Raw genomic sequence first — 57,671 nt, 5'->3', positions numbered from 1 at the left:
CATCTCAATCTCTAAAAACGGTTAAATATAAAGCTAAGCTCTCGCTTTCGTGCAGCTTTTTGGCACAATTATTCACATCCGCCTGCAGGACATCCCTATTTCCGTATACCTGCTCAGCATGTGGCTTGTTTTCACTTTAACATTACAACAGGCCGTATTTATTCCATTTTAAAGGAATATAATACTTTTATTGGCAACCATCTGGCTCCCGAAAGTGGCTCCAGGCGGGCAAAATCCAAATTAATCCATTACCTTTGCACCTCAATACCAAGCCATAACCCTGCCAGAACGCCTTGTTGCCGGCAGGTATGCTGGCAAAATACTATGGGACGGATTTTGGCAATAGATTATGGGAACAAGCGCGTGGGGCTGGCAACCACGGATGCCCTACAGCTCATTGCCTCTCCCCTGGAAACCGTGCATGCCCAGGATGTGTTGTCGTACCTGAAAGCCTACACGGCCCGGGAGACGGTGGACGCCTTTGTGGTGGGCATGCCGCGCCGCCTGACCGGCGAGGCCACCGACGCCACGCCACATGTGATAGGCTTTGTGCGTAAGCTGCAGAAGGAGTTCCCGGCCATAGCGGTGCACACCGTGGACGAGCGCTTTACCTCCAGCATGGCCAAGCGCGCCATGATAGACGGAGGCCTGAAGAAGAAGGACCGCCAGGACAAAGGCACCGTGGACCGTGTGAGCGCCGCCATTATTTTACAGTCGTATTTAGAAAGCAGATTGATATGATTTACCCGATTACCGCCTACGGCGACCCCGTGCTGAAGGAGCCGGCACAGGACATTCCACAGGATTACCCTGAGCTCAAGGAGCTGATTGACGACATGTACACCACCATGTACCACGCGCACGGCGTCGGGCTGGCCGCTCCGCAAATCAGCAAAAGCATCCGCCTGTTCGTGATAGACTCCGAGCCAATGATGGACGAAGGCGACGAGGGCAAGGGCGTGAAGAAGGCTTTCATCAACCCGGAGATTATTGAGGAGGATGGCGAAGAGTGGGGCTTTGAGGAGGGCTGCCTGAGCATACCCGGCGTACGTGAAGTGGTATACCGCCCGGAGCGCATCGTCATCCGCTACTTCGACCAGGACTGGAATGAGCACACCGATACCTACGACGGCATGACGGCCCGCGTGATACAGCATGAGTACGACCACATCGAGGGCATCCTGTTCACGGACCACCTCTCCGGCCTGAAAAAGCGCCTGATTAAGAACAAGCTCAACAAGATAACCAAAGGCGACGTGGACGCGGATTACCGCATGAAGTTCCCGACGCTGGCCAAGAAGCGATAGGCTATACCTTGCACAAGGACAAAAGCGCCTGCCACAACCACTGTGGCAGGCGCTTTATTTTATGGACTCCCATGAATCCACCGGCTATACCTTTGGGCACATTGGCCTGCCTGCAGACTAGTTAATCCACCACCTGGAGCAGCCTGCTCCACCTCACTTTGTCAAACAATTCTGCATTTTGATCCACCGACATCCACACGAATACCGCCTTGCCCACCACATGGTCCTCGGGCACAAAGCCCCAGTAGCGCGAGTCGAGGGAGTTGTGGCGGTTGTCGCCCAGCATGAAGTAGTAGTTCTGTTTGAAGGTATAGCGCTTTGCTTCTTTGCCGTCCAGGTATAGCCTGCCGTCGCGCACCTCTGCGTTTTCGTTCTGTTCGTAGTGCAGGATGATTTGCTCGTAAAGCGCCAACGTCTCGGGTGTGATGGCCACGGTCACGCCTTGCTTCGGGACGTACAGCGGACCGTAGTGGTCCCTGTTCCAGGTATAGCCGGCAGGGAAAATTCCCGCCTCCGCCTCGTTCCGCTGCATTTGCTGCAATACCGCTTCCTGCACGAAGTCCAATGAAGCCAGCGCCTTAGCCTTCTCCGCCGTGGTGTGCACCATATACCCTCCGGTCACCCCATACGCTTCGGTGATGTCGCGGTCGTGGAAGAACTTCTCCTGCAGCACCTTGTCTGTGGTTACCAAGTAAGCGTACTGCTGCTGCTCCGGGGTGTCGGCGGCCTTGCCGTTGAGGTATACATTCCCACTACGAATCTCAAGCGTGTCTCCTGCTATACCTACGCAGCGCTTGACGTAGTGCGTTTTCTGGTCGGTTGGGTGCTGCGCCTCAGCCGGATAGTTGAACACGACCGCGTCGTTGCGCTTAATTTGAGAGAAACCCGGCAACCGGAGCGGCTTGAGTTGGATGGCATCGGTATAGGCAGGTATGGCAGTGCCCCAGATGGTCTGGTGCGTGAGCGGCACCTGTAGCGGCGTGATGGGCGTGCGCGACCCGTAGTGCAGTTTGCTCACAAACAGGCGGTCGCCCACCAGCAGCGACTTCTCCATGGAAGGCGTTGGGATGGCGTAAGCCTCAAAAGTGGCCCATCGGACAAACGTGGAGACGACCACGGCGAACATCAGGGCGTTGCCCCACTCCCGCAAGGCGCTCTTTTTAACCGGCTGCTGCTTTGCAGCTTCCTCCTTCCAGAATCTCAGGCTCATAGGTATAACATAGTCTGTGTGCTATATTATAACTGATGGCACTTGGAGGAGATTGTGTTTTAAGGTGAAAAATTTCAACACTTGCCTTACCTATTGTTTAAGAGCTGTACTGTTTTTGGGTCTTCCTGACCATCGTAGTATTTATCCAGCACTGCCTTGAACACCGGATTGGCCTCAGGTATAGCCGCAAAAAGCGTCATGCTCGACTTAAGTTTCAAATCATCCGGGTTACCGAAAATCTGGTTGGCCGTTTTGCCTTCCACCTGGAGCAGGGCTTTTGAAATCTCCATAAGGCGCTGTCCCAGCACGGGGTGCTCCAAGTATAGCCGGGCCTCCTGCAGATTCTGGATGGCGTAGAACCGGGCGGTCTCGCTATACCCTAGCCCTTGCAGTTGCGGGAAGATGTACCACATCCAGTGGCTGCGCTTGCGCCCGCTTTTTATCTCGGTCAGTGCCTGCTGATAACTGTCGGCTTGTGCTTCCAGAAAACGGTTTAGGTTATAGTTGTTCGTCATTTGGTCAAAGGTATACGTGAATTCCAGGAGATAAATCAGGATGGTTTCAAGCCTGCAGGTATAGCAGTGGGCTGGGCACTCAAAAGTGTTCCCAAACCTTCTTTCTCAAAAAGTATCCTGCCAATGCGGAGTTGGGACCAGCCGTCTCTGAGGGTGTAGGAGAACCTGGGAAGCCCATCCTCCAGCCGGCACTCGATGTAACACTTCCTGATGCGCTCCCTGCTGCCGTTCTCCAGGTGTTCCTCCAGCTGCAGCATGTGGGTGGATATAAGGAAGAAGGAGCCCTGGAACCTGGTGAGCCCACTGACGGTGGTGCGGGTGATGTCGAGCGCATCGTCCACGTTGGTGCCCCGGAATATCTCATCGAACACGGCAAAGCACTTTCGGTTTCCTGTTGTGGCCTGCACCACCGCCTTGAGGTGCGCTATCTCCGTCATGAAATGGCTGTAGCCGTCCCGCAGGTTATCGTTGAGGTTGATGGCAATAGCGATGGAATGGAAGAAGGGAACCGAGCAGGCCGCGGCCGGCACGGGAAACCCGGTGTGCGTCAGGTATACGCAAATGGCCACCGCCTTCAGCAAGGTAGACTTCCCGGACATGTTGGGACCAGTGAGCAGCAACACGTTCTGGTCTGCGTCGAGCTCCAGCGTGTTCTTGACAGGATGCTGCAAAACGGGGTGGTAAAACGCCTCCAACCTGAAAAAATCGCTGTTGAAAGTGGGAAAAGAGAAGCCGTGCGCCAGCATTCCTTTCGCGATAGACCAGTAAGCCTCAAACGAAAAGAAAAACTCCCAGAACCGGTTGGCCTCGCCCTGACCCAGGTCCTGCAGCAGTTGCGTGAAGCCTATGATTCTGGGTATGGTAAAACGCCCCTCCTTAATCAACCTGGCGTGGGCTTCGAGTCGGAGCCTGTTCAGAAAGGTGAAAGCGTTCAGCAGTTCTTTCTGAAAGCTGCCTGGAAACTTGGAGGCATCGAGCTGCGCCAGGTAGCGCTTTTGGATGTCATGCAGCAGCAACACGATTTGCACCGCCCTGGCACGCAGTCTGTTCCGCTCCGCCTCATCGAGCAGGAGCCTGAACGCAGGCATCCATATACCTGACTCGATAACCGAGCTGCGGCTCGAAATGCCTTCAAAGTGGGTGTACACCTCCCGCAAATCGAGCCGGCGGTAGGTGAAGCCCTCCAGTACCACCCAGTTTGCCAACATGCCCTTGGTCACCGCTTGCCGTTCCAGCACCTCCGCTTCCGTGGCAGGCGGCGTGTTGAGCAAGGCCGTCAGCCGGGCCGCCGACTGCTCGTTGTTAGTGAAGTCAAAGAAGGGAAGCACATCTGTCTCAAGCTTCAAATCCTGCACATGCATCATAGGCGCTAGGTATAGGGGGTGAGTGAATCAAGTGGAAAGCCTGTACACCAGAATCAAAAGGGCAATCAGGAAGATGGTGGTATAGATTTGTTTGTTATACCTGGCCAGCCAGTTGGGCAGGTAGATATCGAAATTGTCCTGGGTGGAATCAGAGAACCTTCTGGCCACCAGGGTAACAGGGCACATGTTCTTGAAGACGGCCAGCACCAAACCTTCCAACAGAATCAGACCGATGCAAACCCAGACCCACTCATCTATCTTGTCCACGATAACAGCATACAGCAGGTAAAAGATGACGACATTGAAAAACACCCAGATGGCCGTGTGGATGAGCTTTATCAACCGCAGTTTCTCTTTCTCTGTCATAGCCCTGTAGCCTAAGCCTGTTGCCCTCTACCTTACCAAACATGCTGGGAAGAGCCTCTCAGTTAGTTTGAAGCGTAATCTCATACAGCATGAGCTCTTCGTTGTCGTTGGGCAGCTGTACCATCTTGCTATACCTGAGCCCCAATTTCTCCAGAAGCTTTTGGGACGCGATGTTGTCTTTGGCAGTAATTGCCCTGATTTGCCCTATCCCAAACTCCTCCACACCGGCACGCTTGATTTCGCTTGCCGCCTCAAAGGCATAGCCTTTTCCCTCGTGCTCAGGCAGAAACGCAAACCCGATGTCGATGCCCTCTAGCCCCTCCCGGTCATAGAGCCCGCAGACGCCCACCTTCACCCCATCCGATTTCCGGATGATGGTATAGTTAGAGAAGCCGAGCCGCTCCAGCTGTGGCGTCATCCTGTTTCGGATGTACACCTGCGCGTCCTCCACTGATTTCACGTTCCTGTCCCCGATGTATTGCAGCCACTTGGGCGTGTTCAGCAGCCCTAACAGGAAAGGCGCATCTTCTTCAGACGTGGGCTTGAGTAGCAATCGTTCTGTTTCGAATGACTTGTATGGACTCATGGCGTTGGTTTTAGGTATAGGATGGTGCTCGTGGCCCCAGCGAATGCAGCGGGAGCTAAACACAATATACAATAATTTCGATTCAACGTACACGGCAGGTATGGCTTTCCGACAAATCGCTATCCTGCTGCTTCTCCTGCTCCTGCCGCCCGCCACAGGGTATGGCTGGGGATTTTTCGCGCACCAGTGCATCAACCGGCTGGCCGTGTTCACGCTGCCGCCCGAGATGGTGGGGTTCTACAAGAAACACATCCGCTACATAACCGAGAACGCCGTCAACCCCGACCGCCGCCGCTACGCCGTGGAGGGCGAGGCGCCCCGGCACTACATCGACATTGACGTATACGGCGACAGCGCGCTATACCTGATGCCGCGCTTCTGGCAGGAGGCGGTGGACAGGTATGGCGAAGACACCCTGATGGCCCACGGCATCGTGCCCTGGCACATCAACCTGATGAAGTTCCAGCTCACGCAGGCTTTCAAGGAGCGCGACCTCGACCGCATCCTGCGCCTCTCCGCCGACATAGGGCACTACATCGCCGATGCCTGCGTGCCCCTGCACACCACCCGCAACTACAACGGCCAACTCACAGGCCAGCGGGGCATCCACGCCTTCTGGGAGACGCGCCTCCCCGAGATGCTTTCCGACGACTACGACTTCTTTGTGGGGCAGGCCCAATACATCGAGCAGCCCCAGCGCAAGGCCTGGGAACTGGTGATGGGTGCACACATGGCCCTGGATTCGGTACTGCGCCTTGAGCGGGAGCTCACCCAGGAGTTCAGCGAGGAGAAGAAGTACAGCTACGAGGTGCGCGGCAACGTGACTACCCGTGTCTACTCCCGCGCCTTCTCGGAGGCCTATCACCGGCGCCTCAACGGGCAGGTGGAGCGGCAGATGCGGCTGGCGGTGCAGACCGTATCGAGTTTCTGGTATACCGCCTGGGTAGACGCCGGGCAACCAGACCTGCGCCTGCTGGCCAGCGACATTTCTGAAGAAGAGAAACAACGCCTGAAGCTGGAGGAGAAAGAGTACGAGCAGGGGCCGCACAAACCGCGGGAGGAGGGCGAGGCACGCGTTGAGCGCCAGCCGCTATACCTGGGTCGGAACGAGCAGACGCAGGAGTAAGCGCATGCCACAGATTTCCATGGCCTATACCTTGTAACTATCCGGTGGCGCGCTTGTGCGAAGGGTATAAAATTCTCTATCTTGCCTTGATTTAAACACTCACCTTCATGAATCATACCTATACCTCTGTCAGGCAGTGGCTCCTTCTGCTGCTGTCTGTCGTCACCCTACAGGCCTCGGCACAAACGGCCTCCCCTAAAACAACCGTAGATTTCAATAGACTGGACGCCTATTTCCAGAAGGCCCTCAAAGACTGGGACGTGCCCGGCATGGCCATCGCCATCGTGAAGAACGACTCCGTGGTATTCGCCAAGGGGTACGGCGTGCGCGACCTCAAAGCGGGCGGACAGGTGGATGCTAACACAGTCTTCGGCATCGCGTCCAACTCCAAGGCCTATACCGCCGCGGCGCTGGGCATTCTGGTAGACGAAGGCAAACTCAGCTGGAACGACCCGGTAACGAAGCACCTGCCCTACCTGCAGCTCTACAACCCCTACGTCACCCAGAACCTCAACATCAAGGACCTGCTCAGCCACCGCGCCGGCTACCGGACCTTCAGCGGGGATTTGCTCTGGTATAACACCACCTATAGCCGCCGCGAGATTCTGGAGCGCGCCCGCCACCTGAAGCCCGCCTACGGCTTCCGCGATGGCTATGGCTACTCCAACCTCATGTTCATAGCGGCCGGTGAGGTGATAGAAGCTGTGTCAGGCCAGAAATGGGAGGAGTTCATCAAGCAGCGCTTCTTCACTCCGCTTGGCATGACCCGTTCCTATACCTCCGTAAACGAATTGGCCGGCAAAGACAACGTCGCCTCCCCACACGGTTTTGACGAAAAGCAGAAGCCCTTCCCTACCACCTTCACCGCCTGGGACAACTGGAACCCGGCCGCCGGCATTTTCACGAGCGTGAACCAGCAGGCCCAGTGGATGCGCCTGCAGCTCAACCGCGGCACCTACAAAGGCAAGAAAATCTTCAGTGAAGACGCCAGCCGTACCATGTGGACCGCCCACAACGCGCTGCCCGTTTCAAAGCAGGCGGAGACCAACGTACCCTCCACGCACTTCTCAGCCGCCGGCTTGGGTTGGATGATGAATGACTACGAAGGGCGCAAAGTCATGTCGCATGGCGGCGGCCACGAGGGCATGAACAGCCGCACCGTGCTGGTACCCGAGGAGAACCTGGGCATCGTGATTCTGACCAACAGCATGAGCAGCATCATGTCGCCGCTGGCCAACTATACCCTGGACCAGTTCCTGAGCGTGCAGAACGGCCGCGACTGGAGCCGCGTCACCCTGGACAACATCGCCAAAAACCGCAAGGCACAGGAAGAGGCCCAGGCCAAAGCCGCCAAGGAGAAGCCCCGCAAGAGCAAACCCACCATGGATTTGGAAGCCTACGCCGGCACCTATACCAGCCCCCTGTATGGCGACGCCACCGTTACCGTGCAGAACAAGAAGCTGGTGTTGCAGCTGGCGCCAGCGCCGGCACTGGGTGGCGAGCTGTCCCACTGGCAGCACGACATCTTCGACCTGGCCTGGAAAAACAACTTCGCGCTCCTGACCCCTACCCGCGTGCGCTTCATCGTGGGCCCGGACAGCAAGATAGCCGAGATGCGTCTCGACTCAGACAACCCTGACTTCCACTTCAGTGAGTTGGAGTTCCGGAAAGTCAAGTAGACGAGCTAGTGCAGCCTATAAACAAAAAGGCCATACCTCAGGGTATGGCCTTTTTTCTTTTCAACAACTGCAACCTATCCTACTACAACAGCAATCACGCTGACAACGGCGAAGTAGCCTGCAATCACAATGTAGGCAAGAGCATCATCATTATAGTAAAGTTTTTTCATGACTGACAACCTTTTATAAATTAAACAACACTACTATACCTTTGGCTGTCATTGTATTAATATTTTACGAAAAGCATTGTAATATGTTGGCTTCACAGCCAGCAAAGTCTCACCAATAGGTGTGACCATCAGCCTTCTAAACCTCTCTTTTAGCTGAGAAGCAATCAATTAAGCCTATCCAAAATAGGATAGGCAGCGCGCTGCTTTGCTGCCTCCCAAACACATTCCGGCCTGATGCCCTTGCACGGAACCGAAAAAAGAAAGGGGCGGCACTCATCAAGTGCCGCCCCTTTAAAATGGTATTGCAGACTACTTACGCTATCGTTACCAGAAAACTGCTGACAGCACTGCAAGCGATAAAGTAAATGGCAACAATCGCATAAGCAGAAGAATTGTTAAGAGTAAATTTTTTCATGATGTTTAGAAAGGTTTATGGTTAAGGTTAGAATTGGTTGATAAGCATCAGAAAAATTCATTTCCATAGATAAACCTGTATACAGGGAGGCGGATGACACAAATAAATATTAAATAAATATTATATACAAATTTTGGTATATTATTTTCATTTATCTGCACAATAACCAGCCTCTGCTTACGTTAGCGCATCCTGTTATACTACAACCAGCTATTTGCCAGAACAGTACAAAAAAGCAAATCGTTCACGGAATAATTCATCATTATAATTTTTCGCTACGCACAGTATGCAGCAACCCGCAGAAAGTCAAAAACATAGCCTTACAAATCCAAAAGCCCCCGCCGACCAGGTTAGGCGACGGGGGCTTTTGGATGAAAGTATAAGGTTTTACACTACACCAGTTTTTTATATCGTATGCGCTTCGGCTCCACATCGCCCATGCGCTTCTTCTTGTTTTCCTCGTAATCGGTATAATTGCCCTCGAACCAGTATACCTGTGAGTCTCCTTCAAAAGCCAGGATGTGTGTGCAGATACGGTCCAGGAACCAGCGGTCGTGGGAGATAATTACGGCGCAGCCGGCAAAGCTCTCCAGCGCGTCCTCCAGCGCCCGGATAGCATTCACATCCAGGTCGTTGGTCGGTTCGTCGAGCAGCAGGAGGTTGCCGCCTTCTTTCAGCGTCATGGCCAGGTGCACGCGGTTGCGCTCACCACCCGACAGCTTCTCCACTTTCTTCTCCTGGTCTCCGCCCGAGAAGTTGAACTTGCTCACATAGGCGCGGGAAACAATCTGGCGTCCGGCCATCAGCATGTGCTCCGTTCCCCCGGAAATCACCTCAAACACGGTTTTGTTCGGGTCCAGGTTGGCGTGCTCCTGGTCCACGTAAGATATCTGAACGGTAGAGCCTACCACAAACTCACCGGCATCAGGTTTCTCCTGGCCTGTTATTAGTTTGAAAAGCGTTGTCTTACCAGCGCCGTTCGGCCCAATGATGCCCACGATGCCGCCTTGCGGCAGGGCGAAGTTCAGGTTCTCGAACAGCAGCTTGTCACCATAGGCCTTGCTGATGTTGTGCGCCTCAATGACCTGCGCTCCCAGGCGCGGACCATCAGGTATGAAAAGCTCCAGCTTTGCCTCTTTCTTGGCGGCTTCTTCTCCGGCTAGCTTATCATACTGGCTGATACGCGCCTTGGATTTGGCGTGACGGGCCTTCGGAGCCATACGCACCCACTCCAACTCGCGCTGCAGGGTTTTCTGGCGCTTGCTCTCTGTCTTCTCTTCTTTGGCCAAGCGAGCAGCCTTCTGCTCCAGCCAGCTGCTGTAGTTGCCCTTCCAAGGTATACCCTCGCCACGGTCCAGCTCCAGTATCCAACCCGCCACATTGTCCAAGAAGTAGCGGTCGTGGGTTACGGCAATCACGGTTCCCTTGTAGTGCTGCAGGTGTTGCTCCAGCCAGTCCACCGACTCGGCATCCAAGTGGTTGGTAGGTTCGTCGAGCAGCAGCACGTCCGGCTCCTGCAGCAGAAGGCGGCACAGGGCCACGCGGCGCTTCTCACCACCCGACAGGTTGCCGATGATGGCATCTTCGGGTGGGGTGCGCAATGCATCCATGGCGCGCTCCAGTCGGTTGTCGAGTTCCCAGGCGTTGTGCTGGTCCAGCTTCTCCTGCACCATTCCCTGGCGCTCGATGAGCTTGTTCATCTCATCGTCGGTCATCTCCTCGGCAAACTTCATGTTGATTTCGTCGAACTCCCGCAGCAGGGCCACCACCTCGCTCACGCCTTCTTCGACCACCTCGCGCACGGTCTTGGTCGGGTCCAGCTGCGGCTCCTGCTCCAGGTAGCCCACGGTATAGCCCGGCGACCACACCACTTCGCCACGGATTTCCTTGTCCACGCCGGCTATGATTTTGAGCAGGCTCGACTTACCTGAGCCGTTGAGGCCCAGCACGCCAATTTTGGCGCCGTAGAAAAATGACAGGTAGATGTTCTTCAGTACTTGCTTCTGAGGGGGGTAAATCTTGCTGACCCCAGCCATGGAAAAAATGATGGTTTCGTTGCTCATATCGCTCTATATCGGTTAGTTCGCTGCACCGGGCAGCTATTCTTACATGCTTATGAAGGGTATAAACCGGCCCCTGCGGCGGCTGCAGGTACAATTGGCCGGATATTATGCCTCTAATTACAAATATCGGAAAAATTCATTCATTTATGCTTCACAAAAGTGCTTTGAAATCATTAAACTTGTAGAAAAACTGTATGGGAGAAGTACGCACCGACTTATTTCAGCACCAGTTTAGACGGCTACGTTTCGTTTGCTGCTTGGGGCGCCAGAGCACCAAAACAGCAAAACAAACGCTGCTACCTAACTTGCGTATGCTAAGGTTAGTTTGAATTTTTGCGCCTGTTCTCCCTATTATGTCCCGATTATAACCCGATCCTTGAATGGAAAACAACGAACAATTGGAAGAAGCCAGAAAGTATGGCTTCATTCAGGACCAGCAAGTATGGTTAAAGGCTTTTATGAACTACCCCGATAGAAGGGTGGGCGAGGTAAAAGAATCAGAAGAAGACTCGCTGGTATACTTCGCTAAGCGTTTCGATATGTTCCGCGAGAAGGTGAACAACCTGCTGGAGCGCATCGCAACCTCTGAAAACAAAGGCTCTTTCCTGATGAAAGTGCTGCACATGAAGGAACAGGTAGGGAACTACGACGCTCTGGGGAACTTTGAGGAGATATACCATACCCTGAGCCAAGCGGAAGAAGAGATAAACGAGACCATCCGGCAGAACCGCGAGAAGAACCTGAGCACCAAGATTGGCCTGATACAGGAGGCGGAGGCGCTGCAGGACAGTGTGGAGTGGAAGGAAACCTCTGACAAGATGAAGGACCTGCGCGCCACCTGGATTAAGACCGGCCCTGTAGAGAAGGAACTGACCGATGAGATTGAAGAACGCTTCAAAGCCGCGCTGGAAGGGTTCTTTGAGCGCAAGAAATCGTTCTTCAACGACAAGAAGCAGATGCAGAACCGCACCTATGAGCGGTACAAGGACCTCATCCAGCGGTCGGTGGCCCTGCAGAACTCCGAAGATTGGGAGGCGACTACTGCCAAGCTGAAGGAGCTGCAGAACCAGTGGAAGCAGATTGGCGGCTCATTGCCCCGCGCCACCACCAACAAGCTCTGGACAGACTTCCGAAAGGCGCATAACCACTTTTTTGAGCGCCTGAAGGTTAAAATCACGAATGAGAAGACGGAGTCGAAAGACAAGTACTATGAAGTGAACCTGGAGAAAAAGCAGGACCTGGTGAGCCAGGCCGAGCAACTGCTCCAGCACAACAGCCTGAACGATGCCGTACGGCGCGCCAAGGAGCTGCAGGCTGAGTGGAAGAAAGTAGGCCCAGTTCGACCCGACGTATCTGATGCCGTTTGGGAGCGCTTCATCAAAGCCTGCGACCGCGTGTTTGAGATGAGTAGCCTGGAGCACTACATCCGCAAGCGCCAGCAGAGCTCCAACGAGACCTACAGCGACGAGGATGGGCTGCACGCGCGCATCAACGCGCTGAGAGACTTCATCAAGTCGGACAGGCAGGAACTGGAGGTATTGGAGACAAACCTGGGCAAGCTGAGCGATGCGCCAAGCAACGATGCTTTCAGAAGCATGCTGCAGGGCAAAATCCGGAACTTCAACCGTAAAATCAAAACCAAGCAGGATTTGATTGAGATGTTCCAGGGGCAGTTGAGCACCAGCAGTAAATAAATATAACAATTTACTTATATAAATATAGACCGCGCCTGTTGCTTATGCGGCAGGCGCGGTCTATATTTACATACAAAGCAGCAGAAGCCGTTTGTGAGACTCGAACAGGTTCAAAAAAACTTACCCCTTCTTGAACATTTGTAACCTGTTTGCGTTGTTTTGGTAAAAACAGATATAAAAAGCAATAAATATCGCTTGAAAATTTTTGTTTGTGTATTTATTTATACTTTTGCAAACCATTTTTTAAAAGCATTAAGTTAAGGAGAAACATACTATGTATTGGACACTGGAATTAGCTTCATACCTGGAGGATGCACCCTGGCCAGCTACTAAAGACGAATTGATTGACTACTCTATTCGCTCAGGCGCTCCGATGGAGGTTGTAGAGAACCTGCAGGCCCTGGAAGACGACGGACAGCCGTATGAGAACATTGAGGAGATTTGGCCGGACTATCCTACCAAAGAAGACTTCATGTTCAACGAAGACGAGTACTAAGGCTAAGTAAGGATTATGAATTAGAAATCAGAAATCGCTCTTGAATGGCACCCACATTCCTAGTTTTGAATTTCTGATTTCTAATTAAGCATAACATTGATTGTTGAAGTAAAAAATCTGGTTGCGGGTTACGAACAACGTGTTCTGATTCGCAACCTTTCTTTTTCCATACCTGCCCCCTCCTTTGTAGCCATCATCGGGCACAACGGTGCTGGCAAAACCACTTTCTTCAAAGCTTTTCAGCAGAAGGTAGCCTATCAGGGCCAGATACTGGTGCAGCAGCAGGATTTGCGCCATACCCACAACGCCGCCGCCACGGGCCTCCTCTCCTACCTGCCCCAGAAAAACATCGTTTCCTTTCCCATCAAGGTGCACGACCTGGTTGTGATGGGCCTGTTCCGTAAGAAGCGCTTTTTTGACAACTACAGCTCTGAAGACTATACCCTGGCCGCGACCATACTGGAGCAGCTGGAGCTTACCCACCTGCGGGAGCAGGATTTCACGACCTTGTCAGGAGGAGAACAGCAACTGGTGTGGCTGGCGCAGCTTATGCTGCAGGATGCCGACACCGTACTGCTCGATGAACCGACGCAGCAGCTAGACGTCTATTACAAGAAGCAGGTATTCCACCTGTTGCAAGAATGGGTGCAGCAAAAAGGCAAGACGGTGTTCTGCATAACACATGACCTCCACAACCTGCTGCCCCTGCAGGGCTTCTTGCTCAACCTAAGCAAACCGGCCCCCTACCTGGAGCCCATCACACCGGACGCCGTGCACGAGAACCAGGAATTCCTGGAGGCAGGAAGGCCAAAACTATAGCTCCTGCTTCACCAGCACTTCGGCCAGCAGCAGGTCCTCGGGGGTGGTGATTTTGATGTTGCTGTAGCTGCCCTCCACCAGTGCTATACCTTCTCCGAGCTGCTCCACCACCGAAGCATCGTCTGTGAAGAAGTCCTGCTCCTGCTGCTCGTAAGCCCGGCGCAGCAGGCTTGCCTTAAAGCATTGGGGCGTCTGCACCAGCTTGTAGTTGGCCCTTGGCACAGCGCGGCTTCCCTGCCCTGTGAGCTCCCGAATGGAATCTTTGAGCGAGACGGCCACTACGGCGGCTCCTTGCTCCTCAGCCGTCTTGAAAGCCGCGTCTATGATGCCTGTTGATACAAAAGGACGTACGCCGTCGTGCACCGCCACTAGTGCCTCACCATACACATGACCCAAACCATTCTTCACGGAGCCGAAGCGGGTGCTCCCGCCTGGAACCACCATATGGAAAATCTTGAAAGCATGCTGCTTGCAGAGCTCCTTCCATACCTGCAATTGGTCCTGCGGCAGTACCACGATGATTCGTATGTTGGGGTTGAACCGGTAGAAGCGCTCAATGGTGTGCATTAAGATGGGCTTACCCGCCAGTTCGAGGAACTGCTTGGGCAGGTCGCGCTGCATGCGGCTGCCGGTGCCGCCTGCCACGATGATGGCGTATTGTTGTAAGCTTTGGTTCATGTTGTAACGGTGCGACAGGTATAGGACTCGCTGCAAAGATAGGTATAGCGGCTCACACTACCGGCACCTTGCCAGCGCCTCCACATCCGCGGCGTGGATGGTCTCCAGGTTACGACTGATTTTTTCGGGCGCCCAATCCCACCAGGCAATCTGCAGCAGCTTTTCCACCTTATCCGGAGCAAAGCGCATCTTCACTACCTGTGCCGGGTTGCCCGCTACAATGGCATAGTCCGGCACGTCTTTGGTTACCACCGCTTTTGTGGCCACTATGGCTCCATTCCCGATTCTCACACCCGGCATCAGGACCGCCTCATACCCTATCCAGACGTCGTTTTCCACCACCGTATCGCCTTTGTGCGGGTAGGCTGCGCCATCGTTTATCTTCTCCCAACCGTTGCCGAAGATGGCGAAGGGGTAGGACGAGATGGGCGCTGTTTCATGGTTGCCGCCGTTCATGATGAACTTAGCACCGGAGGCGATAGCGCAGAACCTGCCAATACGCAGCTTGTCGCCGATGAAGTCGAAGTGGTACAGCACGTTCTTCTCAAAGTTGTGCGGATCCTCCAGGTCATCGTAGTAGGTATAATCCCCCACGATGATGTTCGGGTTCCGGATGATGTTCTTCAGGAACACCAGCTTCTGGTGGTGTGGCAGCGGATGGAGGGTATTAGGGTTAGGGCCTGTCATGGTGCTGATGAGTTAGGTATACCTTTGCAAATAAAACGAAAAGCCCCGACTCCAGGAGCCGGGGCTTTCAAAAAATCTGTCTAGCTGTGGATTACAGAATCAGCATCACGTCGCCGTAGCTGAAGAAGCGGTATTTCTGTTTCACGGCCTCTTCATACGCTTTCATCACCAGGTCATACCCCCCAAAGGCGGCGGTCATCATGAGCAGTGTGCTCTCCGGCATGTGGAAGTTCGTCACCAAGCTGTTGGCTATCTTGAAGTCGTAGGGAGGGAAGATGAAGCGGTCTGTCCAGCCTTCGTTCGGCTTCAGGCGGTTGCTAGCTGAAACCGATGATTCGAGCGCGCGCATGGTAGTGGTACCGATGGCGCACACGCGCTTCTTGCTGTCCAGGGCCTTGTTCACCAGTTCAGCCGTGTCGCCTGGGACCATGAAGTTCTCAGAGTCCATCTTGTGCTTGGTCAGGTCTTCCACATCCACCGGGCGGAACGTGCCCAAGCCTACGTGCAGGGTCAGCGGAGCCACCTCCACACCTTTGATTTCCAGACGTTTCAGCACCTCACGAGTGAAGTGCAGGCCGGCAGTAGGAGCCGCGACAGCGCCTACGTTCTTGGCATACACGGTCTGGTAGCGCTCCTTGTCCTCAGGCTCAGCCTCGCGCTTGATGTACTTCGGAAGCGGGGTCTCGCCCAGGTCGTTGATGGTCTTGTAGAACTCCTCATCCGGCCCGTCGAACAGGAACTTGATGGTGCGGCCACGGGAAGTGGTGTTGTCAATCACCTCGGCTACCAGGTCGCTTTCGCCAAAGTAGAGCTTGTTGCCCACCCGGATTTTACGGGCCGGGTCTACCAGCACGTCCCACAGGTGAATGTCCTTGTTGAGCTCACGCAGCAGGAACACCTCAATCTTGGCTCCGGTCTTCTCCTTATTGCCATAGAGGCGCGCCGGGAACACCTTCGTGTCGTTCACCACCATCACGTCGCCCTCGTCAAAATACTCCAGGATGTCCTTGAAGACCCTGTGCTCAATCTGTCCGGTGCTGCGGTGCAGCACCATCATGCGGGACTCGTCACGGTTGGCGGATGGGTGGGTGGCCAGGAGCTCAGGAGGAAGCTCGAATTTGAATTCAGATAATTTCATACTTTTTATATTACGGTATAAATCGTGCTAGCTGGTTCAGGTATACAGGTTGCTATACCTGCAAATCCTTCTGAAAAGCATACAAGCTTTTCTACTAAAGAACAAAAAATCAAGCCGCAAATTTACTTAGTTTGCCCGAAATATTCTTACTTTTAGAAAATTTACTTTGCCCCAAGAAGAACAATGCTATACCTGCGCCTCATCATAGAAAGTTTCCGATTTGCCTGGCAGGCCCTCCGGTCCAACCTGCTCCGCACGATTCTCTCTCTGCTGGGCGTCACGATTGGCATTTTCGCCATCATCTCGGTGTTCACGCTGGTCGACTCACTGGAGCGCAACGTGCGCGACAGCATGAGCTTTATAGGCGACAAGGTGCTGTACGTGGAGAAATGGCCCTGGAGCTTCGGCGGGGAGTACCCGTGGTGGAAATACTTCAAGCGCCCGCAGCCCAACGTGCATGAGTTCCGCCAGCTGGACCGCAACCTGACCAACGACGCCGGCGTGGCGATATTCGCTGACAGAGGCGGCAACGTGTTCAAGCACCGCAACAACAGCTTTGACGACGCCGGCCTGATTGGCGTGACGTACGACTACAACAGGGTAACGGAGATTCCGGTGGAGGAAGGCCGCTATTTCGTGCCACAGGAAGTGGATGCCGCCCGCAACGTGATTATCATCGGCGACGAGGTCGCCAACACGCTCTTCCCCGGGCAACCGGCCGTTGGCCAGCAGCTGAAGGTGGGAGGGCACAAGTTCAACGTGATTGGCGTGATGGAGCGGCAGGGCGAAAGCCTGTTCGGGATGCCCAATTTTGACCAGATGGGCATCATTCCGTATGCCACCTTCAGCAAGATGTTCGCCACAGGGCCAAACGGTATTGGCTCCACCATCGCCGTTAAAGGCCGCGAGGAGGACATAGGGCTGCAGGAGCTGGAGTACGAGGTGCGCGGCATGATGCGGAACATTCGGGGACTGAAGCCCCGGGACGAGGACAGTTTCGCCATCAACCGCCCCGAGATGGCCACGCAGGCCGTGACCGGCTTCTTTGAGGTGGTGGGTTTGGCTGGCTGGGTGATAGGCGGCTTCTCGATTCTGGTGGGCGGGTTCGGTATCGCCAACATCATGTTCGTGTCGGTGAAGGAGCGCACCAACATCATCGGTATACAAAAATCGCTTGGCGCCAAAAACTATTTCATCCTGTTCCAGTTCTTGTTTGAGTCGGTGTTTTTGAGCATTATCGGTGGCGGTATAGGCATCTTGCTGGTGTTCCTGCTCACGCTCATTCCGCAGGATATGATGAAAGTATCGCTCTCGGCGGGCAACATAATACTGGGTCTAGGCGTATCGGCGGTCATAGGTATGCTGTCTGGCATCATCCCGGCGGTGCTCGCCTCTAACTTAGACCCTGTTATTGCCATCCGCTCCAAGTAAAGAGTGTTATACCCGTTGCGTGCATCGTTTGCCTCACCACGTTGCCGGCGCACCCTGAAACTGTTTTTTAATGTGATGAAGGCGCCTCTGAATGAGTGCGCCGCAGGAGGCTTGCCCCCTGCAGAAGTTGATGAATAATGAATTATGACAAAGCTTAGAAAGACAAGCAAGACCAAGCTCCACGACGAGACGCTGAACAGCGGCAGTGGACAGACCATCCTTAACCCGGACGTAAACAACAACAAGGCGAAAACCATCACGGATTTACGTGAGAACGGCCATATATCGGCTCCCCCGGCCTCTGCGGAAGATATAAAAATCAGGAAGGCCTTCGTGGACAAAGACTGGAACGAAATCAAGATTGCCGACTCCTGGCAGATATTCAAGGTGATGTCGGAGTTTGTGGAAGGATTTGAGAAACTGGCCAAAATCGGCCCCTGCGTTTCCATCTTCGGCTCGGCCCGCACCAAGAGCACACACAAGTACTACATCATGGCCGAGGAGATTGCGGCCAAGCTGGTGCGCCATGGCTATGGCGTGATTACGGGCGGTGGCCCGGGCATTATGGAAGCCGGTAACAAAGGCGCTCACTCAGAGGGCGGCAAGTCCGTGGGCCTGAACATACACCTCCCATTCGAGCAGTTCAACAACATCTACATCGACTCGGACAAGCTCATCAACTTTGACTACTTCTTCGTGCGCAAGGTGATGTTCGTGAAGTACGCGCAGGGCTTTGTGGTGATGCCGGGCGGTTTCGGCACGCTGGATGAGCTGTTTGAAGCAATTACACTAATCCAGACAAAGAAAATCGGCGCCTTCCCTATCGTGCTGGTAGGCCGTGAGTACTGGGGCGGACTGATGCAGTGGGTGGAGGACGTGATGCTGAAGATGGAAAGCAACATCAGCGCCGAGGACCTGGACCTGGTGCACATCGTGGACGACCCTACGGAAGCCGTGAAGGTGATAGACGACTTCTACAGCAAGTACCTGCTGTCTCCGAACTTCTAGGAGCACAAGCCTATACCTCAAAAAAGCCCGCTGTCACAACAGCGGGCTTTTTTGTTTCGCGTGCCTGTTGTCTGCCATACCTATACCTGGCGAGCTCAGGCACAAGTGGCTAGTTTGCCGGTCTCACCTCGTATTGGGTGGTTCCTCTCAAAGGTATACCTTCGGCTGTTTGCCCCAGCACCTCTATCTGGAATGTCCCGATTTCGTCGGAGGTGAAGAAGGTGAAGGAAGCCTCTCCATTGGCGCCTGCCTGAAGCTGCGGCTCCCAGTAGACCAGCTGTCTGAAATCAGGTATGGTGCTGGCCACCGCATTTGATGTTGCCACGAAGGCCTTGGGCTGGTTGTACTGCCCGTACAGGACAGATCGCCCTTTTTCTTTCAGGCGCTCACGCGCCTCCCCGCTTTTGGTATACACCGCGAACAAGCCGTTGTCCGTCAGGTGGCCCAGATTGGCTGCGTATAGCTTCTCCTCTGACCATGCTATCTCTATGGAGGCGATGTCATTGAGGTCAAGGGCCAGTATTTCTTCCATCCCCTCGACTATGACGCCATCCACCAGGTATAGCGGCTCCTGTTTCATCATCCGTTTTGTGCCGGGGGCCACGTACAGCAGCCGCACGGTCTGCCTCCCCTTCTTCCGGACCATCCGCACGTTGGTGGTCACCTCTTTGATGGCCTCCTCCACGTTGTTGAACGTGATGTAGTCATCGAGCTTGAATACCCTGTCGGCGGGTAGCCGGTGGAGTGGCGCGACGGCATGTGGCTCAGTCAGACCGTATATCTCCTGCAGGTGGGCTCTGGTATGGTGTTTCTCGGCATAGGCTACCACGCTTTCGGGTAGGGCCTGCACAAAGGCGGTGTCTGTGCGTGTGCTGAAGTTCGTGCTAGCAAAGGGCTCGGCTATACCTGTCCGGGGCAGTGCCGCCACAAACGGCTCCAGTTCATGGGTGGCCTCTGTCTTGCCGGCCAGTACATCTTTCCAAAGCCCTTCGTCCGCCGCGTGCACGAGCAGAAGTTCTTCCTGCATACCGCTTGTAGGTATGGCAGCCAATGGCCTGTGGAAGCCAGGGCGTTGGGCAGACACCGCCACGGCCAGCTTGGCTCTTTCCGGGATTCCCTGCAACGTCACCTTCACCTGCTGGCGCGTGCCGTACTGCGGCCTGTCTGTCTTCACCTGAAGCCCTGTCGGCAACTGTGCAGGCAACACCAGTTGCTCCGCCTCAATCAGCCCTGCTGGGTTGAGGAGCAGCAAGCGGAGGGATTTGCCGGGCGTTGCCTGCCACGGCACGCGAACTATACCGGATGTTTTGGCGCTGTGGGTGAACACCACCTGGTCGCCGGATGTCGCCAGCAAGGTATAGGTCCAGGGCATGGTGCTGTGCACACCCACTGTGATGGCCTCCGGGCTTTGCCCCTTCACGGACAGCGCCAGCCCGTTCTGCTTTGGCTTTGGCAGCTCGGCGCGCTGCGCTTTATAGCCCTGGGCCTGCACCTGCGCCACGTATTGCGCCTGGGCGTTTGCCGGCAGCTCGAACACCCCTACTCCCGTGGCTTCGGTCTGGAAGGAGGTGACGGTGTTCCCTGCGGTATCCGCTATGATTCCTTTTGTGGCTATACCTATACCTGCGGCGTTAGTCACCACCACCGCCACCTTGGTCGTTACGCCAGCCAGCAGACTGTTTGCCTCTGGGAAAAACTGCACGTGGAGGGATGGGCTGACTGCCTTCGTATGCCGGAGCGCCACCACTTCGCGGGAGTTCACGATGAGCAGTTGCTCCCGGTGCTGTTGCTTATCACTGAAGTTCTTGAGCCAGTTGGTGGTAGCCAACAGTGTATAGGAGCCGGAGGGCAACGTGCTGGGGAGTAGCATGTCGCCGTAGGCTATACCTTCCTCCACCACCAGCCGTTGGTTGATGAGGGTGGTTCCGTTCGCATCCTGCAATTCCACATACAGCGCTCGGCTCGGTGGCCTGTTTGAGGTTTTGTTGATGAAGGCCTTGAACCAGAGCCTCTCCCCAGCGGCATACCAGGGTTGGCTGTGCACGAGCCGCACCTGCTCGTCTGCCAGCAGGGTTTGCACCTGCTCCACTCCTGCAACACGTTGCCCCTGCTGCTGCCCCAGCACTGGCCCAGTCAGCAGCGGGGCCGCCAGCAGAAGAAGTATTGTCGTTAATGTTCGCATGGAGTTACTTTCTGGATTCAAGTTGCGCATCTGTTTTGGAGTTGGGGCTAAAATCCGAGGGGCTTTTCGTTGGTCACGTTCGGGTAAAGTCCTAGGATTAGACAATTGCCTTTGGGCAGCTCGTAGGGCAGCCCCGGGAACGGAGCGTACTGCGACCTGTTGATGACGAGGAAGCTGTCGTTCAGGGCGGAGACGCTGAAGTAGCCAGTCACCTGCTCCTCGGGGTCTGTCAGGCTGTAGACGTTGCCGGTAATGCGGGCCGCAGGCGGGTCGAATATGCTGCCCACACTCGACTGCTGCTGACTCAGGAGCCGCCAGAACTCGTAGGCCTCCGCTGTGAGGGAATACTGCCTGATTTTGATGCGGTACTTGGTGGGTATGTCGGCGGGCACCACCACGACGTGCTGCTCAAACAGCCGCCCGTTCACCAGGCGGTCATCGGAAACCACGACTTTGGTGTTGATGCTGCCCACATGGGACCAGCATTGAGAGGGCAGCGGTGTGTCTCCCACGTCTGAGAAGAATTCGAACACCCCCTCCGTATCCCAGCGGTAGTAGTTGCCTCGCTCCGCTGGGTCCTGCGCCTGTGCCTTCACCTCAAACCCTACGGATTTACGCTCCACCAGCACGCCAGCCGAGCTCCTTACCACATCGACGAACTCTTTGAACTCATACTTGATGTCGCGTATACCTGGCACCGGGCGCAGCAACTCCGGCCGGGAGGCATACTCGCGTCCGTCGGGCAGCCTGATGTGGAGGGTATAAGTTCTGCGTGGCTGCACCTCAAAGTCGCTTTCCAAAAGGGTATAGACGCCTCGGGCTCCTTCTGTCAGGGACATACTATTGCCCTGGTTGTCTTGCAGGAGGACGGTGGCGCCCAGCACGGGCTCGTTGAGCACCTGCCGCTTCTCCCCGTCAAAGGGTTCGGTCCAGGTGAGGGTGACTTTGTTCAGTTCCGGCAGGTTCTGGTCTGTCACCATGCCGCTGACCACCAGCGAGCGCTTCTCGGTGCCGGTTTTCAGTTCGAAGGGCTCCACGCAGGCCTGCAGGCTCAGGAAGATGAGCAGTAGCGCCCACAGTCCGTTTCTATGCCCTGTTCTCCCCTGTATCATTTGGTTAGCTTGAAATTGTAAGTGATGGCTGGCACCGCCGAGCCTACGACCGACAGCCGGTAGGCCTGCGGCACCGTGCCGCCGTAGCTGGCTTTGAAGAAAACAGAGTACGGGTTCTGTCGGCCATATACGTTGTACACCGAGAACACCCAGCTGCTCACCCAGTTCGCATTCCGCTTGTTCGTCCCGTCGATGGTCAGGGCCAGGTCCAGGCGGTGGTAATCGGGGATGCGGTGCTGGTTGCGGTCGCTGTAGTTGACCATCAGCAGGCCGTCTATCACAGCCACTGACTCGGGGTAGGTGATAGGCCGGCCCGTGCTGTAGGTGAAGTTGGCGGCCAGGCTAATTAATCGGCTCAGCTGCTGGTTCAGCACCAGCGTGAGGTCGTGTGGCTTGTCGAAGTTGGCCGGGAAATAGTCGCCGTTGTTGATTTTCTCCTCAGCCGTCGGGCCATCCACGCGGCGCAACGACCTGGAGTAAGTATAGCTGGCCCAACCGGTCAGTCGTTTTCCTGAGCGGCGCAGCATCAACTCCAACCCGTAGGCCTTGCCATCTCCCGGCAACAAATCGGCATCCAGGGTGCTGTTGAGCAGCAGCTGCGCGCCATCCTTGTACTCTACCAGGTTGTGCAGTTTCTTGTAATAAGCCTCCGCCGACAGCTCCACTGTGTTGTCCTGCATGTTTTTGAAGAAGCCGAGAGCCAATTGGTCTCCCACCTGCGGCTTCAGGTAGGCGTTGCTGGTCTTCCAGATGTCCACGGGCGAGGCGGCTGTGGTGTTGGAGATGAGGTGGATGTACTGCACCATGCGGTTGTAGCCCAGTTTCAGGGAGCTGTTCTGCCCCAGGCTCACCCGCAGCGAGGCCCTGGGCTCGAGGTAATTGTATTGTTGTATGACTTTGCCGTTGGCGTAGCGCAGCGTGTCGATGATGGTGGACTCCCGGCGGGGCACCTCTGGGTTGTAGAGGTATACCTCCCCCGGCCCCAGGTTGAAATAGGAAGAGTAGCGCAGGCCATAGGCTACCGACACGCGCGGGCTGAAGGTATAGGCATGGTCCAGGTATACGGCCGTCTCCAGGGAACGCTCGCGCGCCATGCTGATGGGCAGCAGGCTCGACTGCTCCGAAGACGGTCTGAGCACACCAGGGTTGAAGTTGTGCCACGCCGAGGAGGCTCCCAGGTTTATTTTGTGCTGCACCGATGGCTCATAGCTGAAGTCGGCCTGCAGCATTTTGTATTTGATTTCAGAGTCGAGGGTGTAGTCAGATGGTTTTGTCTCCGCGCTCACACCGTAATCATAATCGCCTGCCACGGCAGTCACCGTGGAGAGCAGCTTGTTACTGAAGGTATGGTTCCAGCGGACGGTGCCGGTGGCCGTGCCCCAGGTATAGGTGGTGTCGGCCCCGAAGCGGAAGCCGTCGCGGCTCAGGTAGCCGGAGGCGGTCAGTTGGTCTTTCTCGCTGAGCACATAGCTTACTTTGGCGTTGACGTCATAGAAATAGCCATCGCTGTCGCGCACCGACTTGTCGGGCATGTAGCGCAGCGCGAGGCCCGGGTAAGCACCACGTCCGCCCAGCACAAAGGAGGCTTTGTCTTTCACAATCGGCCCCTCCACCATCAGGCGGCTCGACAGCAGGCCGATGCCGCCGCTCACGATAGGTGCTTTCTTGTTACCCTCCTTCAGTTCCACATCCAGCACCGATGAGATGCGGCCTCCATAGCGGGCAGGTATACCGCCGCGATACAGCGTCACGTCCCGCACCATGTCCGGGTTGAACACCGAGAAGAAGCCGAACAGGTGCGAGGAGCTGAAGAGCGGCGCCTGGTCCTGCAGCACCAGGTTCTGATCGATGCTGCCGCCCCGCACGTTGAAGCCGCTTGCACCCTCCCCTACCGTGGTCACGCCTGGCAGCATGAGCACGCTGCGTATCACGTCCACCTCCCCCAGGAAGGCGGGCATTTTTCTGACTTCTGCTATGTTGAGGCGGGCGACACCCATCTCCAGGCTTTCCACGTTGTGGTCAGGGGCCTTGGCAGACACCGCCACTTCGCGCAGCTGGTTGCTCACCTCGAAAAGCTCCACATCCATGGTGCGACTCTGCTGCAGCCGTACCCGCCGCTTGTCTTCGGTCATGCCCACGGCTCTCACTCGTAGCGTGTACTCCCCGGCAGGTGCCGTCAAGGTATAGTAGCCTTTCTCGTCGGCCACCGTGCCTTTCTTGAGTTCCTCCAGCAGCACCGTTGCGCCCACAAAGGGCTCGCCTGTTTTGGCGCTCCGCACATGGCCGCTCAACGTGACGGTTCTGTCAGGGGTGGCTATACCTGCGGCAGCCGCAGCAAGGGCCGTGTCGGGCTGGAACACGCTGGCCGCTGAAAGAGGCACCAGCACCACCGTCTGAGCATCGTAAAAAACGAACGAGAGCTGTGCCTTTTCGAGCAGTTGCCGCAGGGCGGTGGCAAAAGGCGTCTGGTTGAAATTTTGCGTGACGCGCACCGGCTCCACCCACTCCGGCAGGTAGAAGATGCGGATGCTGTGTTGTTGCTGCAGCTCCCGCAGCACTTCCTGCAGCGGCCGATTCTGGTAGTTTGCGGTTATGGGGCGTTGGTCAGCGTTTTGTGCCCATCCCTTGCCCGGCAACAGGAGCAGGAGCAGCATCAGGCAATAGAGTCTTCTCATAGTCGGTGTATGGGTGCAGTGACGTGGGCCTGAAGCAGACCATCCATTTGATGCACCCTGGCAAGTATAGCAATATAAAGTTTTTCTATTGATTTAAAAATGCCCGTGTTGCGCTTTATTTCTCCTTTGCCTTGCCAGGTATAGCCGCTTCGCCCGATGCCCTGTTTTGCCCTGAAGGAGCAGCAGCAGCAGCTACCTTCCGGAGGGCAGGTTCGTATAATGGACTATGAACATCAGAGCTATACTGCACCGGAAATCGAGGAAAGACATCAAAAAGGACCTGAAGGTACAGGAGAAGCAGAATGTCGAGATTCGGGATAGCCTGGCCATGGAGCGCACCAAGCTGGCCAATGAGCGGACGTTCCTGGCCTACAGCCGCACAGCCATGGCACTCGTTATTGCCGGGCTTTCCTTCATCAAATTTTTTGAGGACCCGATTTACCAGGCAATGGGCGCCCTGTTCATACCCATAGGCCTGGTGGTTGGCTTCATAGGCTACCGCAAATACTCCAAAAAGCAGACGAAGATTGAGAACCACACCAGCGCCTACACGCCCACAAGTACAACGCATGCCGAGGTCATCGCTCAGGAAAAGAAAGACCCTGACCCTACGCTTTGACGACACGCGGCCGCCTTGTGCTTTTATCCTTCATACAGATGGTTTTGCCCTGATTTACAGTAAATTGCCTACCTCCTCGTACCACCCATCCGTATAGTTACTTATAGGTCCGTGCTATGATAGACGCCGACAAAGCAACGATTAAGAAGCTCAAGAAGAAGCTCAAGGTGCAGGAGAAGAAGAATGCCGAGATACGCGACCACATGGCTGCGGAGCGCACCATCTTCGCCAACGAGCGCACCCTGATGGCCTACCTGCGCACGGCCATGACGATTTCGGTGGGTGGCTATGTGGCCATAAAACTATCCGACGACCTATACCTGGATATCATTGGCATCATCCTGATTCCCCTCGGCCTCATTCTGGCGATTTACAGTTTCCTACGGTACCGCACGAAACAGAAACTCATTGAGGGCCACCACCAGGACTACTGCCCTACCAGCCACGAGCACGAAAAGGCCCATAACGACCATCATGGCCTGAGCAAGAACGGGCAAGCAAGCCATACCTGAACCTTTCCCTCGTATTTCTGTTTTTTTGTGCCGCTAGCGTCTGTCGCTTAGGTTGCCATACCTTGGCCGGCGTAGCAAGGGTACCCACTCAAGCCGACACCATCTCCAATTAAGGTATACCCGTATATTGGCTGAAAAAAGCGCCATGGACAGCCTGGAGAACGAAGAAATAAAGAAGCTGAGGAAGAAACTGAAGCAGCAGGAAAAGAAGAACTCTGAAATTCGCGACCAAATGGCCATACAGCGCACCATCTTCGCCAACGAGCGTACCCTCATGGCTTACCTGCGCACGGCCATCGCCCTGATAGGTGGTGGCTTCGCCGCCGTCAAACTCTCCCAGCACGTCTACATGGAGTTCCTGGGGCTTGCCTTGATGACTGTTGGGGTGCTGCTGACCATCTACAGCTTTTATAGGTACTTTCAGAAACAGAAGCTCATCAAACGCCAGCGGCAGGACTACACCCACACCAGCCACACCCACGCCGAGCTGCACGAAAAGGAAGCTTCCCGCTACGGAAACGTGGACTGAGCCCTGGCTAACTAAGTTAGCAGATGCTAAACCATTTGCCGCCGATTGCTGTTAAGAAGGGTTGGTGCATTGCGTCTGCATAGCGCTGATTATTTTGTACCTTTGCTATTTAAAATCAAGCATTCCTGAATGGCTTTTAACCAAGCGCAAGAAACCGCGACAGGCACCGCTCCTGCTGTCCTCCCAGAGAACGGAGAATCCCAGCAGATAGAGGTATACGGCGCCCGCGAACATAACCTCAAGAACATCTCCATCAAGCTGCCACGCTACAAGCTGGTGGTGTTCACCGGCATCAGCGGCTCGGGCAAGTCCTCGCTGGCCTTTGACACCATCTACGCCGAAGGACAGCGCCGCTACATGGAAACTTTCTCGGCCTACGCCCGCTCTTTCATGGGTGGTTTGGAACGTCCGGATGTGGACAAAATCGAGGGCCTTTCTCCGGTGATTTCCATCGAGCAGAAGACCACGAGCCGCAACCCGCGCTCCACCGTGGGCACCATCACCGAGATTTACGACTTCATGCGTCTGCTCTGGGCCCGTACGTCCGAGGCGTTCAGCTATGTGACGGGTGAGAAAATGGTGCGCCAGAGCGACGACCAGATTGTGAACCACATCTTGGACAACTTCGACGGCAAGCGCATCGTGGTGCTGGCCCCGGTGGTGAAGGGCCGTAAGGGCCACTACCGAGAGTTGTTCCAGCAAATCCGCAAGATGGGCTTCATCCGCGCCCGCGTGGACGGCGAGCTGCTGGAGATTGCCCCGAAGATGCAGGTGGACAGGTACAAGATTCACGACATCGAAATCGTAATCGACAAGATTGTGGTGAAGGAGGAAGACCGCTTCCGGCTTTCAGGCTCCATCCAGAACGCGCTCACGCACGGCAAGGGCACGGTGCTGATACTGGACGCGGATGCCGACAAGACGCTCTTCTTCTCGCGCCACCTCATGGACCCGGCGACAGGTATAGCCTACGACGACCCGGCCCCGAACTCCTTCTCCTTCAACTCGCCTTATGGCGCCTGCCCTGTGTGCAACGGCCTGGGCGAGATACAGGAAATTACGGAAGAGTCGGTTATACCTGACAAGGACCTGAGCATACGTCGCGGAGGTATAGCGCCACTTGGCGAGTACCGCGACATCTGGATTTTCAAGCAGATTGAGGCGCTCTTCAAGCACTTCAAGGTATCGGTTTCCACGCCCATCAAAGACCTACCCGAGGATGTGTTGAAGGTGCTGCTCTACGGGTTGGAGGAAGACCTAGAAGTTAACACCAAGAAGGGCAACTATACTGTGGAGTTTGAGGGCATCATCAACTTCCTCAAAGGCCAGATGGAGTCCGATTCTGACAACATCCGCGCCTGGATTGACGACTTCACACAGACGAACACCTGCCCCGAGTGCAACGGCTACCGGCTCAAGAAAGAATCGCTGCACTTCAAGATTGACAACAAGAACATCGGAGAGCTCTCCGTGCTGGACATCAACAAGCTGGCTGCCTGGTTTGAGGGGCTGGAGGAACGCCTGAACGAGCGCCAGAATGTGATTGCGCGCGAATTGCTGAAGGAAATCCGCAAACGCATCGGCTTCCTGTTGGATGTTGGACTGGATTACCTGAGCCTGCACCGCCCAGTCAAGACGCTGTCGGGTGGCGAGAGCCAGCGTATACGCCTGGCCACGCAAATCGGTACGCAGCTGGTGGGTGTGCTCTACATCATGGATGAGCCGAGCATCGGTCTGCACCAGCGCGACAACGAGCGCCTAATAAACGCCCTGAAGGACCTGCGCGACCTCGGCAATACCATCATTGTGGTGGAGCACGACAAGGACATGATTCTGGCCGCTGACTATGTGGTGGACATCGGTCCGGGCGCAGGTATACACGGTGGCCAGGTCGTGACGGCCGGCACGCCCGAAGAGATGATGAACGCCGGCACCACCACCGCCGACTTCCTGAGCAACCGCCGGGGTATAGAAGTGCCGCGCGTGAAACGGCCAGGCAACGGGGAGATGCTGAAACTGGTGGGCGCCACCGGGCACAACCTGAAGAACGTGACGCTGGAGCTGCCCTTGGGTAAGATGGTGTGCGTGACGGGCGTATCGGGCAGTGGCAAGTCCTCGCTCATACACGATACGCTATACCCTATCCTGAACACCTACTTCTTCCGGGCCAAGCGCGAGCCGCTACCTTACAAGAAAATAGAAGGACTTGACAAAATTGACAAGGTAATTGAGGTGGACCAGTCGCCGATTGGCCGTACGCCGCGCTCTAACCCAGCCACGTATACCGGCGTGTTCACCGAAATACGCACCTTGTTCGCGCAGCTGCCGGAGGCCAAAATCAGGGGTTACTCACCGGGTCGCTTCTCGTTCAACGTGAAGGGCGGGCGATGCGAGGCCTGTGAAGGCGCAGGTATGCGTACCATCGAGATGAACTTCCTGCCGGATGTATACGTGCCCTGCGAGGTGTGCAAAGGCAAGCGCTACAACCGCGAGACGCTGGAAGTGCGCTTCAAAGGCAAGAGCATCACCGATGTGCTGGACATGACCGTGGAGCAGGCCGTTGACTTCTTTGACAGCCAGCCCCGCATCCTGCGCAAGATACAGACGCTGAACGAGGTGGGCCTGGGCTATATCACCCTGGGCCAGCAGGCCACGACCTTATCGGGTGGCGAGGCGCAACGCGTGAAACTAGCGACGGAGCTTTCCAAGAAGGACACCGGCAAGACACTCTACATCTTGGATGAACCGACCACTGGTCTTCACTTCCAGGACATCGAACACCTGACGGAAGTGCTGCACAAGCTGACGGACAAAGGCAACAGCGTGCTCATCATCGAGCACAACCTGGACCTGATTAAAGTGGCGGACTGGATTGTCGATATCGGTCCGGAGGGCGGCGAGGCAGGCGGTACGATTGTGGCGGCCGGCACTCCCGAAGACATCGTCAAGAGGGGGAAAGGCTATACCGCCCGCTTCCTGAAGGAGGAGCTCAAGACCAGCCATTACCGCGAAAACGGACGGGCTTAAAACAAAAGCGCCGCGACTTGAACAGCCGCGGCGCTTTTGTTTTAAGGTTATATGTCGCTTAGCCTGTCTTCCAGTGTCTCGGCCTCCTGCAGGTGCTCCCGCAGGAGCGGCAACTGCTTAGATGCGAACTGCTTCACTTCCAAGGCTATTCCGTTCTCGGCCATGTCCTCGTAGCGTTTCAGGAGTTGGTCGTGCTCTTCCCGTATCCGCTTGATGTAGGCCAGGTCGAATCCTATACCTGTCTCCTTGCTCACTTCGTCGTATACCTGTTGGTGGTTGGCTCCGAGCGTGGTGGGCAGCACGAAATCACCTTCCACGGCAATGCTCTCTACATCTTCCATCACCCGTCTGTGGCCGGCTGTCATCTCCTGCGCCATCTCCTTCACCTCCGGACTCACGGCCCGCTCCAAGGCCATTTCACCCAGTTGCACCTGCAGCATGTTGGCGCTGGCGGCCTCGGCCATGAACAGCGCATCGTTCTCCATACCCTGTACCCCTGCCGCCTCAAACTGCTGTGTGCTCTGTTGCGCCGCCTGCCTGATGCTGTCGTCTCCGCTGCAGCCTGTGGCGCTGAGCAAAAGCAGCACTGCGGCAGCGTATACAGTAAATCTTGCTGTCATATAGTTGGTTTTAAAGTACGAGCATCTGCAGGCATACCTGCAGATGCTCGCGTGAAACGCTTATCAATAAGGCGTTGTGTCAAAGGTTTAGTTACCGCCCGTTGTGGTACCGGTGGTAGTTCCTGTTGTGGTACCGCCACCTAACGCATCACGTACCTGGCGGGCGCGGTCAAGATGCTGGCGCAAAGCAGGCAGCGTCTTGCTGGCAAAGGCCTTCACATCCGGGTCTTGTGTGTCGTTGTCATCGGCTACATCCTCAAAAAGCTCCACATCACTCTCGTGTGCTTCCACCATACGGTCCATATACTCTCTGTCAAACTCAGCGCCTGACTGCTCGCGCAGTTCACGCACATGGTCCATGTGGTCGCTGCTCATGCTGTCAGGCAGGGTTACGTTCTTGCTGCTGGCCAGCGTCTGCATCTCCTTGGAGGCAGCTGTGTGGTCTTTCACCATCATAGCAGCGAACTCCTTCACCTGCGGGTTGGTTGCTTTCTCCTGCGCCAGTTTGCTTGCCTCTATCTCGAGCATGCTGCTGCTGGCGGCCCGTGTCATAAAATCAGACGCATCTACCATGGCGTCTTCTGTGACAGTGTCCTCGGCTTTCTGCTCATTCACTTCCTGGGCCTGGTCCACACTGTCGGTACCTTGGTTACAGGCTACGGTGCCAAACAGAAAGGCGCACGCGATTATGCCTGTGGTTTTAATTCTTTTCATAGTTGTAGGTTCTTTTAGTTTTATATAAAAATAGCTTGAACAAATTGGTATACGCCCTAAAAGCGACTGAGTTATATAACCTCCTCAGAATATAGTGAATGAGGATGCTCCGCGTCTGCCGGCGCCGCGGATGAATTTACACCCGGCAGCACAACCTATACCTGTCTGCGCCGCTATAAATCCTCGGAAATCCGTATACTCTTACCTGATAATGTGCACCATGAAAGAAACCAGACTACTGCTTCGGCTCACGGGCTTGCTCCTGCTCTTTTACTGCCTCCCGTTAAGTGGCGTGCAGGCACAGACTGAGCGGGAAGAGGCGGCTGAGGAGCGGGAACTGCTTGAGAACATCGACCAGGACCACGACAAGACGCTCAAGCTGCACCCGCTGCATTATGGGGAAATCTACCTTTCATACGAGAAGGTGCGCGCACCGAACATCAGCAATGAGTTTGGGTTGAGCTATATCTACAAGAGCTATTTTGAAGGCGATACCTGGGCTTCGCCGGAGGCGCAGGATGCCTTGGGCATAGCCATCCGGATGAGCCAGCGCTACTATACCTCCAAGGTAAAAAAGGCGCCGTTCGGCTTCTTTCACGGTCCTCAGTTCAACTACCGCTTCGTGGTGTTTGAGCGAAACGTGTTTGACTTGCAGCAGCTGCCACCTTCTGACCCCAACTACCGCTTCGTGGGCCGACTATACCAGAACGCGCTGGACCTTAGCTACCACCTAGGGTATCAGTTTCAGCTGGGACAAAACTTTACGGCGGAGCTATCGGGTGGCATCGGCGGCCGGCTGAAGTTTGCCAAGGCCACCAACGGCGGCGATTTGATAAAGGAGAACATCATCGGCCGCGTGCTCGCCTCCGACGAAGGCGCTGTCTTCGCCATCACACCTTCACCCCAGCTTAATTTCAGCATTGGCTACTCCTTCTAGCGCCGCCAGCAGTTTTCGCCAGACCAGGTATAAGCGACTCCTCTTACAACAAGGGACATAAAAAAAGCCGGGCGCAGTGCCCGGCTTCTGTTGCTATACCTGTATACCTACGCGCCTTTGAACTGCGGCTTTCGCTTCTCGTTGAAGGCCGTTACGCCTTCTTTGTAGTCTTCGGAGTTACCCGCAATTTTCTGGCAGTAGGCTTCGTAGTCCAGCATCTCGTCCAGGGTGGAGCTGAACGACTTGTTGAGCATCTTCTTCATCAGGCCAATGGCTTTGGTCGGGGCTGTGGCATAGCGCGCTGCCAACTCGGCCACGGCTGCATCCAGCTCCTCAGGCGCCACCACACGGTTTACTATGCCAAGCTGCAAGGCCTCTTCAGCGCTCATCTTGGAACCCAGTGTGCTCAATTCAAACGCCTTCAGGGAGCCTACTACACGCGGCAAAAAGAAAGAAGAACCGGAATCGAGCACCAGTCCCACGTTCACGAACACCTCAATCATGCTAGCCGCCGTGGAGGCCACCACCAAGTCGCATGCCAATGCCAACGAGCAGCCGGCACCAGCCGCCACGCCATTCAGTTTGCAGATAATGGGCTTGGGCAGGTTGCGCATGGCCCGTATGATGGGGTTGTACCGCTTCTCCAGCGACTCCGACAGGTCACGCTTGTCGGCGTTGGCGATGGCTTTCAGGTCCTGTCCAGAGCAGAAGGCCTTACCCGCACCAGTCAGCACCACCACGCGCACGCTGTCATCGCGGGTCACCTGCTTCAGGGCGTCCTGCAGGTCGTAGCTCTGCTGGTCGTTGAAGGCGTTGAAAACATCGGGTCTATTCAAAGTGATGGTCGCGATGCCATCCTGTACGTCATATAGCAGGCAATCGTAGTTCATAGTCTGTCGTTACGTTTTGTGTATAGCCAAAGGTAGAGATTAATAGGTCTACGTGCAAAAGCCAGCTATAGCAGTGCAATGCCGCCTGCCGTGAGCACCAGCAACAGGCCGGTGCCAAAGCCGGCGTATACCTGCGCCGGTGTGTGGGCATGCAGCGCCAGCCGTGCCGACAACACCGCCCCTGACACCACAATGGCCACCAGGATGATAGCGAGCAGATGCGCATCGGGCTGCAGCCTGTTCAGCAGGAGCAATATACCAAAGGCTCCGCCCAGCCCGATGCCGTGCGCGCTTATTTTCCAGAAGAAGGAGATGAGCCAAGCCAGGAAGACGGAAGCCGCAATAGCCCCCATCACGAAGTAGAACATCATATCAAAGACAGGCTCCTGGTGCAGCAGGTATGCTGTTACGGCATAGCACACGCCTGTGAAGAGTAGCGGCGTGCCCCGCTGTTCGCGTCGGCTGATCTCATAGGAGTCAATGAACCCCGTGCGGAACATGACGAAGGCGCCCAGACCAGGTATGATGAACGTAGTGAAGAAAATCATGCTCAGCACAATCCAGCGGCTCTGGAGCGGCAGCGAAATGGCGGCTGCCGGCAGCAGGTATAGGATGATGGAAAAGAGGTATGTCGGCATCAGCAGCGGGTGAAACACGACTGATAAGAGCCTGGCAAGTGAGCGGTTCACTTTTTTGAGTTATGAATTAGGAATCAAGAATGATGAACAGGAGTTATGTAGCTGTACGCCGGAGTTAATACGTTGCAGAGAATCTATAATCCATAATTCAGCATTCATAATTAAGAAGCTACAGCTCCTTGCGGAGGCGGGCAACAGGTATGTTGAGCTGCTCGCGGTACTTGGCCACGGTGCGGCGGGCGATGTTATAGCCTTTCTCGTTGAGCATCTTCTCAATCTTCTCGTCGGACAGTGGCTTGCGCTTGCTTTCTTTGTCGATGATTTCCTTCAGAATGTGCTTCACCTCGCGGCTGCTGGCGTCCTCGCCGGAGTCGGTGGCTATACCTTCAGAGAAGAAGTATTTGAGCGGGTAGATACCGAACTCCGTCTGCACGGCTTTGCTGTTGGCCACGCGGCTCACGGTACTGATGTCCATGCCGATGTCCTCAGCGATGTCCTTCAGAATCATGGGTCGCAGCTTGCTTTCGTCGCCTTCCAGGAAGAACTCGTGTTGATACTTGATGATGGACTCCATGGTGCGCAGCAGCGTGTTCTGGCGCTGGCGTATAGCATCGATGAACCACTTGGCCGCGTCCAGTTTCTGCTTCACAAAGGCCACGGTCTCCTTCAGCTTCTTGTCCTTCTTGTCCGACTTGTCGTAGGCGTCGAACATATCGGCGTAGGAGCGGCTGATGCGCAGGTCAGGGGCGTTGCGGGCGTTGAGCGAGAGCTGCAGCTGCCCGTTCTCATTGGTCAGGATGAAATCCGGGATGATGTACTGCACGCGCGTCATGCCGGCGCCAGCGCCACCCGGCTTTGGGTTGAGCTTGATGATGAGGTCAATTGCTTTCTTCAGCTCCTCTTCCGTCACCCCAAACCGGGACTGTATCTTCTGGTAGTGTTTCTTGGTGAACTCCTCAAAGCTGTCCCGGATGATGCGCTCGGCCAGCACGGTGGTGGCGTCCTGCTCGCGGCGCTCCAGCTGCAGCAGCAGGCACTCGGGCAAATCACGGGCGGCTATACCTGCCGGGTCGAAGGTCTGAATCATGTGCAGCACCTGCTCTATCTCCTCCTCCGACGTTTCGATGTTCTGCGAGAAGGCCAGGTCGTTGGCGATGGAGCTCAGCTCGCGGCGGATGTAGCCGTCGTTGTCGATGCTGCCAATCAGCTGCATGCCGATGTTGTACTGCTTGTCGTCGAGGTCCAGGAAGCCAAGCTGGTCCAGCAGGTTGTCGGTCAGGGAGGTGGTCACGGCGATGGGCATTTCGCGGTCATCGTCGTCATCGCCGCCACGGTCGCCCTGCATCTTGTAGCCGCTTATCTCGTCGTCGTTCAGGTAGTCGTTGATGTCGATGTCGTCCTTGCCGTAGTCCTCCTCGCCTTCGTAGTCATCGCCCTCGGTGTCGCTGTACTCGGTATCCGCTTCTTCGCGGCCCTCTTCCAGCGCCGGGTTTACCTCCATCTCCTCTTTGATGCGCGCCTCCAGCTCCACGGTAGGTATCTGCAGCAGCTTGATGAATTGTATCTGCTGCGGCGATAACTTCTGGGATAAGAGTTGTCTTAAATCGAGTCGCTGCATAGTGGAAAAACGGATTTCAGTGCCTGTTCATGCACCTTCAAATTTAGGATAATTTTACTCGCATTTACAAAAAAGGTTAAAATATCGTTACTTTGGGGGGTTTTAGGGAAATTACGTCAGCAGGGCCTCTGGCAGTGGCTGTGCCTCCGGTACGGCGCTTTGGGTTAGCCCGTTATCCTGCCCGCACCCGCTGTGTTATGCCGGCCGCGGCCGCCTGCCACCGCACCCGGAGACGCACACCCTAACACTTATAATGATTCTGACATACACGCTATACGATACAACATGCAACGCACGAAAGTAAAAGAACTGCTGACTGGTGCCTTGGAAGGCAAAGAGGTATTATTGAAGGGCTGGGTACGCACCAAGCGCGGCAACAAGTTTGTGAACTTCATCGCCGTGAATGACGGCTCCACCCTGCAGAGCCTGCAGGTGGTGGCCGACGCGGAGAAGTTCGGCGATGAGGCGTTGAAAGACGTGACGACGGGCGCGGCTGTGTCTATCACCGGGCAACTGGTGGCCTCGCAGGGCAAAGGACAGGCCTTTGAGGTGGTAGCCAACACAATAGAAGTGGTAGGCAAAGCAGACCCGGAAACCTACCCGTTGCAGAAGAAGGCACACTCACTAGAGTTCCTGCGCGAGATTGCCCACCTGCGCTTCCGCACCAACACCTTCGGAGCGGTGTTCCGCGTGCGCAACACGCTGGCCTTTGCCGTGCACAGGTTCTTCAACGAGAAAGGCTTCGTGTACATGCACACGCCCATCATCACGGCCTCTGACGCCGAGGGCGCCGGCGAGATGTTCCATGTCACCAACTTTGACCTGGACAACATTCCGCGCAACGAGGAGGGTAAAATCAATTACGAAGAGGACTTCTTCGGTAAGGCGACCAACCTGACGGTGTCCGGTCAGCTGGAAGGCGAGCTGGCGGCCATGGCTTTCAGCGACATCTATACCTTCGGGCCGACCTTCCGGGCCGAGAATTCCAACACCGCCCGCCACCTGGCGGAGTTCTGGATGATTGAGCCGGAGATGGCTTTCTACGACCTCAAAATGAACGCCGACCTGGCTGAGGAGTTCATCAAGTACATCATCCGCTACGCGCTGGAGCACAACCGCGAAGACATTGAGTTCCTGGGCCAGCGCCTGGTAGAGGAAGACAAAGCCAAGCCGCAGAACGAGCGCCAGGAAATGACGCTGCTCGAGAAACTGGAATTCGTGGTGAACAACGATTTTGAGCGCGTGACCTATACCGAGGCGGTTGACATCCTGATGAATTCTCCTGCCTACAAGAAAAAGAAATTCCAGTACGACGTGTCGTGGGGCATCGACCTGCAGAGCGAGCACGAGCGTTACCTGGTGGAGAAGCATTTCAAAAAGCCGGTCATTGTAACGGATTATCCAAAAGACATCAAGGCCTTCTACATGCGCCTAAACGACGACGGCAAGACCGTAGCCGCCATGGACATCCTGGCGCCTGGTATAGGCGAGATTGTGGGTGGTTCGCAGCGCGAGGAGCGCATTGACCTGCTGGTGGAGCGCATGAAGGGCGTGGGTATTGAGGAGGAGGACCTGTGGTGGTACCTGGATACTCGCCGCTTCGGGGGATGTCCGCACGCCGGCTTCGGCCTGGGCTTCGAGCGCATGGTGCAGTTCGTGACGGGCATGGGCAACATCCGCGACGTCATCCCGTTCCCACGCACACCTGGCAACGCAGAATTCTAACACAGGCTATACCTGTGACCAGAGAAGCCCGGCTATACCTTAGCCGGGCTTTTTTTATTGCCTATACCTGCCGCCGTCCCCCATTGTATCCTCTGCTTTTTCTCCGCTTACACAACGCACTTTGGCTAGAAATTTGCTATATTCATCTAGACTAAATCCTTTTAATTTAAGCCATTATGCGAAAGTTAATCCTAGCCCTGCTCCTGTTGGGCTTAGCGGCCCCCGAGGTACGCGCGCAGCAGGAGTTCGCAAACCTGGAGATACCGTTGCGCCGCGCCGAGGACCTGGTGTCGGTGGCGGATGGTGACGGCAACGTTTGCCTCTACTTCTTCCAGGGCGGCAAGCTATACTTCAATCTCATCAATCCATCGGGCCAATTGGTGGCGGCACAGGAAATCCCTTACCGCTGGAACCAGCAACCCCAGATTCTGGGTACCCGCGTGACCGAGACGGAGTTTATCTTCTACAGCCGCTTCATGAACGGGAACAAGGACTTTGTGCGTCCTTTTGCCGTGAACCGCTACTCGGGCGCTTTCAGAAGCATGCCCGATGCCCCTATCAAGAAAGACAGGGGAGAGACCTTTGTGGGTTCCTTTGCCGATGCAGGCCACTTCTACATGATTTTCACGGACAAGAAGGACAACCTACACCTGTACCGGGAGTTGGACGAGACGTACTACGAGAAGAAGTCCTTCTCCACAGCCGACATGCCGCGCACCCGCCGTCGCGGAGAGCGTCAGAACGAGCTGATATTCGTGCACCCGGATTTGGAGCGTACCGTATTTGCTGGCCATCACCGCAGCAAAATCTATACGCAGGGCGACAAAATCCACCTGGTGTTTGATGGGTTCTACCTGAGAGGACAGGGCAAGAAGACTACCACCGAGATTCTGACGCTCGATTGGCCTTCAGGCCAGACCACCTACCGCACGCTGCCGGCGCTGGACTTGAAGAGCGAACCGCATTTCAACTCTTTCCTGCACCAGGACAAGCTGTTCCGGGTGCAGTTGCAGAAAGACCAGTTCAACCTGACGGCTTTCGATTTCAGCACGCTGCAGCCCATCAAGGAGTACAACTATACCGGCGACCAGGAAATTGCCATTAAATCGACGCCGGTGCACCAGCGCGGGGCGAGCACGCTTTTCTCCTCAGGCAACAACGTGATAGAGAAAACATCCAAGGTGATGCGCAACCTGTCAAGTGGCATGCCGGCCATCACGGTGGATGCCTTCGGGGACAGCACCCTGCAACTGACTATTGGCTCTTACCAACCGCCGAGCACGCGCAGCAGCCCAGACCCGACGCGCCTGGTGCGCACGCCGGACCGTTACATCCAGACCTCTCGTGGCTTGTTCCTGATGCCGGGCCGTTGGGTGCCTGCCTATACCTTACCGTATAGCCACAGCATGTTCCCGTACAACAACTATTACTACGACCCTTATTTCAACAGACAGGGCATGCCGACGGGACCAGGTATAAGCACCTACTTCCGGACGGTGTTGGACAGCGAAACGCTCGATAAAGCCGCCTCCGATAGCACCGCCACCACGGTGCAGGACAAGATAGAGGCCTATGAAGAGGAGCTCAAGCAGACGCCTGACTTCAAGACCTTATACAGGTATGGCACCGACAAGCTGCACTACGGCTATTTCGACAGGCGCACCAAAACCTTCAAGATACTGGAGTTCACACAAAAATAACCCCATAGCACATAAAAAAGGCCCTGTCGCATATGCGGCAGGGCCTTTTCGTTATTAAAGGTTTGGTCGCTTACAGGCCCATCATTTTCTGCACCTTGGCCTGAACGGCCGGGTCCTGCTGGTAGGCCAGCATGATTTGCTCGTATCGTTCCATGGTCATACCATCTTTCTGGATGGCCTGCTGCATGTTCTTCTCAATGTCGGGCTGCAGCTGCATCATGCGCTGCACGGCCTTGTTGAAGGCGGCCTTCTCCTCTGCGGTTCCTTCGGCCTCGGCCAGCTTCTGCTGCTGGTGCGCCTGCGCCAGCGTGTTGAACTTGTCAATGCTCAGCTTTTCTTCTTCCAGAATGACCATCATGACCTTTTCGTTCTCCTTCTGCAGGTCCATCAGGCGTGTGCTGGCGTCTACAAATAGCCTCAGGTCAGCATCTGATATGTTCTGGCCCTGCTGCTGCGTTGCCGGAGGCGTCGCTTTTTGCGACGGGTTTGTTTGCTGTGCGAAAGCAGTGCCGGAGAAAGAAAAAAGACCTACAATAAGCCCTGCCATGGCAGTGGCTTTCAGTTTATTGATGATTTCCATAAAATTCAAAAGGGGGGTTAAAGATTAGAGATGAATCAGGTGAAAATTGGACTTGTAAATCCATTTGCCACATAAGCTATACCACATTTCAGGCGAAATAGTTATGCCGCAGCATGTAAACGGTGCAATTTCCGGGTGCAGGAGAACAACAAACATGCCACTATACCTTGGGCTGAAAGCCAATCTTTAGCCACCCGCCTGCGCCTCCCAAAGTAGGAATGTAAGATTGTGGCAGATTCTACACAAATAAAAAGATTTTACTATATTTAAACGGTAATATGCCTATATGAAGACTCTCTACAAACTTATCCCGTTTTGTTTACTCGCGTTGCTGTCCCTGCAGGTTGCGGCACAGTCAGATTACAGACCCGGCTATGTGGTCATGCCACAAGGTGACACGCTTCGGGGAGAGGTGACTTTCCGGAGCAGCAGCCAAGCCGTCAACTCCGTTGGCTTTAAAAAGGAGGGTCAGGGAAACCCAGTTACCTATACCTCCAACGACATAGCCGGCTACGGCTTCCCGGGAGACAAGAATTTCAGGACCCGTGTGCTGCACCATGCCGACACCTTGGCAGCGGAGTACGTGTTCATGGAGGAACTGGTGCGCGGCAGCATCAGCCTATACCTGTACAATGGTGTTTTCTTTGTGGAGAAGCAGAGCAACCCAGACAAGCTGCACAAGCTGTACATCACGCATGAGGAGTACACCAACAATGCCGGCGCGCTAGCCAAGCGGCAGGTAAACCACCATGTACAGGTACTGAATACTATGACCCAGGACTGCTACGAGGTCTTCAGCAAGGTGGAGCGCGTGAAACTGGCCCAGCGGAACCTCGTGGAACTGGTAAAGGAATACAACAACTGCGCAAGCGATGGCAACCAGACCGTGTTCAAGGAGTCAAAGAAGTGGCTCTCCCTCAAGCCGGGGTTCGTGGGCGCGTTTAGCCATACCACACTTAACTTTTCTGCCAAGGACGAAACATACCTGCACCTGGAGCACGCCGATTTCGACGCCAACACCCACCCTTCTTTCGGTCTGGCGCTGCTAGTGAACTCGCCCAGGGTGAACGAGAACCTCTCGCTGCTGCTGGAGGGCCGTTACTTCCAAAACAACTTCCAGACCGAGTCCAGCTATACCTGGTTCGGCACCTATTACGACAATGAAATAGAGTTTGACATGGCGGCCATCAAGGCCACGGCAGCGTTACGCTACGACTTTGCAGGCCGGCGCTTCCAGCCCTTTGTGAATGCAGGCGGCTTCCTCAACCTCTTCCAGCAGCGCGACTACAAGCACCGCCAGTACGTGCGCAGCACCAGCACCAGCACGCCGGAGGAGCGCATCAAGGACAACCCCGATTTCGTGAACAGCTACCAGCAGGGCCTGATGGCCGGCGCCGGCACGTACTTCAACGTCAAGAAGAGCAAGCTGTCGCTGGAGGCCCGCTACGAAATGGGGTTGGATGTGCATTCCCACAAGGCGATAAACAGAATCAACAATGCCCTGGATTCCGACACCAGAACCCTCTCCTTGTTGTTCGGGCTTTACTTCTAAGGCTTACCTCTCCAATCTCGCTGAACTTGAAACAAGGCTTTTGAATAAGCCAAAGGCCTTACCTGCCAGGAAGCCATACCTTATCCGGCAGGTATGCCCGAAGAAAGGCCTATCCATAACACATGCTATACAATCTATTCCCCATATTTAAATCAATACCCATACATTACTCATGAAACAAACTTTACTCGCTGCTTCGCTTGTTCTGAGCGCCCTGTTTTTAGCTCTTGATTCCTCTGCACAGGCATTTCGTCCGGGCTTTGTGGTGCGGACCGAAGGTGATACCCTGCATGGCTTTGTCAAGTACCGAGAGGGGCAAAGCAAGCACAGTAGCTGTCTTTTCAAGACCGACAATGAGGCAGACGCAATGGAATACTCAGCCAATGCAATTGCGGCGTATGGCATTGCAGGAGATGCCCCCTATGTGAGCAGAGAAGTACGAGATACCACAGGTGCTGCAGAGAAAAAATTCGTTGAGTCGCTCGTTCTGGGGAGACTCAGCCTGTACCAACACCTGCGCGCCCTGTATCTGCAAAAAGATGGAGGCGAGCTGAAGCTCCTGCAGATAACAACAGACGACACAGGCGTGCCGAGCTCAACAGGCGACATCAAAACTGTGACGACCTCCACCCAGCACCTCATTTTGATGAACTCTTTGACGTATGACTGCCCTGTTCCGGAGCAGTTGATGCTCAAGCTGCAGAAGAAGCTGAACGCTCCTGATGTTATTGCTGTGGTGAGGGCTTACAATAACTGCGCTGAACCCGAAAATAATGTCACATTCAAAGAAGACAAACCGTGGTTGTCGATTGGAAAAGGAATCACCATTGGGGTCAGCTCAACCTCCCTGAAGTTCATGCACACGCCTGAACTAAGCGCTGCTTCCTTCACCTCTTCCCAAAACCTTGTGGTAGGCGCCCTTTTCAATTTCTCATCTCCTAAAAAGAGCGAGAGGCTCTCGGTACAGTTTGAGCCCTTGTTCAGCACAGAGAAACATACAGGACATGCCGTGAAGGAGAACTTTTCGTACACCAGAACCAGCAGTCATACCGTAGAGGTAAAGCGTCTGTTGCTACCCATCCTGGTGCAGTACAACATGTTTACGACAAAGACCCTGAGCCCTTACTTCGGTGCAGGTCTATCCAGCGGCTATGGACTGAGCAGTAGCATTGTGAGCGAACACGAGATAAAATACACCTCAAAAGATTTACAGAGAACTGAAACTTCGAAAAGCGAGATTGGCCACAAAGTATATTTTTCCCCGACTGCAGCCGTAGGCACCAAAATCAGAATCAGCCAGCGACAGGAAGCAATGCTTCAGCTCAGGTATGAGCATGGGCGGTATATACAAGATGGGCCGAGCGTTTCTGGTGACCGCAATGGGTACCTAAGCGAGGACAACAAAGTTCTCTATCTAACGGCTTCCTACATAATCAAGTAGCATCAACATACCTGTAGACACTCCTTTGCTTGGTATGTGGTATACCAGGACAGGGACCGCTGACGTCAGATTATGGAAGCACGGTTTCCTTCACATGGTAGCGCTGCAAGTGGAGCAACAAGGGTTACAGCCCACAGGAGACTATACCTCCTGTGGGCTGTAGCTTTTTAGTTTCTCTTTGTGGATGAGCTGTTTCTCGAGTAGCTTCTGCACCTCCGGCTTGTCGTAGTCTTCCACAGACTGTATGTGTTTCATGACCTTCTTCATAATCTGGTCCTGCAGTCGTCCTGTTTCCAGAGCATAAGAATACGGAAAATCCGTGAAGGTCACCATGGAGTAGAGCGGAATCCACTTATCGGGGTACTGCTGGTTGATTCTAGCCTCTATCTTTTTGCGGAGCAGGAAGCGCGGGTCGGCTACTTTATCGCGCATCTCGATGAAGTTCATCACAGCCAGGTCCGCGATGGCGTCGGCATCCGGCTTGCGGCGGCGTTCAAAGCGCTTGAACAGCTGTTCCCAATCCCCATTAAAGCTCTCTAGCATCTGGTCCAACACGGTGATGTCCTCAAATCCGGCGTTCATGCCCTGCCCGTAGAACGGCACCACGGCATGGCAGGCATCGCCAATGAGCAGCGCCTTGTCCTGGTACGACCAGGGGAAGCATTTCACAGTGACCAGCGAACCGATAGGGTTGGAGAAGTAGTCCTGAGCCAAATCGGGCATCAGCGGCACCGCATCGGGGAAAGCCTGCAGAAAGAAGTTGAGCAGGTCGTCATCGGTCTGGATGCTCTCGAAGGAAAGTGGGCCTTCGTAAGGAAAAAACAGCGTACATGTGAAGCTGCCGTCCAGGTTGGGCAGGGCAATCATCATGTAGTTGCCGCGCGGCCAGATGTGCAGCGCGTGCTTCTCCAGCAGCCAGCCTCCGCCCTCGGCGGCAGGTATGGTCAGTTCTTTATAGCCATACTCCAGATAGCTTTGGGAATAGTTGTAGCGCTCGGTCTTCTGCATGGCGTTGCGCACCATCGAGAAGGCGCCATCGGCTCCGAACAGCAGCTCCGTGTGCAGCTCCTCCACCTGGTTGGTCTCGTGGTTGCGCAGGGTGGCCGTGCCCTCGCGCAGGTCCAGGTCCAGCAACTGCCGGTTGAAATGGTAGGTGATGTCCGGGTTGGGCTCCGAGATGTCCATCAGCGCCGCGTTCAGCCCCGCCCTGGATACTGAATAGATGGATTGTCCCTCTTTGCCGTAGGGCTGGAAGGTGAGGTTGCCCTGCTCGTCGTGCATCATGCGGCCGTGCATGGGTATGGCCACCTTGCGCACCTCCTCCTCTATGCCAATGCCACGCAGCGCCTTGAAACCGCGGTCGCTCAGGGCCAGGTTGATGGAACGCCCCCCGTCCAGCAGGACTTTCCGCATGTCGGGCCGCCGCTCATACAGGTCTACCTTGTGGCCGTGCTTGGCCAGGTATAGCGACAGCAGCGAGCCAACCAGTCCGGCTCCCATGATGGTGATGTTCTTTCTCTCGGTCATAGTTTGTCAGGGCAAGGCGCTTGTTGTTGTAAAGAAACGGTTTCCGGCCGGGAATGGCAACACCCGCCGGGCTATTCCTCTACGCTAAAATGGTACGGAAGGTCAGGTTGATGCGTGGTGCTATGGGGCGGCTCGTTTTGGGGAGCTGGTGCTGCCAGTGCTGTTGCGTGGCGCCTTGCATGAGCAGCAGGCTGCCGTGCCGCAGCGTGAGCTTCACGGGAGGCAGGTCTTTGCGCCTGCGGTGCCGGAAGGCAAAGCCGCGCTCACCTCCAAAACTGAGCGAGGCTATACCTGGGCCCAGCGATTTCTCATCATCCGAATGCCAGCCCATGCTGTCCTGCCCGTGGCGGTAGTAGTTCAGCAGCACGCTGTTATACCTATGGCCCGTCACCCGTTCCACCCGCTCCTTCAGTTCCAGCAGCACCGGCAGCCAGGGCTGGGGGGCGTTGTAGAGGCCGGAGTAGGTATAGCCTTTGTCGCCGTACCAGGCCGTGAGGCGCGGCAGCTGCTGCTGTTTGCCAAAAAGTCGGATAGACTCCTGCTGCCAGTCCACCTCCTGCGTCAGCCGCTCCAGGTATAGGTCGCTCTCCGCCGCTGTGAAAAGGTGTGGGGTATAATACACCTCGGCATCGGGCATGGGCATTTTCTCAGTTTCTGTCGGGGTGTTTTCCATCTCATCTGCCTTCATGGTTTTCTTCCTGCGCTCTTCTGTCTAACTTACCTAGTGTCCATACACTGCTGTTATATGCATGGAAAGGCTTTGATAAAGCTATCCTTAACGGATGAGTAAATTTATCAACTAATCCTACATCTCGTCTGGCACCTGGTTGGGCGCCAATGGCTCAATCCCTTCTTTTTCTCGCTCTACATCCAGCTTCCGCATGGCTCTGGAGGCCGTGATGCCATGCAAGATGATAGAGACCATCACCACGAAGCCCACCACAGACCAAAGCTCGTTCGCCTCCTTGAAATCGTGTTTATTGAGGGCAAACGATAGATAATAGAAGGAGCCAATCCCACGGATGCCAAAAAAGCAGATGGCAATCTTTTCCCGCATAGTAGACCGCGTTCCGATGAGGCTGGGCAAGGTAGTCAGCGGCCTGATGATGAACAAGAAGGCCAGACCTATCAAGGCACCCCGCCAGGAAAGGTGGTCCAGCAGGCCCGACACGATGCTTCCACCAAACAACATGAGCAGCATCACCATCACGATGCGCTCTATCTGGTTGATGAAGTCGTGCATCTCTGTGTGGTACTCGTCGTCCTGCTCGTAACTGCTCATGGTGAGGGCCGTCACAAACACGGCGATAAAACCGTAACCGTGTACAAATTCCGTAAGACCGTAAGACACAAGCGTGGCAGAAAGGGCTAGAAATCCCTCATTGGCTCTGGGGAAGTTCGAGATTTTAGGTAGCCTGAATATCAGGAAGGCCAGTGCCCACCCAATGGCGTAGCCCATCGCTATGCCCGCTATGGTACGGTATACCAGGTCACGTATGACCCACTCGGCAAACCAGTCCGGGTTGCTGCCCGCCGACACCGCCAGCATAACGGCCAGCCAGGTGAAGGGAAAAGCGGAACCGTCGTTCAGACCGGCCTCTGATGTGAGGGAAAACCGAACCACATCCTCCTCTTCGTCATCCGGTGGGCCGACCTGCACCTGTTCCGCCAGCACAGGGTCTGTGGGCGCCAGCACGGCCCCGAGCAGGATGGCCGCGGCCACGGAGAACCCCAGCACGCTCCAGCTCAGCAAGGCCAGTGCCCCAATGCTCAGCAGCATGGTGATGCTGACCAGCCTGAGCGGTATGCGCCAAAGCTTCAGTCCGAACTTTCGCCTGATTTTGAGCCCTGTGCCCATCAGCGATATGATGACACTCAGCTCAGTAAGGTGCACCGCATATCCTTCTCCCCGTATTGGATTTGGAGAAGGCAAGTCGAAGGGCACCCAGTACACAAACATGCCCACCAGCAGGAACAGGATGGGATAAGACAGAAACGTCCTTTCGACGAGCCGTGGAATCCAGGCCATGGAAAGGGCCGCCACTCCTACGACTGTTACAGCTATTATATACTTATCCATCCTGAATTTATATATTTCTAAGCCAAATTTGGCTTTTTAACAACTATTGAGTAACCTCACACTTTTCGGTGATGTGCCAGGACAGTAGGCATACAGATGGGTATACCCCTTTGTTGCGTCTGTAGGTGGCATACCTTTACTAAACAGCAAGAATTTGGATAAGTTAGAGCAGTTTTTTGTCGCCTTCAGCGACGCCGCCTGGGGAATGCCCTTGCTGGTGCTGCTGATGGGCGGTGGATTTTATTTCATGTTGTACTCCGGGTTTCTGCCCTTCCGGTACCTGCGCCACGCCATCGATGTGCTGCGGGGCAAGTACGACGACCCGAACGACCCGGGCGACATCAACCATTTCGAGGCGCTGTCGGCAGCGCTGGCGGCCACGGTAGGCATGGGCAACATCAGTGGCGTGGCCGTGGCTATCGCCATCGGGGGTCCGGGCGTGTTGTTCTGGATGTGGGTGAGCGCCTTTGTAGGTATGGCCACCAAGTTCTTCACGTGTACGCTATCGGTTATGTACCGCGGCCACGACAGCGTAGGCCACCTAGAGGGCGGACCGATGTATGTGATTGAAACCGGCCTCGGTAAAAAATGGAAACCGCTGGCGGTACTTTTCGCCATAGCTGGTCTTTTCGGTACGCTGCCTATTTTCCAGGCCAACCAACTCACGCAAGTGATACGGGAGGTGGTGCTGGAACCCAACGGCTTTAGCTCAGGCGATGTATTTTACACTAACCTGACTATCGGGCTGGGACTCGTATTTGTCACTTCGCTTGTTATTTTCGGAGGTATACAGCGCATCGGCCATGTGGCGGGCAAGATGGTGCCGGGCATGGTGGTGCTCTACATGCTGGCGGTGTTCTACATCATGTTCGTTAACTACACAGGTATACCGGATGCCTTCGCGCTCATTTTCACCGATGCCTTCACGGCGCAATCCATGCTGGGTGGTGCGGTAGGTGCCATCATCATAGCCGGTGCCCGGCGGGCTGCTTTTTCGAACGAGGCAGGTATAGGCACGGCCTCTATGATGCACGGCGCCGCCAAAACCGACGAGCCCATCCGCGAAGGCCTGGTAGCCATGCTGGGGCCGTTCATCGATACGATTGTGGTCTGCACCCTCACGGGACTTGCCATCATCCTGACAGGCACCTGGCAGACGTCTGGGGCCAACGGTGTGACCATGACGGCTACGGCCTTCAACAACGCCATGCCCGGAATAGGCAGCTATGTGCTGGTGCTGTGTGTGTTCATCTTCGCCTTCACCTCCCTGTTCTCTTACTCCTACTACGGCACCAAGTGCTTCAGCTACCTCTTCGGAGCCAGGTACAAGCACCTCTACAACTACTTCTATGTCGCTACCATCGTGTTCGGGGCTACGGCCACCATCACAGCGGTTATCGCCCTCATCGATGGCATGTATGCGATGATGGCCATACCTACCATGGTCTCGGCATTGCTGTTGTCGCCTAAGGTGAAGGCCGCCGCCAAGGATTACTTCAGCCGGATGAAGAAGTTCAGGGCTGAGGTGAGCGAAAGGGAAGCCGAAAAGCTCAAACCACAAAGCTGATAGCCACTCTGGGCTTGACATCTGCTTTGTGCCTGGCGCGGCTAGAGTAGCACTGGCAGTCGACAAAGTACGCGGCATTTCCACCAGATTACGGCCCGATTTCCTGCTTCAACCCAATCTTTCTTTTACCTTTGGTTATCCGGGTAAGCGACACGTACTGCTTTTATACCTGAACAGACCACTTTCAATGCCATGGGCTTACTTATCCTATACCTAGTTATCGCCTTAGTCATGTCCTTTCTGTGCTCCCTGCTGGAGGCCTCGCTGCTAAGTGTCACGCCTTCCCACGCCAACGTTATCAGCAAGGAGAAGCCGGCGCTCGGAAAGGACCTGCTGCACTTCAAAAACAACATTGACATGCCGCTGGCGGCCATTCTCACCCTCAACACCTTCGCCCACACTATTGGGGCTGCGGGCGTGGGGGCCCAGGCGCAAATCATCTGGGGCGAGAAGTACCTCACGCTGGTGTCCATCCTGCTGACCATCGTCATCCTGATTCTGACCGAAATCATCCCCAAGACGCTTGGGGCTAATTACTGGCGGCAGCTCACGCCCTTTACCGTGCAGACGCTCAAAATCATGATTTACTCGCCGCTATACCCTATTATCCTGTTTTCCCAGTTCATCACCAAGCGGCTGAAGCGCGACAAGGACAAGAGTGTGCTGAGCCGCGCCGACTTCACGGCCATGGCCGAGATGGGCATCAAGGAAGGCATTCTGCACCATGACGAATCCAGGGTAATCAACAACGTGCTGCGGTTCAACCTGATTCTCACGAGCCACATCATGACACCGCGTACCGTCATCAAGGCGGCCCCCGAGAAGCAGTACATCCGGGAGTTCTATGACAACACGACCAACATGCGCTTCTCCAGGATTCCTGTCTTTGACAACTCTATAGACCACATCTCGGGCTACGTGCTCAAAGACGAAGTGCTGCAACGGATTATCGAGGGCGAGGGAGGCATGTCGCTCTCAGAGATAAAGCGCCCCATCCATGTGGTGCACGAGAACACGCCTGTGCCGCAGCTGTTTACCCGCCTCATGGACAAGAAGGAGCACATCGCGCTGGTGGTGGACGAGCATGGCGGCACGGCGGGAATCGTGTCGATGGAGGATGTGATTGAGACGCTGCTCGGCCTGGAAATCACCGATGAGCTCGACGCCGTGGAGGACCTGCAGAAGTGGGCGCGGGAGAGGTGGAAGCGGCGTTCAGGCAAACTGGACAGCTTCGATACAGAATAATCCGCCTGCTAAACTGCCACGCCTGTTACGGGTGCCGGAACTGCCCGCTCTTCTCGGCCTCTTCGTTCACCTGACTCTCAGCGGTGCTGTAGAAACGGGTGGTAGGGTAGGCAAAACGCACATCCGGCGTAGCCAGAAATTCTGTTAGCACATCCTCCCATATCCTGTTTTCGCTCTCGCGGCGGCCGTTGAGGTTGCACAGGTAGCGTACCGTGAGCTGGATTCCGTTCTCCCGCACCTTGGTAAACACCTTTGGCCTAAAGCTCCTGTAGAAAATCAGGTGTTGCTGGGCCTCTATCCGCACGCGCTGCTCCTGCTCTTCGTTCAGCTTCTCGGAGTGGCGCGCGGCTATTTCCTGCAATATGGCCTTGGCCTTCTGCCAGTTGCTCTCAAAGGTCACCCGCACCTGCAGCTCGTGCCACAGAAACGGGAAACCATAGTTGTAGTTGATTTGCCCTTGCGTGAACACCTGGCTGTTGGGGATGTGCACCACGCGCCCGGTGGCCTGTTCTGAGTCAACCCACTCCCCTAGCTCGTTGAGGGTGAACTGAAAGAAGGCGATGTCAATCACGTCGCCGGTATACTGGCCTATCTTGATGCGGTCACCCACTTTGAAGGGGCGCTTCCAGATGAGGAAAACCCATCCCATCATGTTCAGGATGGGGTCGCGGAGCACCACAACCAAACCCACCGAGAAGATACCCAGGAACGTGGTGATGGACTTGAAACCATCGAACCAGATGTTGGCCAGGAAGATGATGCCCAGGCCTGTGACGATGTAGTTGGTGGTCTTCTTCCACTGGTAGAGTTTGCGGGAATCAGTCTGTTGGCGCGAAGCCAGCCGCAGCAGCACCCGGCTAAACACCCAGAGCGTCAGCAGGGCCACCAGCGACATGACGATGTTCTCCTGCGTTTCGGCCGACAGGTTCAGGGTCTCTTCAATCCAATGCTCAACTTTCTGCATGCAAATACAATTTATACAACAACAAGGGCGGTAGCAGCCTTAAACAAACGCATTTTGGAGGCTCGTGTTATACCTCGACTACTTTCTGTTTTGCGTCCTCCAGCTGCCTGATGCGCCAAGGGCTGCCCACAATCCAAACGATGTCCCCCTCCTCCAGCACCAACTCCGAGTCCGGGTTGAGGATGCGCTCGCCGTTCTTTTCTATACCTACAATCAGGCCTTTCGTTTTCTCCCGGACACCGGACTCACGCACGGTCTTGCGGTGGAGCGTGGAGCCTGCTGACACCACCAGCATCTGCAGGCTGATGTCTTCTTTTCCCCGGTCACTGTCGGCGGCTGTCTCCACCTCTGCCTCAATAAACGCTCGGAACGCATCCAGCTGTTCATCGGTCCCAAACACATAGATTCTGTCATTCGGGAACACCCGCTCGTTCCGGGTAGGCGCCATGATGGTATGGTCGCCGCGCTCAATCACGGCCACGTTCACGCCATACTTCTCCCGGATTTGCAGCTCCAGCATGCTTCTACCCACCACCACCGACTCAGGCGACACCTCAAAACTAGTGAGGTGCGCATCCCAAGGCACTAAGGTATGTGCCATACTGCTGGCTGCGTTAATTTCACGGTCGTTGAGGTTGGCCATGAACCGTTCCTCGATACGGATGTAGAAGTTCTGGATTTTCTTGGAGAAGACGACAATCATGCCAATGATGAACAGGCCCACGATGATGGCCACCTGCTCCGACAGCACCTGGTTGAGCAGGAAGCCGATGAACAGGATGGCTATACCTATCCGGACGAACTCCAGCACGATAATCAGGCTGCGGTAGTTTCTGTTGGCCCAGATGCGCCCCTGCGCCTCCTTCTGCGGATGGTATACGGCCAGGGCCCACAGGAAGGGCGTCATCAGCACCAGGGTGATGGCCACCGTCACCATACTGGCCCATATGCCACCCACCACGTTTTCCGTGATGAAGGGGCTGATATACCTGCCAGCCAGCAGCACCAGGGCAATCAGGATGACGGAGGAGATGACCAGGTTGATGAAGTAGGAGCGCAGCACCAGTTTCCAGTCGCTGGTGGTGTTGATGGTCTGGGCGCCCGAGCTATATTCATTCAGGGAGCTTTGCCACCTGGCCGGCAGCACACGCTCCACCGACTTGTACAGCGGCTCGGCCAGCTTGATCATGTAGGGCGTGGTGAAGGTCGTAATCGCCGACACGGCCACAGCCACAGGGTATAGGAAATCGCTGGTCACCTTCAGGGTAACGCCCAGCGTGGCGATGATGAAGGAGAACTCGCCTATCTGCGACACGCTCATGCCCGACTGGATGGAGGTCTTCAGCCCCTGCCCTGCCACCAGACCTCCGCCTGTTATGCTCAACATCTTGCCGACAATGGTCACCACCGTGATGAGCGCGATGGGGCCCGCATATTCCACAATCATGGCTGGGTTAATCAGTATACCCACTGACACGAAGAAAATGGCTCCGAACAAATCTTTCACCGAGGTCACCAGGTGTTCAATCTTCTCTGCCTTGGTTGTCTCGGCCAGTATGGAGCCCATGATGAAGGCACCTAGCGCCGGCGAGAAGCCTACCTGAGCCGCCAGTATCACCATCAGGAAGCACAGGGCGATGGAGACCACCAACAGGGTCTCGTCGTTCATGAGCTTGCTGGCCTTGCGCAGAAAGGTGGGAATCAGGAAGATGCCCGCCAGGAACCACACCGCCAGGAAGAAGCCCAGCTTGAGCACAGCCGACAGCATTTCGGTGCCGGCGAACTGCTGGCTCACCGCCAGCGTCGAGAGCAGCACCAGCAGCAGGATGGCAACCAGGTCCTCCACTATCAGCACCCCGAACACCAGTCCTGCGAACCGCTGCGACTTCACGCCCAATTCGTCAAAGGCCCTTATGATGATGGTGGTGGAAGAGATGGACAGGATGCCGCCCAGAAACACGCTGTCCATAGTGGACCAGCCCAGAATCTTGCCCGTCAGGTAGCCCAGCAGGAGCATGACGACCACCTCCATACCCGCCATGATGGACGAAGCACCGCCCACCTTCACCAGCTTTTTGAAACTGAACTCCAATCCCAGACTGAACAGCAGGAAAATCACCCCTATCTCGGCCCAGATGGTGATGTTGTCCATCTCCACGATGGTCGGGAAGAGGTTGAAATGCGGACCTACCATCAATCCCGCAATGATATAGCCCAGCACCAGCGGCTGTTTCAGTTTCTTGAAGAGCAAGGTCATGATGCCTGCGGCCCCAAGTATAAGCCCCAAATCAGTTACCAGGTGGGGAAGGTGTGTCATATGGTTTTATTTATGCTGAAGAACAGTTGAAATTCCTTTAACTGCCCTGTGGAGAACTTTACAAGATACAATAAAAACACTGTTGTAACGCAACGGATTACGTCTCGAGCCTAGTTCTGAATGACTTCTGCCACAGGATAGCGCAGGCCAGCCGTTGCCGTGTTGTGGAGGTGCAGGCTGCGTACGTCATCTGCGGCCGGCATCTCGAACACCTCCAGGTCAAAGAACTTCACAGCGGCCAGCAGGTGGTCAAAGATATCGGCCATAATCGCCTCGTACTCTACCCACACAATGCTGTCGGCGAACAGGTATAGCTCAATCGGCATGCCGGTGGTGGTCGGCTCCAGTTGCCGCACCATCATGATCATGTCTTTGTGGGTACGCGGATGCTGCTTGAGGTAGGCATCGATGTACTTCCGGAAAACACCTACGTTGGTCAGGCTGCGTCCGTTTATCAAAAGGCTCTTGTCAATGCCGTTCTCCTGGTTGTAGCGGTCTATCTCCGCCTGCCGCTCCTGCAGGTACCGCTGCAGCAACTGGATTTTGCCCAGCCCCTCCACCTCTTCCGGCGACAGGTACCGGATGCTGGAGATTTTGATGTAGATGGAGCGCTTGATGCGCCTGCCGCCTGAGTCCTGCATGCCCCGCCAGTTCTTGAACGAATCAGAAATCAGGTAATAGGTAGGTATGGTCGTGATGGTCTTGTCGAAGTTCTGCACCTTCACGGTGTTCAGGTTTATCTCAATCACAGACCCGTCTGCGCCGTATTTCTCCATCGTCACCCAATCGCCTATACGCACCATGTCGTTGGAGGAGACCTGTATGCTGGCCACAAAACCCATGATGGTATCCTTGAACACCAGCATCAGGATGGCCGAGGCCGCCCCCATGGCTGTGATGAACGTCCAGGCGTCTTTGCCGGTGAGCGTCGAAAAAATGAGCAGCCCGCCTACGAAGTACAGGAAGATGGTGAGCACCTGCAGGAAGCTCTCCACGGGCTTGTCCCGGAACGTTTCAGTCGTTTTCAGGAAATCTTTGCAGGTGCGCAGCAGGGCTCTGGCTATCCAGATGGACAGCAGAATCAGGTATAAATCAGTGAGCTTGAGGAGCGGCGCCACCCAGCCTGGGAAATCGGAGAACACCACAGGTATAGCCTGCACCACGATGATGAGCGGAACGATGCGCGCCAGGTATACGACCACCCTGTTCCGGACCAGGTAATCGCTTACTTTGGCGTTGGCCCTGGCGGCAAACTTGTAGAGCGTCCCGACCAACAACTTCCTTGAGAGCAAATCGGCCAGGTATACGAGTATACCCGTTGCACACAAGAGCAACAGCATGTTGATGTTAATGGCAGCCTGCTCCGGCAGCCCCAGTTCTAGCAGCTGCCTATACGTCCACTGGCTCAGCTCCGCTTGCGAATAAGTCGTATTCATAAAATAATCAGGTAAAGTTCAGGTGATGGGGCAAGAACTTGCCTTCACTGCCAGCAAACACCCGAAACGATTGAAAAGGCATTACAGGTCTGCCTGTGGTTGATGCCCAGATGGAGGCGCACAGACAAATGAAAAAAACCGGCCCTTGCCATGGATAGTATAGGCAAGGCTGTTCCAGGCCTTCAAGGCCAGAAACATAGCTTTGGTAACGTTAGGGGGCGTTCGGCAGGATGCTGCCGGAGAGAAGTTGCGCTATAGCCGCCACCTCGCCCGTTGGGAGGACATGGCTAGCTATACCTGCAGTTGGAGCCGACAATCCCAAGAGCTGAAGCGCGGACCTGATGGCCTGCTGCGGAACCAGCTTGTTGGCGTGGCGTACTTTGGCGTCGAGGAAAGCTTGTACCGTCTGTTGCTTTACAGCCTCCCCCTCCTGGCTGCCTGTCGGGGTACGCAGGCTGGAAGCTACTTCGGACGCGGTTCCTTTTACCAAAAAGCTGTAGACGGCCAATTCGTGCCCGGGCAGCGTCAGGGCCCACAGCAACATCACCCACATCAAGGGGTACATGGAATAGTACTTTACGTTTGCAGCTACTGTCATTGGCGCTACAAAAGTAGGCTTTTCAGAGCAGAACCGGTAACGTTAATTGAACGGTAGTTGCTTTACCCCCAGCAGTTCATTCACTCTGTCCAGTTCCTCGTCCTTGTCCGTCATCACGAACAGGACGTCCCGAGGCTCCAAGATTGTAGCGCCGTTAGGAGTCACGAATTTGCCTTTCCTGTTAATCAAAACGATGAGCGCGCCCCTGGGGAAGTGCAATTGCACGAGGGACCGACCAACCGCCTCGCTGTCTTCAGGCACCATAATCTCCGTCAGTTCGTTTTTGATGTCATACTCCATCTCCAGGTCAAACTGGTGCTTCTTCTGCTTGGTGTCCCGCTCACCCAGGTTGAGCCATTGGGCCACTGTCGTGAGGGTGGTCCCCTGCAGCATGACAGACGTGAGCACGATGAAGAAGACGATGTTGAAAATCATATCTGACTTGTCTATCCCGGCCAGCATGGGATAGGTGGCGAACACAATGGGCACGGCCCCGCGCAGCCCAACCCAGGAGATGTAGAGCTTATCCCGGAGGCGGATTCTGAAAAACACTAGGCTGAGAAAGACGCTCGCCGGGCGGGCCACGAACATGAGGAACAGCGAGACCAGTATACCTGTACCCAAAACCGGCAGCATGTGCGACGGAAACACCAGCAGGCCCAGCGTAAGGAACATCAGAATCTGCATCAGCCAGGCGATGCCGTCGTAGAACTTGGTGAGGCTCCGCTTGTGGATGAAGTTCCGGTTACCCAGTATGACAGCCGCCACATACACGGCTAGAAACCCGTTCCCGTTGATGACACTGGTGAAGGCGTAGGTAAAGATGACCATTGCCATGGTGAGCGCCGGGTATAGCCCCTCCTGCTCCAGCTTAACCCTGTTCACGGCCCAGGCCATCACCCTGCCCATGACAATCCCCGTCATCGCGCCAATGCTCATCTGCAGAAAGAACATGGGCACGAGCCGCCAGATGCTGGCTTCCTGGTTCATAATCAGGAAGGTAAAGCTGACGGTGAGGAAGTAAGCCATGGGGTCGTTACTGCCCGACTCCAGTTCCAGCGTGGGGCGCAGGTTGTGCTTAAGGCCGATGTTCTTCGAGCGAAGAATGGAGAAGACCGCGGCGGCGTCTGTAGACGACACAATGGACCCTAGCAGAAAGCTCTCCAGCAGGGTGAAATCAGTGGCGTAGTACACGAATAGCCCCAGCAGGAGGGCTGTGACGAACACCCCCACTGTGGCCAGCATCACGCCACGCCAGAGAATGGGCTTGGTACTTTCCCAGCGCGTGTCCAGGCCGCCGGAGAAAAGGATGAACGTGAGCGCCACCGTACCCAGAGACTGAGCTGTCTGGGGGTCATTGAAGTATATCTTCCCCAAGCCCTCAGAACCGGCCAGCATACCTACCGCCAGGAAAAGGATAAGCGCAGGCACGCCAAACCGACCCAGACTCTTACTAATCAGAATACTGATGAAAAGCAGGACGGAGGAAGCAAGGAGTACGTCTTCGAATGAGACAGCCATTGATTGCCTTAAAGCCTTGAAGAAGCTGCCGGCACTTATGGTTTACCAGCAGTTCACGGTTACTGCGCACGTACGGGCATAGCAATTCCACTAGCCTGTTAAAACTAGTACTCCCAGCAAAACAGACTAGTTGCATCTGCCTCTTATAAGCGACAGCGGCAGGGGCCAATCAGTAACCTGTTTTTCCTAGTGGCTCTGGAGGCAATCATGCAGTATTTCGGAGAAGCGGTATACCTCCTCAAAAGAATTATAGAGTGGCGTGGGCGCTACCCGTATCACGCTTGGCTCCCGGAAATCCACGATGATGCCGGCTTCCATCAGTCTGTTGAACAGTTCCCGCGCGTTCTGCTTCACGAGCAGTGAAATCTGGCAGCCGCGGGCCTGCGGGTCGCGTGGGGTTATCATCTCCAGCAACTCTTTGCCCACGTGCACATCGTCAATCAGGTATTCCAGGTAGCCGGTCAGCTTCTCGCTCTTGGCACGCAGGTTGTCCATACCTGCCTCATCGAACAGTTCCAGCGCAGCGCGGTGTACGGCCATCGGCAGAATCTGGGCATTGCTCAGCTGCCAGCCTTCGGCACCAGTCATCGGTATAAAGCCTTTCTTCATCTGGAAGCGCACGCTGGCATCGTGGCCCCACCAGCCGGCAAAGCGCGGCAGGTCCGGGTTGTTGGCGTGGCGCTCGTGCACAAACACACCCGCCGTTCCTCCCGGCCCGGAGTTGAGGTACTTGTAGGTACACCATACAGCGAAGTCCACGCCCCAGTCGTGCAGTTGCAGCGGCACGTTGCCTGCGGCGTGCGCCAAGTCAAAGCCTACCACCGCCCCTACTCCGTGTCCTGCTTGGGTGATAGCCGCCATGTCGTATACCTGCCCAGTATAGTAGTTGATGCCGCCCATCAGCACCAGCGCCAGTTCGTCGCCTGCGGCCTCTATGCTTTTCAGGATGTCCTCGGTGCGCAGCGTGTGCTCGCCTTCGCGCGGGAACAGTTCAATAATGGCTTCCTCCGGGGTATAGCCGTGGAACTTCACCTGCGTCTCCAGCGCGTACTGGTCTGACGGGAACGCTCCGCCTTCCATGATGATTTTGATGCGCCTGCCCTCAGGCCGGTAGAAGGACACGAGCATCAGGTGCAGGTTGACGGTAAGCTGGTTCATAATGACCACTTCCTGCGGCCTGGCTCCCACCACGCGAGCGGCCCCATCCGTCAGCAGGCGGTGGTAGTTGAACCAGGGCTCCTCCACTTTGAAGTGGCCCTCCACCGCATAGTTGGCCCATTTGTACATCTCGTTGTCAATGTACATCTGCGCCGACTTGGGCTGCAGGCCCAGCGAGTTGCCACAGAAGTAGATGGCGTCGCGGCCATTCACCTGCGGGAAGTAGAAGCGGTCTTTGAAATGCTTGAGCGGGTCTAGGTTATCTTGTTCCTGGGCAAAGGCCAGGGTATTTTGGTAGTTCATCTTTTGGTGCGGGTATAACATGGTAAGGCACAGCCTACAAAAGGCCGGGCGCTATGATGCCGCAAGATAAGAAAATGAACAGGAAATTGGGGAGTGGGAGGAGCTAGCTTACAATAGAAAATACCCTACACGGGTTGAAGTACAATGCTAAATGGGGACAGATTTGAGAAGCCGCGAAGTTAGGTTTAGCACCTGCTCTTAACCTTATCCAGCCAATCGGTATCGTCTTTTTTGATGATGATGGTCTGGAAGCTAAAAGTCTGCCCCTCTTGCTCAACACCAGGTGAGTCATCTATATGCAAATCAATATTGAAAGCTGGTGGGTATTTGGAGCAGTTAATTTGCCTTTTCGTTAACTGCTGCCTGTTTTCTTTTTCTGTAATGATGAAATCAGGATTTATCCCATAGGTTAATAAGTGGAGCCTCAACTTGAGCTTTGGCCTGTATGATGTCGTGTAAATCCCAACCGTATGCCCCTGTGCTTTCAGATGCTGGAATAACTCGCTGGTTTTATACCTGATTCTCTCTACTCCAAATAGTTTTTGAAAAACATTCCGTCTCTCCGTCGGGAAATCGGTTTCACCAGGAGGAATCAAAGTATCGTCTAAGTCAAAGGAAATCACCATAAGAAATCAGACCTAGCTATACCTTCGCCTTCGCTATACCTGACACCTCCTTCACAAAGCGGCTCTTCTCCAGGTTCAGCCACTCCAACGCGGTGCCGTGCAGCATGCGGTCTTTGGTGGCGCGGTCATAGGGCATGGACTCGATGAGTTTGCCAGGCTCCAGTTCACCTAGCGGGAAAGGGTAATCTGTGCCAAGGGCGATGCAGTTGGCGCCCACCAGGTTCACGAGGTAGTCAAGTGCCTGTGGGTCGTGCACCAGCGAGTCGAAGTAAAACTTGCCCAGGTATTCGCGTGGGTTCACGTTGTTGTCTACCGCGCACAGGTCCGGGCGCACCTCAAAGCCGTGGCAGATGCGGCCGATGGTGGACGGGAAGGAGCCGCCGCCGTGGGCAAAAGCGACGCGCAGCTTCGGCAACCGCTCCAGCACGCCGCCAAATATCATGGAGCAAATGGCCAAGCTGGTTTCGGCGGGCATCCCTACCAGCCAAGGTAGCCAGTACTTGCTC

50 protein-coding genes (2 of these 50 cut by a window edge) are annotated in these 57,671 nt (G+C 55.2%); 20 read left to right on the top strand and 30 right to left on the bottom strand.

What is annotated here, in order from left to right:
• On the bottom strand, positions 1–3 hold the 5' portion of the coding sequence (locus B051_RS0102320; RefSeq protein WP_018476565.1) for a S41 family peptidase. Its footprint begins 1,680 nt before the window's first position; the window shows 3 of its 1,683 coding nt (coding positions 1–3); the start codon lies at positions 1–3; its stop codon lies beyond the left edge, outside the window.
• A 321-nt stretch (positions 4–324) separates the two neighbouring features.
• Between B051_RS0102320 and ruvX the strand changes: the two genes are divergently transcribed.
• Together ruvX and def are read left to right on the top strand one after the other, a co-directional pair.
• Positions 325–741: a Holliday junction resolvase RuvX gene (gene ruvX / locus B051_RS0102315; RefSeq protein WP_018476564.1), complete on the top strand. Its 417-nt coding sequence runs from the start codon at positions 325–327 to the stop codon at positions 739–741.
• Entirely contained in the window at positions 738–1,307 is a 570-nt protein-coding gene (def, locus tag B051_RS0102310) for a peptide deformylase (protein ID WP_018476563.1), read from the top strand. The genes ruvX and def overlap by 4 nt, the downstream gene beginning before the upstream one ends.
• Before the next feature lie 121 nt (positions 1,308–1,428).
• On the opposite strand, the gene lepB is transcribed toward def, so the two are convergent.
• From lepB to B051_RS0102285, 5 genes are all read right to left on the bottom strand, one after another.
• The gene (gene lepB / locus B051_RS0102305) at positions 1,429–2,517 is read right to left on the bottom strand and encodes a signal peptidase I (protein ID WP_018476562.1); all 1,089 of its coding nucleotides are present in this window, start codon (positions 2,515–2,517) and stop codon (positions 1,429–1,431) included.
• 86 nt (positions 2,518–2,603) lie between these two features.
• Positions 2,604–3,032 carry a DUF1810 domain-containing protein gene (locus tag B051_RS0102300; RefSeq protein ID WP_018476561.1) on the bottom strand — a complete coding sequence of 143 codons (429 nt, stop codon included), beginning with the start codon at positions 3,030–3,032 and terminating at the stop codon, positions 2,604–2,606.
• Between the two features lie 35 nt (positions 3,033–3,067).
• Complete coding sequence (locus tag B051_RS21885; RefSeq protein WP_018476560.1) at positions 3,068–4,396, bottom strand: MutS-related protein; 1,329 nt, start codon at positions 4,394–4,396, stop codon at positions 3,068–3,070.
• 27 nt (positions 4,397–4,423) lie between these two features.
• The gene (locus tag B051_RS0102290) at positions 4,424–4,762 is read right to left on the bottom strand and encodes a hypothetical protein (protein WP_018476559.1); all 339 of its coding nucleotides are present in this window, start codon (positions 4,760–4,762) and stop codon (positions 4,424–4,426) included.
• A 58-nt stretch (positions 4,763–4,820) separates the two neighbouring features.
• On the bottom strand, positions 4,821–5,348 hold the full coding sequence (locus B051_RS0102285) for a GNAT family N-acetyltransferase (protein WP_018476558.1): 528 nt from the start codon (positions 5,346–5,348) through the stop codon (positions 4,821–4,823).
• A 100-nt stretch (positions 5,349–5,448) separates the two neighbouring features.
• Between B051_RS0102285 and B051_RS0102280 the strand changes: the two genes are divergently transcribed.
• Both B051_RS0102280 and B051_RS0102275 read left to right on the top strand, forming a co-directional pair.
• Positions 5,449–6,474 carry a zinc dependent phospholipase C family protein gene (locus B051_RS0102280; protein WP_018476557.1) on the top strand — a complete coding sequence of 342 codons (1,026 nt, stop codon included), beginning with the start codon at positions 5,449–5,451 and terminating at the stop codon, positions 6,472–6,474.
• A gap of 107 nt (positions 6,475–6,581) precedes the next feature.
• Positions 6,582–8,153: a serine hydrolase gene (locus B051_RS0102275; RefSeq protein ID WP_018476556.1), complete on the top strand. Its 1,572-nt coding sequence runs from the start codon at positions 6,582–6,584 to the stop codon at positions 8,151–8,153.
• A gap of 977 nt (positions 8,154–9,130) precedes the next feature.
• Here B051_RS0102275 and ettA read toward each other — a convergent pair.
• Positions 9,131–10,801, bottom strand: coding sequence for an energy-dependent translational throttle protein EttA (gene ettA, locus B051_RS0102265; RefSeq protein WP_018476554.1), 1,671 nt, complete (start codon positions 10,799–10,801; stop codon positions 9,131–9,133).
• A 380-nt stretch (positions 10,802–11,181) separates the two neighbouring features.
• Here ettA and B051_RS0102260 point away from each other — a divergent pair, with 380 nt between their 5' ends.
• The 3 genes from B051_RS0102260 (at position 11,182) to B051_RS0102250 (ending at position 13,810) form a co-directional block, all read left to right on the top strand.
• On the top strand, positions 11,182–12,495 hold the full coding sequence (locus B051_RS0102260; protein WP_018476553.1) for a DUF349 domain-containing protein: 1,314 nt from the start codon (positions 11,182–11,184) through the stop codon (positions 12,493–12,495).
• A 274-nt stretch (positions 12,496–12,769) separates the two neighbouring features.
• Positions 12,770–12,991: a DUF2795 domain-containing protein gene (locus tag B051_RS0102255; protein ID WP_007652164.1), complete on the top strand. Its 222-nt coding sequence runs from the start codon at positions 12,770–12,772 to the stop codon at positions 12,989–12,991.
• 96 nt (positions 12,992–13,087) lie between these two features.
• Positions 13,088–13,810 (top strand): ABC transporter ATP-binding protein, encoded by a 723-nt coding sequence (locus B051_RS0102250; protein WP_018476552.1) that lies wholly within the window; start codon positions 13,088–13,090, stop codon positions 13,808–13,810.
• Here B051_RS0102250 and B051_RS0102245 read toward each other — a convergent pair.
• From B051_RS0102245 to queA, 3 genes are all read right to left on the bottom strand, one after another.
• The gene (locus B051_RS0102245; RefSeq protein WP_018476551.1) at positions 13,805–14,488 is read right to left on the bottom strand and encodes a 2-C-methyl-D-erythritol 4-phosphate cytidylyltransferase; all 684 of its coding nucleotides are present in this window, start codon (positions 14,486–14,488) and stop codon (positions 13,805–13,807) included. The two genes, B051_RS0102250 and B051_RS0102245, sit on opposite strands and share 6 nt — an antisense overlap.
• A gap of 57 nt (positions 14,489–14,545) precedes the next feature.
• Positions 14,546–15,175: a CatB-related O-acetyltransferase gene (locus tag B051_RS0102240; protein ID WP_018476550.1), complete on the bottom strand. Its 630-nt coding sequence runs from the start codon at positions 15,173–15,175 to the stop codon at positions 14,546–14,548.
• Between the two features lie 91 nt (positions 15,176–15,266).
• Positions 15,267–16,313 (bottom strand): tRNA preQ1(34) S-adenosylmethionine ribosyltransferase-isomerase QueA, encoded by a 1,047-nt coding sequence (gene queA, locus B051_RS0102235; protein WP_018476549.1) that lies wholly within the window; start codon positions 16,311–16,313, stop codon positions 15,267–15,269.
• A 183-nt stretch (positions 16,314–16,496) separates the two neighbouring features.
• Here queA and B051_RS0102230 point away from each other — a divergent pair, with 183 nt between their 5' ends.
• Positions 16,497–17,744 carry an ABC transporter permease gene (locus B051_RS0102230; RefSeq protein ID WP_018476548.1) on the top strand — a complete coding sequence of 416 codons (1,248 nt, stop codon included), beginning with the start codon at positions 16,497–16,499 and terminating at the stop codon, positions 17,742–17,744.
• A gap of 144 nt (positions 17,745–17,888) precedes the next feature.
• Positions 17,889–18,752, top strand: a complete 864-nt coding sequence (locus tag B051_RS0102225) for an LOG family protein (protein WP_018476547.1) — start codon at positions 17,889–17,891, stop codon at positions 18,750–18,752.
• Positions 18,753–18,861: 109 nt separating this feature from the next.
• Here the strand turns inward: B051_RS0102225 and B051_RS0102220 are convergent, their stop codons facing one another.
• Genes B051_RS0102220 through B051_RS20740 form a run of 3 tightly spaced genes read right to left on the bottom strand, consistent with a single transcriptional unit; the run spans position 18,862 to position 24,721 of the window.
• Positions 18,862–20,934, bottom strand: a complete 2,073-nt coding sequence (locus B051_RS0102220; protein WP_245539559.1) for a hypothetical protein — start codon at positions 20,932–20,934, stop codon at positions 18,862–18,864.
• A 47-nt stretch (positions 20,935–20,981) separates the two neighbouring features.
• Positions 20,982–22,046 (bottom strand): DUF4249 domain-containing protein, encoded by a 1,065-nt coding sequence (locus B051_RS0102215; RefSeq protein WP_018476545.1) that lies wholly within the window; start codon positions 22,044–22,046, stop codon positions 20,982–20,984.
• Positions 22,043–24,721: a TonB-dependent receptor gene (locus B051_RS20740; RefSeq protein WP_083919409.1), complete on the bottom strand. Its 2,679-nt coding sequence runs from the start codon at positions 24,719–24,721 to the stop codon at positions 22,043–22,045. The genes B051_RS0102215 and B051_RS20740 overlap by 4 nt, the downstream gene beginning before the upstream one ends.
• A 226-nt stretch (positions 24,722–24,947) precedes the next feature.
• On the opposite strand from B051_RS20740, the gene B051_RS20735 reads away from it, so the two are divergent.
• The 4 genes from B051_RS20735 to uvrA all read left to right on the top strand — a co-directional run bounded on the left by B051_RS20735 (position 24,948) and on the right by uvrA (position 29,408).
• Positions 24,948–25,340 (top strand): DUF202 domain-containing protein, encoded by a 393-nt coding sequence (locus tag B051_RS20735; protein ID WP_018476543.1) that lies wholly within the window; start codon positions 24,948–24,950, stop codon positions 25,338–25,340.
• Between the two features lie 116 nt (positions 25,341–25,456).
• Positions 25,457–25,852, top strand: a complete 396-nt coding sequence (locus tag B051_RS0102200) for a DUF202 domain-containing protein (RefSeq protein WP_018476542.1) — start codon at positions 25,457–25,459, stop codon at positions 25,850–25,852.
• A gap of 127 nt (positions 25,853–25,979) precedes the next feature.
• Positions 25,980–26,381, top strand: coding sequence for a YidH family protein (locus B051_RS0102195; RefSeq protein WP_018476541.1), 402 nt, complete (start codon positions 25,980–25,982; stop codon positions 26,379–26,381).
• 129 nt (positions 26,382–26,510) lie between these two features.
• The gene (uvrA, locus tag B051_RS0102190) at positions 26,511–29,408 is read left to right on the top strand and encodes an excinuclease ABC subunit UvrA (RefSeq protein WP_018476540.1); all 2,898 of its coding nucleotides are present in this window, start codon (positions 26,511–26,513) and stop codon (positions 29,406–29,408) included.
• A gap of 47 nt (positions 29,409–29,455) precedes the next feature.
• Here uvrA and B051_RS0102185 read toward each other — a convergent pair whose 3' ends face one another.
• Both B051_RS0102185 and B051_RS0102180 read right to left on the bottom strand, forming a co-directional pair.
• A complete protein-coding gene (locus B051_RS0102185; RefSeq protein ID WP_018476539.1) occupies positions 29,456–30,028 on the bottom strand; it encodes a DUF4142 domain-containing protein in 573 nt (190 codons plus the stop codon).
• Between the two features lie 87 nt (positions 30,029–30,115).
• The gene (locus B051_RS0102180) at positions 30,116–30,742 is read right to left on the bottom strand and encodes a DUF4142 domain-containing protein (protein WP_018476538.1); all 627 of its coding nucleotides are present in this window, start codon (positions 30,740–30,742) and stop codon (positions 30,116–30,118) included.
• Positions 30,743–30,962: 220 nt separating this feature from the next.
• On the opposite strand from B051_RS0102180, the gene B051_RS0102175 reads away from it, so the two are divergent.
• Positions 30,963–31,679, top strand: coding sequence for an ABC transporter ATP-binding protein (locus tag B051_RS0102175; RefSeq protein ID WP_157578468.1), 717 nt, complete (start codon positions 30,963–30,965; stop codon positions 31,677–31,679).
• Between the two features lie 107 nt (positions 31,680–31,786).
• Here the strand turns inward: B051_RS0102175 and B051_RS0102170 are convergent, their stop codons facing one another.
• The 3 genes from B051_RS0102170 to rpoN all read right to left on the bottom strand — a co-directional run bounded on the left by B051_RS0102170 (position 31,787) and on the right by rpoN (position 34,825).
• Positions 31,787–32,569 (bottom strand): enoyl-CoA hydratase-related protein, encoded by a 783-nt coding sequence (locus tag B051_RS0102170; protein ID WP_018476536.1) that lies wholly within the window; start codon positions 32,567–32,569, stop codon positions 31,787–31,789.
• 65 nt (positions 32,570–32,634) lie between these two features.
• Positions 32,635–33,258: a hypothetical protein gene (locus B051_RS0102165; RefSeq protein WP_071594841.1), complete on the bottom strand. Its 624-nt coding sequence runs from the start codon at positions 33,256–33,258 to the stop codon at positions 32,635–32,637.
• Positions 33,259–33,376: 118 nt separating this feature from the next.
• A complete protein-coding gene (gene rpoN / locus B051_RS0102160) occupies positions 33,377–34,825 on the bottom strand; it encodes an RNA polymerase factor sigma-54 (protein ID WP_018476534.1) in 1,449 nt (482 codons plus the stop codon).
• Positions 34,826–35,110: 285 nt separating this feature from the next.
• Between rpoN and asnS the strand changes: the two genes are divergently transcribed.
• A complete protein-coding gene (gene asnS, locus B051_RS0102155) occupies positions 35,111–36,550 on the top strand; it encodes an asparagine--tRNA ligase (protein ID WP_018476533.1) in 1,440 nt (479 codons plus the stop codon).
• Between the two features lie 176 nt (positions 36,551–36,726).
• Positions 36,727–38,250, top strand: a complete 1,524-nt coding sequence (locus B051_RS0102150) for a hypothetical protein (protein WP_018476532.1) — start codon at positions 36,727–36,729, stop codon at positions 38,248–38,250.
• A 70-nt stretch (positions 38,251–38,320) separates the two neighbouring features.
• Here B051_RS0102150 and B051_RS0102145 read toward each other — a convergent pair whose 3' ends face one another.
• A complete protein-coding gene (locus B051_RS0102145; protein WP_018476531.1) occupies positions 38,321–38,830 on the bottom strand; it encodes a DUF4168 domain-containing protein in 510 nt (169 codons plus the stop codon).
• A gap of 286 nt (positions 38,831–39,116) precedes the next feature.
• Here B051_RS0102145 and B051_RS0102140 point away from each other — a divergent pair, with 286 nt between their 5' ends.
• Complete coding sequence (locus B051_RS0102140; protein WP_051080630.1) at positions 39,117–40,382, top strand: porin family protein; 1,266 nt, start codon at positions 39,117–39,119, stop codon at positions 40,380–40,382.
• A gap of 172 nt (positions 40,383–40,554) precedes the next feature.
• Entirely contained in the window at positions 40,555–41,823 is a 1,269-nt protein-coding gene (locus tag B051_RS0102135; RefSeq protein WP_018476529.1) for an outer membrane beta-barrel protein, read from the top strand.
• Positions 41,824–41,964: 141 nt separating this feature from the next.
• On the opposite strand, the gene B051_RS0102130 is transcribed toward B051_RS0102135, so the two are convergent.
• The 3 genes from B051_RS0102130 to B051_RS0102120 form a co-directional block, all read right to left on the bottom strand.
• Positions 41,965–43,350, bottom strand: coding sequence for an FAD-dependent oxidoreductase (locus tag B051_RS0102130; RefSeq protein ID WP_018476528.1), 1,386 nt, complete (start codon positions 43,348–43,350; stop codon positions 41,965–41,967).
• Positions 43,351–43,429: 79 nt separating this feature from the next.
• Positions 43,430–44,038 carry an alpha-ketoglutarate-dependent dioxygenase AlkB family protein gene (locus B051_RS0102125; RefSeq protein WP_018476527.1) on the bottom strand — a complete coding sequence of 203 codons (609 nt, stop codon included), beginning with the start codon at positions 44,036–44,038 and terminating at the stop codon, positions 43,430–43,432.
• Positions 44,039–44,155: 117 nt separating this feature from the next.
• Entirely contained in the window at positions 44,156–45,430 is a 1,275-nt protein-coding gene (locus B051_RS0102120; protein WP_026236135.1) for a cation:proton antiporter, read from the bottom strand.
• A 154-nt stretch (positions 45,431–45,584) separates the two neighbouring features.
• Here B051_RS0102120 and B051_RS0102115 point away from each other — a divergent pair, with 154 nt between their 5' ends.
• Positions 45,585–46,997, top strand: a complete 1,413-nt coding sequence (locus tag B051_RS0102115; protein ID WP_018476525.1) for an alanine/glycine:cation symporter family protein — start codon at positions 45,585–45,587, stop codon at positions 46,995–46,997.
• Positions 46,998–47,189: 192 nt separating this feature from the next.
• Positions 47,190–48,242 carry a CNNM domain-containing protein gene (locus B051_RS0102110; RefSeq protein ID WP_026236134.1) on the top strand — a complete coding sequence of 351 codons (1,053 nt, stop codon included), beginning with the start codon at positions 47,190–47,192 and terminating at the stop codon, positions 48,240–48,242.
• A 25-nt stretch (positions 48,243–48,267) separates the two neighbouring features.
• Here the strand turns inward: B051_RS0102110 and B051_RS0102105 are convergent, their stop codons facing one another.
• The 8 genes from B051_RS0102105 to B051_RS0102070 all read right to left on the bottom strand — a co-directional run.
• Positions 48,268–49,206 carry a mechanosensitive ion channel family protein gene (locus B051_RS0102105; protein ID WP_018476523.1) on the bottom strand — a complete coding sequence of 313 codons (939 nt, stop codon included), beginning with the start codon at positions 49,204–49,206 and terminating at the stop codon, positions 48,268–48,270.
• Between the two features lie 67 nt (positions 49,207–49,273).
• Positions 49,274–51,523 (bottom strand): cation:proton antiporter, encoded by a 2,250-nt coding sequence (locus B051_RS0102100; RefSeq protein WP_018476522.1) that lies wholly within the window; start codon positions 51,521–51,523, stop codon positions 49,274–49,276.
• Between the two features lie 110 nt (positions 51,524–51,633).
• Complete coding sequence (locus B051_RS0102095) at positions 51,634–52,959, bottom strand: mechanosensitive ion channel family protein (RefSeq protein ID WP_018476521.1); 1,326 nt, start codon at positions 52,957–52,959, stop codon at positions 51,634–51,636.
• Between the two features lie 211 nt (positions 52,960–53,170).
• On the bottom strand, positions 53,171–53,557 hold the full coding sequence (locus B051_RS0102090) for a hypothetical protein (protein WP_018476520.1): 387 nt from the start codon (positions 53,555–53,557) through the stop codon (positions 53,171–53,173).
• 42 nt (positions 53,558–53,599) lie between these two features.
• Positions 53,600–55,078, bottom strand: coding sequence for a potassium/proton antiporter (locus tag B051_RS0102085; RefSeq protein WP_018476519.1), 1,479 nt, complete (start codon positions 55,076–55,078; stop codon positions 53,600–53,602).
• 186 nt (positions 55,079–55,264) lie between these two features.
• The gene (kynU, locus tag B051_RS0102080; RefSeq protein WP_018476518.1) at positions 55,265–56,539 is read right to left on the bottom strand and encodes a kynureninase; all 1,275 of its coding nucleotides are present in this window, start codon (positions 56,537–56,539) and stop codon (positions 55,265–55,267) included.
• Positions 56,540–56,724: 185 nt separating this feature from the next.
• Positions 56,725–57,135 (bottom strand): HAD family hydrolase, encoded by a 411-nt coding sequence (locus B051_RS0102075; RefSeq protein ID WP_245539558.1) that lies wholly within the window; start codon positions 57,133–57,135, stop codon positions 56,725–56,727.
• A gap of 46 nt (positions 57,136–57,181) precedes the next feature.
• Positions 57,182–57,671 carry the 3' portion of an amidohydrolase family protein gene (locus B051_RS0102070; RefSeq protein ID WP_018476516.1) on the bottom strand. It continues 599 nt past the right edge of the window, so the window shows 490 of its 1,089 coding nt (coding positions 600–1,089); its start codon lies beyond the right edge, outside the window; it ends in the stop codon at positions 57,182–57,184.

Origin of the sequence: Pontibacter roseus DSM 17521, assembly GCF_000373265.1 — a bacterium.
GTDB classification, from domain to species: domain Bacteria; phylum Bacteroidota; class Bacteroidia; order Cytophagales; family Hymenobacteraceae; genus Pontibacter; species Pontibacter roseus.
Note: the sequence above shows the minus strand (reverse complement) of the source record. Positions and strands in the feature narration are given on the sequence as shown.

What these genes read in the sequence shown, in the direction of transcription:
- B051_RS0102120 (WP_026236135.1), bottom strand. Translation starts at nt 45,430, where the DNA reads ATGGATAAGTATATAATAGCTGTAACAGTCGTAGGAGTGGCGGCCCTT.
- asnS (WP_018476533.1), top strand. Translation starts at nt 35,111, where the DNA reads ATGCAACGCACGAAAGTAAAAGAACTGCTGACTGGTGCCTTGGAAGGC.
- B051_RS0102275 (WP_018476556.1), top strand. Translation starts at nt 6,582, where the DNA reads ATGAATCATACCTATACCTCTGTCAGGCAGTGGCTCCTTCTGCTGCTG.
- B051_RS0102240 (WP_018476550.1), bottom strand. Translation starts at nt 15,175, where the DNA reads ATGACAGGCCCTAACCCTAATACCCTCCATCCGCTGCCACACCACCAG.
- B051_RS0102110 (WP_026236134.1), top strand. Translation starts at nt 47,190, where the DNA reads ATGGGCTTACTTATCCTATACCTAGTTATCGCCTTAGTCATGTCCTTT.
- B051_RS0102225 (WP_018476547.1), top strand. Translation starts at nt 17,889, where the DNA reads ATGACAAAGCTTAGAAAGACAAGCAAGACCAAGCTCCACGACGAGACG.
- B051_RS20735 (WP_018476543.1), top strand. Translation starts at nt 24,948, where the DNA reads ATGAACATCAGAGCTATACTGCACCGGAAATCGAGGAAAGACATCAAA.
- def (WP_018476563.1), top strand. Translation starts at nt 738, where the DNA reads ATGATTTACCCGATTACCGCCTACGGCGACCCCGTGCTGAAGGAGCCG.
- B051_RS0102230 (WP_018476548.1), top strand. Translation starts at nt 16,497, where the DNA reads ATGCTATACCTGCGCCTCATCATAGAAAGTTTCCGATTTGCCTGGCAG.
- B051_RS0102125 (WP_018476527.1), bottom strand. Translation starts at nt 44,038, where the DNA reads ATGAAGGCAGATGAGATGGAAAACACCCCGACAGAAACTGAGAAAATG.
- B051_RS0102100 (WP_018476522.1), bottom strand. Translation starts at nt 51,523, where the DNA reads ATGACACACCTTCCCCACCTGGTAACTGATTTGGGGCTTATACTTGGG.
- B051_RS0102245 (WP_018476551.1), bottom strand. Translation starts at nt 14,488, where the DNA reads ATGAACCAAAGCTTACAACAATACGCCATCATCGTGGCAGGCGGCACC.
- kynU (WP_018476518.1), bottom strand. Translation starts at nt 56,539, where the DNA reads ATGAACTACCAAAATACCCTGGCCTTTGCCCAGGAACAAGATAACCTA.
- B051_RS0102215 (WP_018476545.1), bottom strand. Translation starts at nt 22,046, where the DNA reads ATGATACAGGGGAGAACAGGGCATAGAAACGGACTGTGGGCGCTACTG.
- ruvX (WP_018476564.1), top strand. Translation starts at nt 325, where the DNA reads ATGGGACGGATTTTGGCAATAGATTATGGGAACAAGCGCGTGGGGCTG.
- B051_RS0102090 (WP_018476520.1), bottom strand. Translation starts at nt 53,557, where the DNA reads ATGACAGTAGCTGCAAACGTAAAGTACTATTCCATGTACCCCTTGATG.
- B051_RS0102260 (WP_018476553.1), top strand. Translation starts at nt 11,182, where the DNA reads ATGGAAAACAACGAACAATTGGAAGAAGCCAGAAAGTATGGCTTCATT.
- queA (WP_018476549.1), bottom strand. Translation starts at nt 16,313, where the DNA reads ATGAAATTATCTGAATTCAAATTCGAGCTTCCTCCTGAGCTCCTGGCC.
- ettA (WP_018476554.1), bottom strand. Translation starts at nt 10,801, where the DNA reads ATGAGCAACGAAACCATCATTTTTTCCATGGCTGGGGTCAGCAAGATT.
- B051_RS0102185 (WP_018476539.1), bottom strand. Translation starts at nt 30,028, where the DNA reads ATGACAGCAAGATTTACTGTATACGCTGCCGCAGTGCTGCTTTTGCTC.
- B051_RS0102300 (WP_018476561.1), bottom strand. Translation starts at nt 3,032, where the DNA reads ATGACGAACAACTATAACCTAAACCGTTTTCTGGAAGCACAAGCCGAC.
- B051_RS0102200 (WP_018476542.1), top strand. Translation starts at nt 25,457, where the DNA reads ATGATAGACGCCGACAAAGCAACGATTAAGAAGCTCAAGAAGAAGCTC.
- B051_RS0102255 (WP_007652164.1), top strand. Translation starts at nt 12,770, where the DNA reads ATGTATTGGACACTGGAATTAGCTTCATACCTGGAGGATGCACCCTGG.
- B051_RS0102175 (WP_157578468.1), top strand. Translation starts at nt 30,963, where the DNA reads ATGAAAGAAACCAGACTACTGCTTCGGCTCACGGGCTTGCTCCTGCTC.
- B051_RS0102130 (WP_018476528.1), bottom strand. Translation starts at nt 43,350, where the DNA reads ATGACCGAGAGAAAGAACATCACCATCATGGGAGCCGGACTGGTTGGC.
- B051_RS0102220 (WP_245539559.1), bottom strand. Translation starts at nt 20,934, where the DNA reads ATGCGAACATTAACGACAATACTTCTTCTGCTGGCGGCCCCGCTGCTG.
- B051_RS0102140 (WP_051080630.1), top strand. Translation starts at nt 39,117, where the DNA reads ATGAAGACTCTCTACAAACTTATCCCGTTTTGTTTACTCGCGTTGCTG.
- B051_RS0102145 (WP_018476531.1), bottom strand. Translation starts at nt 38,830, where the DNA reads ATGGAAATCATCAATAAACTGAAAGCCACTGCCATGGCAGGGCTTATT.
- B051_RS0102290 (WP_018476559.1), bottom strand. Translation starts at nt 4,762, where the DNA reads ATGACAGAGAAAGAGAAACTGCGGTTGATAAAGCTCATCCACACGGCC.
- B051_RS0102170 (WP_018476536.1), bottom strand. Translation starts at nt 32,569, where the DNA reads ATGAACTACGATTGCCTGCTATATGACGTACAGGATGGCATCGCGACC.
- B051_RS0102095 (WP_018476521.1), bottom strand. Translation starts at nt 52,959, where the DNA reads ATGAATACGACTTATTCGCAAGCGGAGCTGAGCCAGTGGACGTATAGG.
- B051_RS0102280 (WP_018476557.1), top strand. Translation starts at nt 5,449, where the DNA reads ATGGCTTTCCGACAAATCGCTATCCTGCTGCTTCTCCTGCTCCTGCCG.
- lepB (WP_018476562.1), bottom strand. Translation starts at nt 2,517, where the DNA reads ATGAGCCTGAGATTCTGGAAGGAGGAAGCTGCAAAGCAGCAGCCGGTT.
- B051_RS21885 (WP_018476560.1), bottom strand. Translation starts at nt 4,396, where the DNA reads ATGATGCATGTGCAGGATTTGAAGCTTGAGACAGATGTGCTTCCCTTC.
- uvrA (WP_018476540.1), top strand. Translation starts at nt 26,511, where the DNA reads ATGGCTTTTAACCAAGCGCAAGAAACCGCGACAGGCACCGCTCCTGCT.
- B051_RS0102150 (WP_018476532.1), top strand. Translation starts at nt 36,727, where the DNA reads ATGCGAAAGTTAATCCTAGCCCTGCTCCTGTTGGGCTTAGCGGCCCCC.
- B051_RS0102285 (WP_018476558.1), bottom strand. Translation starts at nt 5,348, where the DNA reads ATGAGTCCATACAAGTCATTCGAAACAGAACGATTGCTACTCAAGCCC.
- B051_RS0102085 (WP_018476519.1), bottom strand. Translation starts at nt 55,078, where the DNA reads ATGGCTGTCTCATTCGAAGACGTACTCCTTGCTTCCTCCGTCCTGCTT.
- rpoN (WP_018476534.1), bottom strand. Translation starts at nt 34,825, where the DNA reads ATGCAGCGACTCGATTTAAGACAACTCTTATCCCAGAAGTTATCGCCG.
- B051_RS0102180 (WP_018476538.1), bottom strand. Translation starts at nt 30,742, where the DNA reads ATGAAAAGAATTAAAACCACAGGCATAATCGCGTGCGCCTTTCTGTTT.
- B051_RS0102135 (WP_018476529.1), top strand. Translation starts at nt 40,555, where the DNA reads ATGAAACAAACTTTACTCGCTGCTTCGCTTGTTCTGAGCGCCCTGTTT.
- B051_RS0102105 (WP_018476523.1), bottom strand. Translation starts at nt 49,206, where the DNA reads ATGCAGAAAGTTGAGCATTGGATTGAAGAGACCCTGAACCTGTCGGCC.
- B051_RS20740 (WP_083919409.1), bottom strand. Translation starts at nt 24,721, where the DNA reads ATGAGAAGACTCTATTGCCTGATGCTGCTCCTGCTCCTGTTGCCGGGC.